Source organism: Novosphingobium sp. BL-S-20, from assembly GCF_055521635.1.
Genome location: NZ_CM145494.1, coordinates 3,160,473 through 3,217,840 on the forward strand (window position 1 = coordinate 3,160,473; position 57,368 = coordinate 3,217,840).

At 62.9% G+C, this 57,368-nt stretch carries 53 protein-coding genes and 3 pseudogenes (2 of these 56 cut by a window edge); 31 read left to right on the forward strand and 25 right to left on the reverse strand.

Features of this window, described 5'->3' with window-relative positions; translation table 11 throughout:
- Window positions 1–1,131 carry the 5' portion of an ArdC family protein gene (locus tag ACZ1II_RS22525; RefSeq protein ID WP_465145774.1) on the reverse strand. The gene continues 99 nt to the left of window position 1, outside the view, so 1,131 of the gene's 1,230 nt are visible here — the first part of the coding sequence; the start codon lies at window positions 1,129–1,131; its stop codon lies off the left edge, out of view.
- Between the two features lie 624 nt (window positions 1,132–1,755).
- The gene (locus tag ACZ1II_RS22530) at window positions 1,756–2,043 is read right to left on the reverse strand and encodes a hypothetical protein (protein WP_334185956.1); all 288 of its coding nucleotides are present in this window, start codon (window positions 2,041–2,043) and stop codon (window positions 1,756–1,758) included.
- A gap of 483 nt (window positions 2,044–2,526) precedes the next feature.
- On the opposite strand from ACZ1II_RS22530, the gene ACZ1II_RS22535 reads away from it, so the two are divergent.
- The 4 genes from ACZ1II_RS22535 (at window position 2,527) to ACZ1II_RS22550 (ending at window position 4,781) form a co-directional block, all read left to right on the forward strand.
- Window positions 2,527–3,018, forward strand: coding sequence for a hypothetical protein (locus ACZ1II_RS22535; protein WP_465145775.1), 492 nt, complete (start codon window positions 2,527–2,529; stop codon window positions 3,016–3,018).
- 544 nt (window positions 3,019–3,562) lie between these two features.
- Window positions 3,563–4,024 carry a Sir2 family NAD-dependent protein deacetylase gene (locus ACZ1II_RS22540; RefSeq protein WP_465145776.1) on the forward strand — a complete coding sequence of 154 codons (462 nt, stop codon included), beginning with the start codon at window positions 3,563–3,565 and terminating at the stop codon, window positions 4,022–4,024.
- The gene (locus ACZ1II_RS22545) at window positions 3,996–4,280 is read left to right on the forward strand and encodes a hypothetical protein (protein WP_465147367.1); all 285 of its coding nucleotides are present in this window, start codon (window positions 3,996–3,998) and stop codon (window positions 4,278–4,280) included. The genes ACZ1II_RS22540 and ACZ1II_RS22545 overlap by 29 nt, the downstream gene beginning before the upstream one ends.
- A 174-nt stretch (window positions 4,281–4,454) precedes the next feature.
- Window positions 4,455–4,781 carry a hypothetical protein gene (locus ACZ1II_RS22550; RefSeq protein ID WP_465145777.1) on the forward strand — a complete coding sequence of 109 codons (327 nt, stop codon included), beginning with the start codon at window positions 4,455–4,457 and terminating at the stop codon, window positions 4,779–4,781.
- Between the two features lie 108 nt (window positions 4,782–4,889).
- On the opposite strand, the gene ACZ1II_RS22555 is transcribed toward ACZ1II_RS22550, so the two are convergent.
- The 6 genes from ACZ1II_RS22555 to ACZ1II_RS22580 form a co-directional block, all read right to left on the reverse strand.
- Window positions 4,890–5,087, reverse strand: a complete 198-nt coding sequence (locus ACZ1II_RS22555; protein ID WP_465145778.1) for a hypothetical protein — start codon at window positions 5,085–5,087, stop codon at window positions 4,890–4,892.
- Complete coding sequence (locus tag ACZ1II_RS22560; protein ID WP_465145779.1) at window positions 5,084–5,272, reverse strand: hypothetical protein; 189 nt, start codon at window positions 5,270–5,272, stop codon at window positions 5,084–5,086. The genes ACZ1II_RS22555 and ACZ1II_RS22560 overlap by 4 nt, the downstream gene beginning before the upstream one ends.
- 12 nt (window positions 5,273–5,284) lie before the next feature.
- A complete protein-coding gene (locus tag ACZ1II_RS22565; protein WP_465145780.1) occupies window positions 5,285–5,794 on the reverse strand; it encodes a hemerythrin domain-containing protein in 510 nt (169 codons plus the stop codon).
- A 724-nt stretch (window positions 5,795–6,518) separates the two neighbouring features.
- A complete protein-coding gene (locus ACZ1II_RS22570; protein ID WP_465145781.1) occupies window positions 6,519–6,725 on the reverse strand; it encodes a hypothetical protein in 207 nt (68 codons plus the stop codon).
- A gap of 774 nt (window positions 6,726–7,499) precedes the next feature.
- Window positions 7,500–7,997 carry a DNA -binding domain-containing protein gene (locus ACZ1II_RS22575; RefSeq protein ID WP_465145782.1) on the reverse strand — a complete coding sequence of 166 codons (498 nt, stop codon included), beginning with the start codon at window positions 7,995–7,997 and terminating at the stop codon, window positions 7,500–7,502.
- A gap of 31 nt (window positions 7,998–8,028) precedes the next feature.
- Complete coding sequence (locus ACZ1II_RS22580) at window positions 8,029–8,313, reverse strand: transcriptional regulator domain-containing protein (RefSeq protein ID WP_465145783.1); 285 nt, start codon at window positions 8,311–8,313, stop codon at window positions 8,029–8,031.
- A 176-nt stretch (window positions 8,314–8,489) separates the two neighbouring features.
- Between ACZ1II_RS22580 and ACZ1II_RS22585 the strand changes: the two genes are divergently transcribed.
- The 8 genes from ACZ1II_RS22585 (at window position 8,490) to ACZ1II_RS22620 (ending at window position 14,086) form a co-directional block, all read left to right on the forward strand.
- A complete protein-coding gene (locus tag ACZ1II_RS22585) occupies window positions 8,490–9,056 on the forward strand; it encodes an autoinducer binding domain-containing protein (protein WP_465145784.1) in 567 nt (188 codons plus the stop codon).
- Window positions 9,013–9,240, forward strand: a complete 228-nt coding sequence (locus tag ACZ1II_RS22590; RefSeq protein ID WP_465147368.1) for a LuxR C-terminal-related transcriptional regulator — start codon at window positions 9,013–9,015, stop codon at window positions 9,238–9,240. The genes ACZ1II_RS22585 and ACZ1II_RS22590 overlap by 44 nt, the downstream gene beginning before the upstream one ends.
- A 69-nt stretch (window positions 9,241–9,309) precedes the next feature.
- Window positions 9,310–9,927, forward strand: coding sequence for an acyl-homoserine-lactone synthase (locus ACZ1II_RS22595; protein WP_465145785.1), 618 nt, complete (start codon window positions 9,310–9,312; stop codon window positions 9,925–9,927).
- Complete coding sequence (locus ACZ1II_RS22600; protein WP_465145786.1) at window positions 9,914–10,786, forward strand: phytanoyl-CoA dioxygenase family protein; 873 nt, start codon at window positions 9,914–9,916, stop codon at window positions 10,784–10,786. Before ACZ1II_RS22595 ends, ACZ1II_RS22600 begins: the two co-directional genes overlap by 14 nt.
- The gene (locus ACZ1II_RS22605; protein WP_465145787.1) at window positions 10,783–11,382 is read left to right on the forward strand and encodes a GntR family transcriptional regulator; all 600 of its coding nucleotides are present in this window, start codon (window positions 10,783–10,785) and stop codon (window positions 11,380–11,382) included. The genes ACZ1II_RS22600 and ACZ1II_RS22605 overlap by 4 nt, the downstream gene beginning before the upstream one ends.
- 113 nt (window positions 11,383–11,495) lie before the next feature.
- Window positions 11,496–11,615 (forward strand): benenodin family lasso peptide, encoded by a 120-nt coding sequence (locus ACZ1II_RS22610; protein WP_465145788.1) that lies wholly within the window; start codon window positions 11,496–11,498, stop codon window positions 11,613–11,615.
- Window positions 11,616–11,681: 66 nt separating this feature from the next.
- Window positions 11,682–12,350 (forward strand): lasso peptide biosynthesis B2 protein, encoded by a 669-nt coding sequence (locus tag ACZ1II_RS22615; protein WP_465145789.1) that lies wholly within the window; start codon window positions 11,682–11,684, stop codon window positions 12,348–12,350.
- Window positions 12,350–14,086: an asparagine synthase-related protein gene (locus ACZ1II_RS22620; protein ID WP_465145790.1), complete on the forward strand. Its 1,737-nt coding sequence runs from the start codon at window positions 12,350–12,352 to the stop codon at window positions 14,084–14,086. The genes ACZ1II_RS22615 and ACZ1II_RS22620 overlap by 1 nt, the downstream gene beginning before the upstream one ends.
- Here the strand turns inward: ACZ1II_RS22620 and ACZ1II_RS22625 are convergent.
- The 7 genes from ACZ1II_RS22625 to ACZ1II_RS22655 form a co-directional block, all read right to left on the reverse strand.
- Window positions 14,076–16,073 carry an Atxe2 family lasso peptide isopeptidase gene (locus tag ACZ1II_RS22625; protein WP_465145791.1) on the reverse strand — a complete coding sequence of 666 codons (1,998 nt, stop codon included), beginning with the start codon at window positions 16,071–16,073 and terminating at the stop codon, window positions 14,076–14,078. The two genes, ACZ1II_RS22620 and ACZ1II_RS22625, sit on opposite strands and share 11 nt — an antisense overlap.
- A 191-nt stretch (window positions 16,074–16,264) precedes the next feature.
- On the reverse strand, window positions 16,265–18,685 hold the full coding sequence (locus tag ACZ1II_RS22630) for a TonB-dependent receptor domain-containing protein (protein ID WP_465145792.1): 2,421 nt from the start codon (window positions 18,683–18,685) through the stop codon (window positions 16,265–16,267).
- A gap of 249 nt (window positions 18,686–18,934) precedes the next feature.
- Complete coding sequence (locus ACZ1II_RS22635; protein ID WP_465145793.1) at window positions 18,935–19,918, reverse strand: FecR family protein; 984 nt, start codon at window positions 19,916–19,918, stop codon at window positions 18,935–18,937.
- Window positions 19,919–19,949: 31 nt separating this feature from the next.
- Window positions 19,950–20,801, reverse strand: coding sequence for an RNA polymerase sigma factor (locus tag ACZ1II_RS22640; protein ID WP_465145794.1), 852 nt, complete (start codon window positions 20,799–20,801; stop codon window positions 19,950–19,952).
- A gap of 672 nt (window positions 20,802–21,473) precedes the next feature.
- Complete coding sequence (locus ACZ1II_RS22645) at window positions 21,474–22,898, reverse strand: PAS domain-containing protein (protein ID WP_465145795.1); 1,425 nt, start codon at window positions 22,896–22,898, stop codon at window positions 21,474–21,476.
- Window positions 22,899–23,837: 939 nt separating this feature from the next.
- The gene (locus ACZ1II_RS22650) at window positions 23,838–24,692 is read right to left on the reverse strand and encodes a transglutaminase family protein (protein ID WP_465147369.1); all 855 of its coding nucleotides are present in this window, start codon (window positions 24,690–24,692) and stop codon (window positions 23,838–23,840) included.
- Between the two features lie 49 nt (window positions 24,693–24,741).
- Window positions 24,742–24,999, reverse strand: coding sequence for a GlsB/YeaQ/YmgE family stress response membrane protein (locus ACZ1II_RS22655; RefSeq protein ID WP_465145796.1), 258 nt, complete (start codon window positions 24,997–24,999; stop codon window positions 24,742–24,744).
- A gap of 319 nt (window positions 25,000–25,318) precedes the next feature.
- On the opposite strand from ACZ1II_RS22655, the gene ACZ1II_RS22660 reads away from it, so the two are divergent.
- The 4 genes from ACZ1II_RS22660 (at window position 25,319) to ACZ1II_RS22675 (ending at window position 28,074) form a co-directional block, all read left to right on the forward strand.
- Complete coding sequence (locus tag ACZ1II_RS22660; protein WP_465145797.1) at window positions 25,319–25,903, forward strand: DUF4142 domain-containing protein; 585 nt, start codon at window positions 25,319–25,321, stop codon at window positions 25,901–25,903.
- Between the two features lie 88 nt (window positions 25,904–25,991).
- Complete coding sequence (locus ACZ1II_RS22665) at window positions 25,992–26,414, forward strand: ferritin-like domain-containing protein (protein ID WP_465145798.1); 423 nt, start codon at window positions 25,992–25,994, stop codon at window positions 26,412–26,414.
- 59 nt (window positions 26,415–26,473) lie between these two features.
- A complete protein-coding gene (locus ACZ1II_RS22670; protein ID WP_465145799.1) occupies window positions 26,474–26,860 on the forward strand; it encodes a PRC-barrel domain-containing protein in 387 nt (128 codons plus the stop codon).
- Between the two features lie 146 nt (window positions 26,861–27,006).
- Complete coding sequence (locus ACZ1II_RS22675) at window positions 27,007–28,074, forward strand: sensor histidine kinase (protein ID WP_465145800.1); 1,068 nt, start codon at window positions 27,007–27,009, stop codon at window positions 28,072–28,074.
- 331 nt (window positions 28,075–28,405) lie between these two features.
- Here the strand turns inward: ACZ1II_RS22675 and ACZ1II_RS22680 are convergent, their stop codons facing one another.
- Both ACZ1II_RS22680 and ACZ1II_RS22685 read right to left on the reverse strand, forming a co-directional pair.
- Window positions 28,406–28,729 (reverse strand): hypothetical protein, encoded by a 324-nt coding sequence (locus ACZ1II_RS22680; protein ID WP_465145801.1) that lies wholly within the window; start codon window positions 28,727–28,729, stop codon window positions 28,406–28,408.
- Window positions 28,730–28,788: 59 nt separating this feature from the next.
- Window positions 28,789–29,337 carry a TetR/AcrR family transcriptional regulator gene (locus tag ACZ1II_RS22685; RefSeq protein WP_465145802.1) on the reverse strand — a complete coding sequence of 183 codons (549 nt, stop codon included), beginning with the start codon at window positions 29,335–29,337 and terminating at the stop codon, window positions 28,789–28,791.
- A 109-nt stretch (window positions 29,338–29,446) separates the two neighbouring features.
- Here ACZ1II_RS22685 and ACZ1II_RS22690 point away from each other — a divergent pair, with 109 nt between their 5' ends.
- From ACZ1II_RS22690 to ACZ1II_RS22710, 5 genes are all read left to right on the forward strand, one after another.
- A complete protein-coding gene (locus tag ACZ1II_RS22690) occupies window positions 29,447–30,235 on the forward strand; it encodes an SDR family NAD(P)-dependent oxidoreductase (RefSeq protein WP_465145803.1) in 789 nt (262 codons plus the stop codon).
- Window positions 30,236–30,290: 55 nt separating this feature from the next.
- Window positions 30,291–31,385 carry an alkene reductase gene (locus ACZ1II_RS22695; RefSeq protein WP_465145804.1) on the forward strand — a complete coding sequence of 365 codons (1,095 nt, stop codon included), beginning with the start codon at window positions 30,291–30,293 and terminating at the stop codon, window positions 31,383–31,385.
- Window positions 31,386–31,494: 109 nt separating this feature from the next.
- Entirely contained in the window at window positions 31,495–32,319 is an 825-nt protein-coding gene (locus tag ACZ1II_RS22700) for an oxidoreductase (protein WP_465145805.1), read from the forward strand.
- 48 nt (window positions 32,320–32,367) lie between these two features.
- Entirely contained in the window at window positions 32,368–33,231 is an 864-nt protein-coding gene (locus ACZ1II_RS22705; protein WP_465145806.1) for an alpha/beta fold hydrolase, read from the forward strand.
- Window positions 33,232–33,261: 30 nt separating this feature from the next.
- Window positions 33,262–34,263, forward strand: coding sequence for an NADP-dependent oxidoreductase (locus ACZ1II_RS22710; protein ID WP_465145807.1), 1,002 nt, complete (start codon window positions 33,262–33,264; stop codon window positions 34,261–34,263).
- A gap of 80 nt (window positions 34,264–34,343) precedes the next feature.
- Here ACZ1II_RS22710 and ACZ1II_RS22715 read toward each other — a convergent pair.
- From ACZ1II_RS22715 to ACZ1II_RS22735, 5 genes and pseudogenes are all read right to left on the reverse strand, one after another.
- A pseudogene (locus ACZ1II_RS22715) lies at window positions 34,344–35,323 on the reverse strand (IS3 family transposase); the annotation flags it as partial.
- Window positions 35,298–35,477 (reverse strand): hypothetical protein, encoded by a 180-nt coding sequence (locus tag ACZ1II_RS22720; RefSeq protein WP_465147376.1) that lies wholly within the window; start codon window positions 35,475–35,477, stop codon window positions 35,298–35,300. The gene ACZ1II_RS22720 and the pseudogene ACZ1II_RS22715, both read right to left, overlap by 26 nt.
- A gap of 64 nt (window positions 35,478–35,541) precedes the next feature.
- On the reverse strand, window positions 35,542–38,679 hold the full coding sequence (locus tag ACZ1II_RS22725; protein WP_465145808.1) for an efflux RND transporter permease subunit: 3,138 nt from the start codon (window positions 38,677–38,679) through the stop codon (window positions 35,542–35,544).
- Window positions 38,676–39,647, reverse strand: coding sequence for an efflux RND transporter periplasmic adaptor subunit (locus ACZ1II_RS22730; protein ID WP_465145809.1), 972 nt, complete (start codon window positions 39,645–39,647; stop codon window positions 38,676–38,678). Before ACZ1II_RS22730 ends, ACZ1II_RS22725 begins: the two co-directional genes overlap by 4 nt.
- A 188-nt stretch (window positions 39,648–39,835) precedes the next feature.
- A complete protein-coding gene (locus ACZ1II_RS22735) occupies window positions 39,836–40,456 on the reverse strand; it encodes a TetR/AcrR family transcriptional regulator (RefSeq protein WP_465145810.1) in 621 nt (206 codons plus the stop codon).
- 90 nt (window positions 40,457–40,546) lie between these two features.
- Between ACZ1II_RS22735 and ACZ1II_RS22740 the strand changes: the two genes are divergently transcribed.
- From ACZ1II_RS22740 to ispH, 3 genes and pseudogenes are all read left to right on the forward strand, one after another.
- Window positions 40,547–41,989 (forward strand): efflux transporter outer membrane subunit, encoded by a 1,443-nt coding sequence (locus tag ACZ1II_RS22740; protein WP_465145811.1) that lies wholly within the window; start codon window positions 40,547–40,549, stop codon window positions 41,987–41,989.
- A 226-nt stretch (window positions 41,990–42,215) separates the two neighbouring features.
- Window positions 42,216–43,403: pseudogene (locus tag ACZ1II_RS22745) on the forward strand (IS256 family transposase).
- Window positions 43,404–43,629: 226 nt separating this feature from the next.
- A complete protein-coding gene (gene ispH / locus ACZ1II_RS22750; RefSeq protein ID WP_465145812.1) occupies window positions 43,630–45,498 on the forward strand; it encodes a 4-hydroxy-3-methylbut-2-enyl diphosphate reductase in 1,869 nt (622 codons plus the stop codon).
- Here ispH and ACZ1II_RS22755 read toward each other — a convergent pair.
- On the reverse strand, window positions 45,495–45,941 hold the full coding sequence (locus ACZ1II_RS22755) for a response regulator transcription factor (protein ID WP_465147370.1): 447 nt from the start codon (window positions 45,939–45,941) through the stop codon (window positions 45,495–45,497). The two genes, ispH and ACZ1II_RS22755, sit on opposite strands and share 4 nt — an antisense overlap.
- A 261-nt stretch (window positions 45,942–46,202) precedes the next feature.
- Between ACZ1II_RS22755 and ACZ1II_RS22760 the strand changes: the two are divergent.
- Together ACZ1II_RS22760 and ACZ1II_RS22765 are read left to right on the forward strand one after the other, a co-directional pair.
- Window positions 46,203–46,418, forward strand: a pseudogene (locus ACZ1II_RS22760) (GTP cyclohydrolase I); the annotation flags it as partial.
- Window positions 46,419–46,652: 234 nt separating this feature from the next.
- A complete protein-coding gene (locus tag ACZ1II_RS22765; RefSeq protein ID WP_465145813.1) occupies window positions 46,653–50,057 on the forward strand; it encodes a DEAD/DEAH box helicase in 3,405 nt (1,134 codons plus the stop codon).
- Window positions 50,058–50,989: 932 nt separating this feature from the next.
- On the opposite strand, the gene ACZ1II_RS22770 is transcribed toward ACZ1II_RS22765, so the two are convergent.
- Window positions 50,990–51,349, reverse strand: coding sequence for a hypothetical protein (locus tag ACZ1II_RS22770; RefSeq protein ID WP_465145814.1), 360 nt, complete (start codon window positions 51,347–51,349; stop codon window positions 50,990–50,992).
- A 47-nt stretch (window positions 51,350–51,396) separates the two neighbouring features.
- Here ACZ1II_RS22770 and ACZ1II_RS22775 point away from each other — a divergent pair, with 47 nt between their 5' ends.
- On the forward strand, window positions 51,397–51,651 hold the full coding sequence (locus ACZ1II_RS22775; protein ID WP_465145815.1) for a hypothetical protein: 255 nt from the start codon (window positions 51,397–51,399) through the stop codon (window positions 51,649–51,651).
- Between the two features lie 19 nt (window positions 51,652–51,670).
- On the opposite strand, the gene ACZ1II_RS22780 is transcribed toward ACZ1II_RS22775, so the two are convergent.
- A complete protein-coding gene (locus ACZ1II_RS22780; RefSeq protein WP_465147371.1) occupies window positions 51,671–52,396 on the reverse strand; it encodes a Crp/Fnr family transcriptional regulator in 726 nt (241 codons plus the stop codon).
- 234 nt (window positions 52,397–52,630) lie between these two features.
- On the opposite strand from ACZ1II_RS22780, the gene katE reads away from it, so the two are divergent.
- The 4 genes from katE to ACZ1II_RS22800 all read left to right on the forward strand — a co-directional run.
- Complete coding sequence (gene katE, locus ACZ1II_RS22785) at window positions 52,631–54,853, forward strand: catalase (protein ID WP_465145816.1); 2,223 nt, start codon at window positions 52,631–52,633, stop codon at window positions 54,851–54,853.
- Window positions 54,854–54,938: 85 nt separating this feature from the next.
- A complete protein-coding gene (locus tag ACZ1II_RS22790; RefSeq protein ID WP_465147372.1) occupies window positions 54,939–56,075 on the forward strand; it encodes a glycosyltransferase family 4 protein in 1,137 nt (378 codons plus the stop codon).
- A complete protein-coding gene (locus ACZ1II_RS22795) occupies window positions 56,068–57,000 on the forward strand; it encodes a glycosyltransferase family 2 protein (RefSeq protein WP_465145817.1) in 933 nt (310 codons plus the stop codon). Before ACZ1II_RS22790 ends, ACZ1II_RS22795 begins: the two co-directional genes overlap by 8 nt.
- Window positions 56,997–57,368 carry the 5' portion of a glycosyltransferase gene (locus ACZ1II_RS22800; protein WP_465145818.1) on the forward strand. It continues 660 nt past the right edge of the window, so only the first 372 of its 1,032 coding nucleotides appear in the window; the start codon lies at window positions 56,997–56,999; the stop codon falls past the right edge of the window. The genes ACZ1II_RS22795 and ACZ1II_RS22800 overlap by 4 nt, the downstream gene beginning before the upstream one ends.

Genomic DNA, 57,368 nt, shown 5'->3' on the forward strand with positions numbered 1-57,368 from the left:
CCAGTCCGCCGCCTTGCTGGCCATCGAGGCGGCACGGAAGATCGCACGGGCATCCTCACGCAGGACTTCCAGCCATGCGCCGATGTAGTCGGCATGGCGCACGGTCGGCACGATGCCGAGCGAGGCACAGAGGAAGGCCGAACCCATTTCCGCCACCAATTCCTCGCGGGCGTAGTCCTTCGACCCGAACCCATTCGCGAGGTCGCGGCCCAGCCGGGACTTGTGGCCGGTTGAATGACAAAGCTCGTGAAAAACCGTTCGAAACCAATTCACCGGCTCATAGAATGCCTGCTGCGGCGGCACCTGCACGAAGTCCGCGCCGGGGGCATAGAAGGCCTTGTCGCCCCCGATCCGGAAATCGACCCCGCTTGCGGCAATGAGCGCCTCGGCCACAGGCACGATCTCGCGCTCGGGCAAGGCGACCGGTTGCGGCAGGATATCGTCGGGCAAGCCCTCGCACTGCGCAACGTTAAAGACCGTGAAGCGCTTCAGGAAGGCAACCGACCGCGCCTCGCCGCCGCTCTCCCGCGCCCGCTGCTTCTCGGTCTCGGGAGTGAAGCGGTCGGCATAGACGACCTGCGTTCCATGCTCGCCCTTGCGCACATTGCCGCCCGCCGCGATGGCTTGGCGAAACGTGAGCCAGCCGGGACGCTCCCAGCCTGCGGCCAGCGCCGAAGCCCAGAGCAGCAGGATATTGATGCCTGAGTAGCTGCGGGAGGTCAGAGCGTTGCGCGGCAGGCAGGGAACCGGCCCGGCTCCCCCCGCCCCTGTTTCCCCCGGCCCGCCGCAAGCCGCGCTGCTCCATGGCTGCACCCACGGGACGCGCCCCGCTTCCAGTTCGGTAATGATCCGGGCGGTGACCTCGTCATAAAGCGAGACCCGCGCCTCCTTCCTGCGGGTGTCCCGCCTGCCCGCCGAAGGACTGCCTCCGGAATTACCCCCAAGGTTACCCTCGGGGTTATGACTGAGGTTATGGTCAGGGTTATCCACATCTTGCGAAAGCCCGCGCTCCCGAACCTTGGTCCGCACCGGATCGGCGTTGCCGTCGTCCCTCTGCCAGCCGGAACCGACAGCACCACGAACCTGATCTTGCGGCCTCGCGCATTGCGGGACCTTGCGATTGCTGCGCATGTCTCACCTCCTGCACTGCCCAAAAAACCCACCATGGGCCTCCCCCGGAAAGGCGGGGGGTGGGCGGCCCGGACGACCGACAGGGCCCGCGCTAGGCGGTGCCTGCACCTGAAAGGCCGGAACGGAAGTGGAGGAGCCGCGACGAAGGCGCGGCTTGCAGGGGACGATGGCGGGCCCAGACGGTTGTCGAGCCCGCACCCCGACTTTCATCGGGAGAGGCTCACAAATGGTGCCGCGCGCGGACGCAGCCTGCGCGCGTCCACATCGAGGCGGGGCATGTCCCGCCGACCCCCACGTCCCCCTTGAGCGCCAGCGATCGCAACCGAAGGCCGAGACCCTTTAAAAGGGGCTCGGTGCCGAAGCGCGGGCATCAGGGGCGGTGAGCCCGCCCGCGCGGCATAGAGCGCGGTCATGCCTTAGGGCAGGAGGCGCCGCTGTTCGCTCTTTCCGGCAACCTCTTCAGTGCGAATCCGCCTTCCCCGCCGTACATTGCCGCCGGACGAAAACGATAAGCCCCCGCACTTATCCACGAGGGAAACCGCCATTCAGCCGATGGGTCCAGGACAGCGCTGCTGCCACTTTGCAATCAAAGGCTTATCCGAAGCGTGACGAGGCAAGCCGAGTTCAGGGCAAGTCGCTCCTGACGACGCGAATGCTGCCGGCATCCGGCGCACCGGACCCGGCAGGATCTCCCGCGGAACCGGCGGCCGACGCTACAAGAGCGTCATGCTCGGCAAAGACCCGCTCGATTTCCGCGCGCTTGTCGAAGATCATCCGCGCCACACCGCTGGTCATGCCCCCTTCATCGCCGACCCGGCCCAGGACCGCAGCCAGGTCTTCCAGCGTCGCCTTCTCGAGGCTGCTGTGAAGTCCGCCCTTGGCATCGCGATAGGCCACACATTCGATCGCCATGATTTTCCCTTCGCATTAGGCTCGCCGCAAACAACCTCTGAAGGGATAGCGACGTTCCGCAAGAATCGCGAGGGCCGCAAGAATCGCGAGGCCGCCGCCGGAAGAGCTCTGCAACAGCGGTACCGGCATCTATCAGGCGCTGCTTCCCGGTAGTCCGGGCTGAGCCGATGTCGGCTAACACGCCCTGCAACCTGACGTTCTTTCCCGTATGACAGGAATGAGGCCGCCGTTCGGAGGAAAGGTAGTCTCGAGATCGGCGTAGCCACGGGGCAGGTCACCCCTCGACGAAGTGTCTCGCTCATGACTAGCCACGGGCAAGCCGAAAACCTGCTGTAACTGGCGGCGCGCTGTGAGGCGGCAGCCCCCTCTGGAGCAGCGCTGCATCATCGGTGATGCCGATTGACGTTTGGCATCGCAGTTGTGGAGGTTGACCGTCTTGCGGTCTAGTGTCAGCCTACTTGCAGTCCGACAGGAGGATTATTCATGCGCGAAAAGAGCATCTTCGCAGCGATCGCAGCACTTGTTGTTTTCTCCGTTCCTGCCGCGGCGCAGTACGATAATAGCGGCTACGGTAACCGCGGCAACGATAACGGTTATGGCCGAGGCGAAGGGTTTTATCGCGAACAGCGCGACCGGACAGTCTATTACCAATATGACCGAAATCGCTACTGCGGCGTGCAGAATGAAGAGCAGATGAAGATGCTGGGCGGCTTCAAGCAGGTGAACGTAGTCAACCGTCTGCGCCTTCAGGGTAGGAACACAGGTGCCTGCCAGTGGCCGAACGGATTCTATCGCCGCGACAATGGCCCAGCAGTCTATATGCTGGAAGGCTACGGTAGCGGTCAGGACGGAGGGCGCATTTGTGCGATCGGCAGTCCGCAACAACTACGACAGCTTGGCGGCAACAAGAACGTGAAAGTGATTCCGGGCAATTCAAATCTTGAAGCAGGAAGAGGCCGGATTCGGCCATGCTAGCGCCTTAAACAGCATTTCTGAGATGTCCGCTCTCCAACTTGGCGGTCCTTCAGATGGCCCATGCGCCTCCCTGCAAGCGACCGCTCGTTGGGTTGTTCACGATCTGTGCGGACGGCCGATATGGATGGGGTGGATCGAGACCCTCTACGGCCAAAACCTCGAAGGGCTTCAGACCTTCCGCTATCGGACGGGGAACTGCTCTACCGGCTACCCCGGTTCCTGGCGAGGAAGCGTGGAGATAATAATCGCAGCAGCGGTGACGCTCTACGCATTTTCAGGCACTCCCGCCAACGCCAGCGACATAGTGGAGCCGGGACGGTTCGGCGGCTATTCGCCGATTATCGGTCTGCTCGATGGTGAGAAGGTCACGACTTTAGAAGGTGGGATACACGGAGACAGCTTCCGCTGGGAAGATGCTTTCCGGTGCGATGGGCGCGGGCACGTTTCGCATCGGCCTATCAGATGCAATCATGAACGCGCATAAAAGTGCCCGTTCTTGCCAAAGCCTCGAGAGGACCCGGCCCGCAGGAACAGGGAAAATCTCTTGACGAACATCGTTATCCTCACCGGCGCGGGCATCTCGGCCGAAAGCGGAATTGCGCCGTTTCGTTCGTCAGCAGCGGCCTGGGACGACGGCCGGATGGAAGAAATCTGCTCCGCCGATGCCTTCGCCGCTGACCGCTACCGGGTTCACGATTTCCACGACGCCCGGCGGGCAGAGCTCGAGCGGGCCGCGCCCAATGCGGCCCACAGGGTACTGGCGCGGCTGGAAGAGCACTGGGCTCGTGAAAGGAGAGGCGAGTTCACTCTGATCACGCAGAACGTGGACAACCTCCACGAGCGGGCGGGAAGCGGCGAAGTCCTGCACATGCACGGCGAACTCAACGCGGCGCGCTGCGAGAACTGCGAACGCCGGTTTCCCCCGGCACCGGGACCTTGCCGTTCGCGAGGACTGTCCGGTCTGCGACGAGCCCGCGCTGCGCCCGGATGTCGTGCTGTTTGGTGAAACGCCCTATCACAGGCGCCGGGCCGAGGAAGTTTGCCCACGCGCCAACATCTTCGCCGCGATCGGCACCTCAGGCCTGGTCCATCCCGCTGCCGGCCTCGTCAGGTACGCCCGCGAGAACCGGGCGATCACGATCGAGGTCAACCTGCAACGTTCGGGCAACCCGGATTTACGGAGATTCTTCGAAGGACCGGCAACGATCGCGGTTCCGGCAATGGTCGATCTGCTCACCAGCCGGATCGAGACCGCCCGCTGAGGACTGTTCCAGGATGCCGGAATTGCGCGCGAAAATCTCGCCCCCGGCCCTTCTCGCTCCGCTCACCGTGTCGCAGCGGCATGGCGGAGACATCGGGGCCTGGCTCACGAGAAGCACTTGACAGTGATTCAACAAATTCTCGAAACTTCCATTAAGCGGAAGGATCTGGAATTTATGTCCAGCCTCTCAGACGCAGTAGCGGCATCCGGCTTTGCAAGCCGGGTCATCCATGACAGCCAGCTTGCCGATCTGTTAGGCGGCAGCGACGCGCGTCGCTACGGTCTCGTCAATCGGGTGCTGGCCGACCGCTCCCTCATCCGTCTGAAGCGGGGCGCCTATGTATTGGCCAAGGCGATGCACAGCGGGAAGCTGCACCCGTTTTCCATCGCACAGAGCCTGGTGCCCGGAAGCTACGTCTCCTTCGAGAGCGCGCTAGCATGGCTGGATCCCCGAGGCCGTCTTCATGACCTCCAGTGTCGTACCGACGCGCAAGACGATTGAAATCCCGACCGGGCACAGCGGCAGCAATCGGCGCCAAGGCGAACACGTTCAACCGGTCCGCAAAGAGAGGCCGGAAGCCCGCGAACATCACGTCTGGGCCCACGTCAGTCACCCAGCGATTTTTGTCGTCCTTGCGGCCCCGTCGTGCTCTTTCACACCGGTCTGTTGTTCCTGCTTGAGTTCCTCAGCATGCCAGACGTTGCGCCCGGCAAAGACGAGCAGGATGACAGCCAGCACTATCACCACGACCATCAATCCTGCCCGTGCAAGGCGGCGCGAGCTCGGCTTTTCGCGATCCAGCCTCAATGCCCGTTGTTCCTGGCGCGCTGGTCTTCCGGATAGTCTTCCGGCTTGACGGTTCCGACCAACGGGCGATCCTCGATGTTTTCCGGCTTCTGCGGCCCTTCCTTCTGGTGATGGGGGTCGAAGGCGTCGGGCCGGGCATCTCCCAAGGCCCCGCGACGTTCACCGTTATCAGTTGTATCCGACATGGCATCTCTCCATCAGGCAGCCAAGAGATTGACCGCCTTGGGCTTTGCCGGCGGCAGTCCGGCGGACTTCGACTGGGCGAGGAGATCTTCCTTCAGCGCGAGCATCTGGTCGCGCATGGCGACAAGATCGACATCGGTCTTTCTGCATTGGGCGAACATGCCTTCCGAGGGCATCTCTTCCTCATGGACGTGATGCTTGATTTCTTCGGAGAGCACTTTGACCTTGGCCGCGAAGAAGTCGTCTTCTGGCGAAGCAGCCTCAATATCGTTGATCAGGACCTTGGCGCCGTCGTGCTCCACATAAGCTTCATCGAGCGTATCGTCTTCGATTTTTCCCCGGAAGCCGGGGTAGAAAATCTCTTCCTCGATGATCGTGTGGATTTTCAGTTCGGTGCAGATCTCGTGGGCAAGAGCCTTCTTCTGCGCGGAAGACTTTGCTTTTTCGAAGTGCGCGAAAAGTCCCTCGACCTTACGATGGTCGGCTTTCAAAAGCGCGATGGCGTCGGTGAATACTTCTGTCATGGAATCCTCCTGCTAGAGGTCGTGACCATTAAGTGCATCTCAGGCCGGCTCGTTCCCGGCTTGCAATCGCCGCGGACATGGTCGCCACGAACCTTTCGGATTTTGCGATAAGGTGAAGACTGAGGCAGGGGACCCCGCCATTTGAAACCCCTTCGCCGACTCGCCTCGATCCCGGCACCCTACCCGCCGGCATCTCCCGGAGGACATCGTCGTTGCCGAGCGGGATGAAGGGACAGACGTAACGAACAGAAAAGAAAAGCATCGTCGATGCTGCCGCCGCTACCCTGATCCCGAGAATTTTCGCACTTGCACAATCCTGTTCGCAGATGCAGTATCGCTTTGCCTTTCAGGCATCCTCTCCCAAACTCAAGGCTGGCTTTGCCGGCCTTTTCTTTGGCCCTATGCCCATAACCAAGCAGGCGAACATGGTTGACGGGTGCCCTTTGGCGAAAGCGCCCCGGAGCGCGTTCCAAAGCTCCGGGGCTCAGTTCGGGTCGCATCGCGCCGAGGCGCACAAGGGTCTCATCAGAAGGGGCGGTATCCATCTCGCGCCGAGTCCGCGCGGGCTAAGGTCTCGTGCTCGCAGGTCTCTCTGACGCGCCGCAACGCCAAGCCGCACTGACGCGCCGTCGCCCTCGATCGAACACGTGGGCCGAACGAGTTCCCCTCGCCGTGTCTGGGAAAGCGATGATGAGCCGGTTGCACGCTCCGGCTCATCATCGACTCACGCTGCTAGCATCAACTGGTCAGGATCGTTGCCATAAAGGTCTCGCATCCAAGAGCAGATCTGCTCGTTCACGATCCTATGCAGCGCCTTCAGCCGCTTCAGTTCGGCGGGACCCGCTCCTTCGGCCTCTGCTTTCGCTATCGCGGCTTCCAAGCGTTCGCGTTCCTGGCGCAGGAGTGTGAATAGCCTTTCCGACATGATCATGCCTCGCGGGCATCGAGACTGCGCATGGCAGACATTATGTCGTCAAGCCGAATCGGATGAGGCGAGCCGGGTGGTCGCCTCAGATCGGGACGATCTTGGACTGCGCGGGCGTCGGACGCCCAGGATGCCAGAATTGCGCGTTTGACTTCCGGTTCGAGCTGAGGATGGCCCATGAACTCGAACGGATGATGAAATTTGGAGAGGGACATTGCGTTGCCTCCTTTCTTCCAACTCTCCTCACATTGGCGGCGATTCCGCCAGCCAGAATATTTGCATTTTCGCTTTCGCGGTCAAGAGACTGCGCACCGTTCGGGCGGAAGCTCAGATGCCATCCGAATTTTTTCTACCTATGTTAATGCAAAGCAGCGACGAAACCGTAATGGGTTGTTTCGAGCAGGAGTGGCATTTGTAAGGTACCGAAATGCAAGGCAACAACCCTGTTTGGCTGATCGTCTTCGTCGCGCTGGGCATGGGTCTGGCAACATCCGGAATTCTCGCGGATAGCTCGCGTAGCCGAAGGCAACGCATGGGCATCGTGGTCCCCGGCTGCAGCTTGATACTGCTTGGCTGCATGCTGCTTTGATCGGCAAAATGCAAAGGGGGCGCTCCCGCCACAGGTGAGCCCCTCGTGACGCGCGACTCGGGCGGTTTGGGGCCGTCGCTCTGCTGGCCGGACTCGCCTCGGCCAGCGGTGCCCTGCCGCTATACTCGTGTTGCTTCTCCATTCTCGAAGATTGCAGGTGGCCAAAGCAGCAAGGGGCATAACAGGCCAGATCAAGCGCGCATCAGCCGGCGATAGCCGCCCGCTGCCATTGCGCGCGCTTCGCGGACAAGGCGTCTCACCCGCGAGCGTAGCGAATCGGAGCAACGCGCGGCCTCGGCATCTCCGGATCCGCTGTCATAGAGCGCCTCGGCGAGATCACCGAGGCTGGCGCCGGCGACGAGCCCGTCGTGAACTCTCAGCATGCCGATGAGGCGAGCCCTTTTCGTATCCTCGGGAAACAGCGAGTTCACAAATCGCCGGTTCTCGCACAGCGCCAGCAGTCGGCGCAGGGGCAGCACACGAGTCCGCAAAGCGCTGATGCCTTCAAACCGGAACCGAAGACATACCGGCCCGCGTCCCAGCGAACCCACCGCGATATCGAGCCTGATGCGGCGGGCCGCATCGCTGATGACGGCATGCTCCCGTCCCTCCTTCACTCGGACGATCGTCAGCCATGCGGCAAATTCGGCCGGATCGATGGCATCGACATCGCCGGTCGCCGCCGGCAAGGCTTCTACCTCGATCGTTCCGGGATCGATATCAGCCGTCCAGATCAGCCTTGCTCTTGTAGCAGAAACCTCGGGGTGCTCGGCGAAAGTGGAGCCCCCAGGCCCGGGCGGCGCCCCCGTCCCATCCCGAACGCGTCGCTTCGCTCGCGCGCGCATACCAGTCGGCATATACCGGGTCGCGCCGCAGCCATTCCCACGCAAGCCCGGCCCTGTCCATCCCGGCAAGCGCCCGGTAGCGCTCGGGATCGCGCCATTCGCCTGGATCGTGGTTCCGGCCGCACAGGGCCGACGAGGCGCGCGCGGCAGAGCTGGTCATGACACTTTCATTACAGAATAAGGCTTGCCCGCGAAGCAGCAAGTTATAGGATAGATGCCATCTGCAATCGCCCGTCGCTTCCGGAATGAAGGCCGGAGCCGAAAGGGCCTGAACGTGCAAGGGACGGTTCGGCGCAGAGAGGCGGCTTGAGACGCCGCGGTGAACCGAGACGAAGCATGGGCTTCATGAAGATATACAGGCGTTTTCGGGCGAGGTTCGAGAACGCGGCAAGCCTCGACGAACTGGCCATGGCCCTCGCGGAGGTCACGAGGTCGATAGGCTGCGACTACTACGCGCTCGGCCATCACATCGACCCGCGCGAAGCCAGGGTGGCGGTGCGATTGTGCAATTATCCACCAAACTGGGTGCAATTCTACGACGAAAACCACCTTAGCGGCCGCGATCCCGTTCACCGGGCGGTGGGGAGGACCCACGAGGCATTCCTGTGGAGCGATGCCGGCCGGTACATCGATCTCAGCCGCACCGACCAGCGCCACATGGAACTTGCGCACCGCCACGGTCTTGGGGAGGGCTTCACGGTGCCCGCGCATGTGCCTGGAGAAATTCAGGCGTCGTGCTCGTTCGCCGCAGTACCGGGCCGCGAGCTCGACGCGGACAGTCTTGTTCTGGCTCGGCTGATCGCGGACGATGCCTTCAAGGCCGCCCGCCGCCTGAACGGCTACAGAATCCATGGAAAAGATGCGCAGCGCCCCGCTTACCGGGCGGCAGCGCGAGTGCCTTGACTGGGTGGCGGCCGGCAAGACCGATTGGGAAATCGGCCAGATCATCGGGATCCGGGAGGGCAGCGTGCGGCGCCATATCAGCGGCGCCTGTGCCCGGCTTGGTGCAGTGAAAAGGCCACAGGCAGTGTTCCTCGCATGTCGCGGCGGAGCGATCAGCTATCACGAGGTCCGCTGCGCCTGGTAGGGACGGAACCGTCCCTACCGCAGGGCGCCGGTGGCAGGCAGGATTGCGATCCCCTTTTGGAGGTTCGCGATGATCCACTTCCTGCCCAATGCCCCCGGCGCCGCCGAATTGAAGATCCTGCGCAGCATGTTCGAGGCGCGCAAACGCGTCTTCATCGACCTGCTGCACTGGGACCTGCCGGTGATCGCCGGCCGTTTCGAGCTCGACGAGTTCGACATGGGACCTGCCATTTATGTCGTGCTGAGCGGCGAGGACGGCGGGCATCGCGCCTCGGCGCGGCTGTTGCCGACCACGGGGCCGCATATCCTCGCGGGCCTGTTTGCCGGGCTGTGCGATGAGGAAATTCCGCGTGGCCCCACAACCCTGGAGATCACCCGCTTCTGCCTGGAGCGTGGGTCATCGGCGGCGCGGCGCCGGCGTGACCGCGACGAACTGATCCACGCGCTCGTGACATTCGCGCTGCGCGCCGGCATCGAGCGTTTCACCGGCGTCGCCGAAGCTGCGTGGATGCGCCAGGTCCTGTCATTCGGCTGGCGGTGCCGCCCGCTCGGGGCGCCGAGAGAGATAGGCGACCGGATGCTATCGGCGGTATCCATCGAGATCGATGAGGACACGCCGGCCCTGCTGGAGCGATGTGGTCTCCTTGCGCCGTCCTCCGGCAGGGAGACGTACGATGTCTTCCGCTGAACAGCGCGCCACCGCGATCGCGGAGGCTCTGCTCGCCAATGGTTTCTGCCTGGTGACCGGCGCGATGCCGCCAAGGGAAATCGAGGCGATTGACCGCGATCTTGCGCCTTCATTCGAGAGCACGCCGTTCTGTGCCGGCCATTTCTATGGCAACCGCACCAGGAGGTTCGGGCGATTGCTGCTGCGTTCGGAGCATGCCGAGGCGTTTGTGCGGCACGAGGCGATCCTGCAAGCGGCGGAGCAGGTCCTTGCTCCCGCCTGCGACACGGTCCAGCTCAACCTGACGCAAGGTGTAGCCATCCACCCTGGCGAACTGGCGCAGATGCCGCACCGCGACCAGGACATGTGGCGGCTTGGCCCAGGCGCCGCCGAATGCCTGGTCAACGTGATTTGGCCGTTCACGCCCTTTACCCGGCAAAACGGCGCAACCCGGATCTGGCCGCGCAGCCACGGCCCGGCCGCACGCGAGGATGCGCCGGACGGTGAAGGGCTGCCAATCGAGATGGAGCCCGGCGATGCGCTGGTGTTCCTCGGCTCGGCGCTCCACGGCGCGGGCGCCAACACCAGCGGCGAGGTCCGGCGGGGAATGATCACGGGGTATTGTCTCGGCTGGCTCAAACCCTACGAGAACCAGTGGCTTGCCTATCCGCCCGCAATCGCCCGCCGCTTTTCGCCCGAGCTCGCGGCACTGGTGGGCTACCGGCAGCACCGGCCGAACCTCGGCAACCACGAGGGGCTTTGTCCATCGGTTCTGCTGGGCAAGGGCCCTCCCCGGAACTGCGGCGCAAGCGATGCGCTGCTGCCTGCACAGGCCGCAGCCGTAGCCGAATATGCCGCCTGTCAAAGGGACGCCGGATGAATGCCGGCCCGCGATCCTCCCAGGCTTACGATGACCTGAAACGCCTGCTGCTGTCGGGTACGATTGCCCCTGGCGAACGGCTGGATCCCGCCAGGCTGGCCGGAGATATCGTCTCAGGGGTGACGCCGCTGCGCGAAGCGCTGCTCAGGCTGGCAGGCGAGCGGCTGGTCGAGATCCGGCCCAATACCGGCTTTCACCTGCCGGTGATGACCGAGACGATCCTCATCGACCTCTACCGCCTGAACTTCGAACTGCTGCGCCTGGGCCATGCCGTTGCGGGAAGCAGGGACGCGGCTCTGCCGGTCCCCTTGCCCGGCGCCTCCTATGCCGACAGCGCCGCCGGTCTGTTTCTCGCTATTGGCGACTCGTCGCAGCGGCCGGAACTTTTCGCCCAGCTCGTCATGATCAATGACCGGCTGGCGAGCGCCCGCGCAGCGGAAAGCCTGCTGTTCGATGATGTCATGCAGGAACTCAAGTCAATTAACGACACGAAACACGAAGGCAAAAACGCATTCACCCGCGCCATCAGAGCCTATCACGGCAAGAGAATAGCGAATGCACGGATGTTAGTTTCGAAAATTTACAATAAAGACTGAATTACACAGAAAATATATTCCCATTATAGGAAGATTATAAATTTTTTATAATCGCCAATTCAAGTCACCTTGTTCCAGCCGCAATATCGCGGCATTTGCAGAAGGAGACTGAAATGGAACGCGAAGACACCGTCATCGACCTGGGCTCCGCCACTGTCGAAACCAGGGGCCCGATCGGCCAGGGCAATGATCTCGTGCTGGCTTTCGAACAGCCGGGTCTCACGGACGACTGACCCAAGAGGATGCGCGGCTGGGGCCGCGCATCCTTCTGCCCAGGACATTGCAAGGGAAAATGCATCATGCCGACATCGCTGCGCGGCGGCCTATCGTTCTGCACCCTTGGTGACCGCATTGTCTTCCTCGACCTGCCCGCCGACCGCTATTTCGGCCTGTCGCACGAAGCGGAGGATATTTTCAGGCGGGCTTTGGCCGGTCATCCGATTTCGCGGACCGAGCGGGACATCCTGGTAAAGGCCCGGATCATCGTCCCGGGCGATGCGCCGCTGAGCCTCGCACCCTGCACCGCAGAAACTCCGCATCACAGCGTTTTCGACCAGACGCCCTGCCCCTTGCGCCGACGTGACGCCGCCGTCCTCGCCTGGCACTTGCTCCGTGCGCATGCGAGCCTGCGCCTGAGGGGCCTACCGGCAACAGCAGCGACTCTCGTGCGGCGCAAGACTGCAGCGACACGGGATGGAGATGCTGGCTCAGAAGCCACACGGCGCGCACTTGCTGCAGTCGCCCGCGCGCAGAAGACCTGCGCCCGCATGTTCGGTTCCCATGAACTTTGCCTGCCTTATGCGATCGCAGCGGCGCACAGTCTCCATGCAGCCGGCATACCCGCCGATGTCGTGATCGCCGTCGGCATGCCGCCGTTCCGGGCCCATGCCTGGGTTCAGTGGCGGGATGTTCTGGTCAACGAGCGACTGGATATCGCCGCCCACTACACGCCGATCGCGGTGCTCTAATGCAGAAGTATCTCATCGCTGTCGGGCTGGCTGAAGGCCGGCAACACCGCCTGCAGGAGCAAGCCCGCCGTGCCGGCCTTGCCATCTTCCTGGATCGCCCCGGACTGCTCGCTGCAGGCAATGCGCTGGCCAAGGCAATCCCGATCGGACAATCGGGCTACATTTTCGGCTCGCTTTTTACGCAGGGTAGCGCGAAGCGGGTGCTGTCCCTGCCCGGATCCGAGGCGAAGCAGATCCTGGGGAGCGGCGGCAGACACCTGATCGGCAAGTACTGGGGCGACTACGTCGCGCTGATACCGCTTGCCGAGGGCACGGCGGTGCTGCGCAGTCCGTTCGGCACGCTGCCCTGTCTCTATCACGCCGCCGACCGGCATGCGCATCTGGCCTCCGATATCGACACGTTGCAGCTTGGTACGAAGCAGTCATGGTCCATCGACTACGATGCCGTTGCGCGGCAACTGGTGTTTGCCGACATGCGGCTGCGGGAAACCTGCCTTGAAGGCGTCTGCGAAGTGCGAGGCGGCGAGCGCATACGTTTCCTCGGCGGCAGGGCCGAGCATCGTATCCTCTGGTCGCCCTGGGACTTCGTGCTTGCGGACAGCGCGCCGCCCCGCGCGGAGGAAGCCGCAGCAAGACTTCGCGAGGAAGCGATCCGCTGCATCCAGGCGAAAACCTATGACGCCGATCGATGCCTGGTCATGCTCTCGGGCGGGCTAGATTCGTCGATTGTCGCTGCTGCGCTGGCCGCGAGGGACCGGGAGGTCGCTTGCCTCAACCTCGTTGCCCCGGCATCGGCCGGTGACGAACGCGTCTATGCCCGGGCCGCCTGCGAGCACCTCGAGCTCCTCCTTGCCGAAAGGAGAATGAATGAAGGCTCACTGCTGCTAGACCTGCCAGCTTCACCAAGTCTGCCGCGTCCGGTGGCCCGCAGCTTCGAACAGATGCTCTACCGGACGGCAGGAGATATCGCAGAGGAGCTCGGTTGCGACACGATCGTCGACGGCGGCGGCGGCGACAATGTGTTCTGCTCGTTGCAATCGGCTTCGCCCGCTGCAGATTGCCTGCTCGATCGCCAGGGTCCACGCGCGTTCTGGCACACTTGCAACGAGATAGCGGCGCTTACCCAGGCATCGGCATGGCGGGTCGCGAGAAAAGCCATCCGGCGCGCCTGGGAACGCTCGCGTCCCTACCGCTGGCCTGCAGCCAGGCAGATGCTTTCCCCTGACGCGGTCGCAGTTGCCCACCGGAAGGATCTACACCCCTGGCTGTCGGCCGGCCATCCGCCGCGACCGGGCCGATCCGCTCAGATCGCACAGCTCATCGGCGCCCAGAGCTTCATGGAAGACGGCCCCCACGGCACAAAATCGAATGTCGTGTCTCCGCTCGTGAGCCAGCCGCTCATCGAACACTGCCTGTCGCTCGCGCCATGGCAATGGATCGAGCGCGGATGCAACCGGGCCATCGCCCGCCGCGCTTTCTCGAACATGCTACCGCCCGAAGTGATCTGGCGGCACAGCAAGGGCATCCCGGACAGCTATATCGTGCAGCTTTACGAGGCCAATCGCGAGATGATCCGCGATCGGTTGCTCGGCGGACTGTTGGCCGCGGCAGGCGTAATCGATATCGCTTCCGTCGAAGCAGCGCTGGACGATCCAACTCCCTTCAGGGGACGGGAATGCAGCCGGATCGTCAGGCTGATGGATGCCGAAATCTGGGCCCGCGCGATCAGGGGCTGATCGGACTGCCTCCCTTCGATGCCTTGCGCGCAAGTTCCTGCCAGCGCGCGTACTGTTCCCGTTTCCCGGGCGCCGGATCCTCATGATCCCGCAACCAGAAGTTGAACCAGTCGATGGCGCGATCGTAGACCGCAAGCCGGTGCGCCGGCTGCCACTTGTTGTGATACTCGTCCGGGAACACATAGACTTCGAGCGGTTTGCCTGCCTCGGTCAGCGCGCCGATGGCCGGTAGTCCAAGCGACGCCTCCCGATCCGCCACCTGCATGAGTATCGGGGTATCGATCTTGCGCGCGTTGACCGAAAGCGAAATCGGCTTCCAGTACTCCCGGTCATTATCGACCGAAGGCGGGACGCCCCGCCGCAGGATTTCCGCGCCCCATGCGAAGCCTCCGAGCACGGTCTGGGTCAGCAGGTCATCGCAGCAGGTACTCATGGCCGCCGCCTTGAACCGGCGGGAATTGATCAGCGCGAACTCGATGGTGGAGGCACCGTCGCTGAGGCCGCTGATGCCGATGCGTCCGGGGTCGATCGTCCCGGTCGCCACGGCGGCATCGATGCCTGCCTCGATCGCAGAAAGCGTGTTCCTGCGATCGGCCCAGCCGTTCCAGTCGGCAGCGCGGCCCTGCTCGAATGTCCTTACGGAAGGGTCCTGGCTACCTATGGACGGCGGGCGATCGAAGCTCAGCACGGCGAGGCCCTTCGCGGCCATGGGATAAATCGGATAGTCATCGCCGATCCCGCCCCGCAGGAAGCCGGTGCTGCGATACTGGACGACGACGAGAGGCAGCTTGCTCTTGCCGTCGTAATCCGGCGGCAGCACGAGGTCGGCCCAGGCGGGATAGCCGCGATCGCTGGTGACCTTGAGGCGCATGACCTTCCCGAGGTTCAGGTTCGCAAACTCGGGGTTCGGGTCGAAAACGAGGCGGCTGCGCCCCGACGCAAGATCGACCCCCATGATGCGTCGGGGCGTGGCGGCGTTCTCGCGGCCGCATAGGAGTTCGTCACCTGCAAAGATGCAGCCGGTCAGGGCATCGTTGGTACGCAGAATGGTGGTGAGGCGATTGCTGGACGGCACCCAGCGGTAGAGGACGAATTCCTCGCTGTTCCATCCTTCGCGGGCGAGGAACACGACGGATTTTCCGTCCTGCTGCCAGAACAGGCGGCCGATCTTGCCGGCGCAGCCCTCGGCCTTGCAGGCGATATCCCTTCCGCCGGGCAGTCGCGCCCAGACCCGGCGCTTCGCATAGGGAAGGTCATTGACCGGCGCTGTCCATGCCGATGCGCCGTTCGGAGCCCGAACGGCAAGCTCGTAAGGGGCTCCCGCTGCCGGCGGCGGATTTATGAACCGCTCCTCCTGCGGCGTCGCCGGGCGAACCTTGGGACCTGCGAGTTCCACCACGAAGGCCGCTCTCGCCAGGTCCTTTGCCCACGGCTGCGGCTCCCAGGATTGCATGGGCAGGATACTCTTGTCGTAAAGCCACCCGGTTCGGGCTTCACGGGCGATCCTCTCTCTTGCGGCGTCCCGGCCCGGTCTGGTGAAGTAGGCAAGCGCCCCGGAATCCGGAAGCCACTTGAAATTCTCGACATTACTGCCTTCATGGGTGAGCACGCGGCTACCGCTCCCGTCGGCCTTCGCGGCGACGAGCTGGACAATGCCGTCCACCTCCTTGCGGTAGGCGATCGCGGTCCCGTCCGGCGACCAGGCGGGAACGATCGTGTCGGGAAAGCCGGTGACGATGTAGAGGTCGCGGAACACGGCCGCGAGGCGCGGGATCGCTCCCCCGCGATCGATGATCTGCGGCGCGCCGCCGCCCCCACGCGGCATGACGACGAGCGCCGAGCAATAGGTATTAGTCGTGGGATCACCCCGGGCGATGACGAAGGCGATACTGCGCCCGTCGGGCGACAAGGCATAGGGGCTCTGCGGATTTGAAATCACCTCGGTGTCGCCGACATCGCGGATCCGGGCGAGATCCATCGTGGTCATGGTCCGGCGCGATGTCCCTGACGACGGCCCTGATGATGGCGCTGTCGCAGCCCCCGCCCCCGCTGACAACTCGGGCGCCAACTCCGGCGACCGCAGGGCCTGAGCCGGAGGAAGTAGGTCGTCGCAGGCGGCGCGCGCCTGGCTCGCACTGCAAAGAGCGCCCGCCAGTGCAAGCAGGCTGGAAAAGAACTTTACCATTTCTTGAACACCGTAAGACTGAGGACGCGGCCGAAGGGCGAGTAGTTGGTGCTGTCGTAGGGCGTGTCGGTATAGGCCCGGACCGCGATGGGGTTGGGCTTGTCGTTGAAGGCGTTCTGGATCGAGGCGATCACCTCGATCCCGGCGAGCAGGGCGCTTCCCCGGTTCGCGTGATCCAGGCGCGCGTCGTTCCGGTCCAGGTGATAACGCAAGGTCAGATCGACCGGCGCCATGGCGCCGATCCGGGGTGCGGAAACCGAGCGGACATCGCGGACCGGCCCGATGTAGTTGACCGCGGCGAGCAGGGAAAACCGCTCGTCGCTCCACCCGACCTCGCCGCGCGCCCGGTAATGCGGCGGGTTGAAGATCGTCCCGGCCATCTGCGTGACCGCCTGCCCCGCCGCGATCTGCTGCCTGCTCTCGATGTAGCTGCCGTTGAAGGCGGCACGCAGCACGCCTCCGCCCAGATCGAACCGATAGCCGGCCAGCACATCGACCCCACGTACCGTCTGGCGCCCGGCATTGATGTTGGAATTGTCGACAATGGCGATCACCGTTGCCGGATCGTAGGCGGCACCGGAATAGTTGGTGAAGGTTGCTCCTCGCGCCAGCGCGTCTGCCTGTTCGTCCGGGTCTGGATCACGCGTGACATAAGGGGCATAGATCGCGTTCGACAGCGACTGCGCGGTATAGGGGATCGGCGCAACGATCCGGTCGCGGTAGCGAATGTCGAAATAGCTGATTTCGAGTTTGAATCCTTCGAGCGCCCTGGGGTGAAGGTCGAGCGTAGCCGACCAGTTGGTCGAGCGTTCTGGCCGCAGGTCCGGATTGCCGCCCGAGACCAGGAGGGCTGTTCCGCCGCTGCTTCCGCCCAGCGCCGGGGCGGCGTAGAGGGAGACTGTCGCGGGCCGGAATTGCTCATAGAGCGTCGGCGTGCGGTACGAACGCCCCCAACTGCCCTTGACCGAAAGATCCCTGGTCGGCGCGTAGATCGCCCCGAACTTCGGAGTGACGACCGAGCCAACGCCTGGGTAACGCTCGTAGCGCGCGGCAAGGCTGACATCGAGCCGCTCGCCGAGCGCGGCAAGCTGACCCTCGCCAAACACGGGAACGGCAAGCTCGCCGAAGGCATAGTAGCTGTCTTGCGAAGCCTCGATCGAGGCGCCGGGCGTCGAGCCCATTCGCCGGAAGTCATTCCGACGATATCCTCCGCCGAGCGCGGCCTTCACGCTGCCACCGGGGAGTTCTACAAGTCTGCCGGTGCCGGAGAGCTCGATATTCCGCGTCGTGTTGCGATAGACTCCGGAGCTGGCTTCGGTCCGAACCCCGCGAATGGTGTTCACACCGGCGAACGCGGAGCGATTCCAGCCGTAGCTGCCGCCCAGCGTCGCCAGCCAGTCGGAGGGCAGCGCAAGGGTCAATGACGGTGCAGCGCCCCAGGCCTCAGACCCACGCGCGAAATCGACGCGGCTGACCGCAAGATCGCCGGACGCATTGAGCGGCAAGGTCTGTTTCCACCAGCGCTTGTTGTAGAGAAGGTCGAGATCGAACGTGAGATTGTCGGCGAGATCCTGCCGCAGCACCAGCGCGGCATTGTGGTGGCGCAGGTAGGGTGCCAGCGTGACGCCCGGTGTTCGCGCCTCGGCATAGGAGCGCCGATCCGCTTCGATCGCGGTGGTCCGCGCGAATTCATAGGAGGCGAGCACGCTTCCCGACTGCCAGGTCCTTCCCGCCGTGGCGCCGTACTGCTGCTGGAAATTTCCGCCGTCTGTCGAACCGGCCAGCCGCGCGCTCGTCTCGAGGCCATCGAAACGCCGGCGCAGGATGATGTTGGCGACCCCTGCCACCGCATCCGAACCGAACAGCGCCGAGGCCCCGTCCGGAACCACATCGATGCGCTCGATCGCACCGAACGGGATGGCGGAGACGTCGACCCCCTGGGTAACGCCGGCGTAGCTCATACGCCGACCGTCGAGCAATGTCAGCGTGGCATCGCTGCCAAGCCCCCTGAGGTTGATCGAGGATCCGCCGTCGAGGTCGACGCCCCGCCCGCCCGGAACGTTGTAGCCCACGCCCGCATTCTGCCCGCCGCCGAAGTTCTGGGGGATGGCGCGCAGGACATCGGCAACGGACGATTGCCCCGCATCGCGCATCGCCTCGCGTTCGTACGTGAGGGTAGTCGAGGCAATGGCCGCGCCGCGAATGCGCGTTCCCGTGACGACGATCCCGTCACCGGCCTGCCCGTCCGCTGCCCGCCGGCCGATCACGAAGCCGGACCCACTTGCCCTCGCCTTCAGTCCGGTCCCGACCAGAAGCACCCGAAGCGCCTCCTCCAGGCTATAATCGCCGTCGAGACTGCGCGCACTGCGACCGGTGACCTCAGCGTCATCGGCGCTGATGTTGGCAGCGAACACCTTCCCGAGCTCGCGAAGCGCGGCAGGCAGCGGCTGCGCCGAAATATGGACCGATTGTCGCTCGGGTGCCCCGGCACTTGCCTGAGCCTCAGCCTGCGCCTGCGCTGTGATCGGGGCACAGCATGCCATTGCGGCTGCAGTCAGGCTGCAGCACGCCAGAAAACGGTAATGCACTTGGTGACCTCCATCCCGAAGAACCGCTGTTCGCTGGATCCTTCATGACGGGAACGGCCCCCTGTCGGATTTACCCTACCGCCTTTTTTGATTTTTTTCCGGGGCCGGGAGAACCAGCGCCAGAGTGCCGTCATCCCGCGCTTGCGCCGCCAGGCCGAACGTCTGCGCGGCCTGCCGGGCAAAGGCGTCCGGATCGGAGCGCCGGAAGGAACCGGTTATCTTCATTCCCGCCGGAACCGCACCGTCGATAACGACAGGGATTGGACTGGTGCGGTTGAAGGCGGCGACGGCATCGAAAAGATCCAGACCATCAAACGCGATCATGTCGCGCGGCCACTGCAGGGCCGCGGGGATGATGGCACGCGGTCTGCCGAGCGTCCCGCCGGCGATAGAGACGCCTTCCCCCGCCTTGAGATCAACACCGTGTCTTCCTGCATGGAGGCTGCGGACCTCGACCGCGCCTTCGAGAAGCGAGACATCGGCGGCGGCGCCCGGCAGGAGCGCGACGTCGAAGAGGGTTCCGTGCGCCACGACGCTGCCTCCGCCCGCCTCGACGAGGAACGGCCGTCTCGTTTCATGGGCAACCGCAAAGCGTGCCCGGCCGGCAAGCAATCGCAGTCTCCGTTCCCCTTCGTCAAACGCCACCTGCAGGCGCGCGCCGCGATCGAGGGTAACATTCGAACCGTCGGGAAGCGTGACGGTTCGCGGGGCCTTATCCATTGCCGCCGACTCGAGCCGAGGAGAACCGGACTGTGCAGCGAACCTGCCTGCGCCCTTGAACGCCAGCATGGCTCCGAGGCCGACCGCAAGGAATGCCGCTGCAGCCCATGTCCAGCCCGGCAGGGTGATTTTCCGGCGCCCCAAGCCTTCGAGACTGCGGCGCTTACCCGTCGCGGTATTGGCCAGGAACATGGTCGTGTCCCAGGCGCGCTGCTTGTCTTCGTAGGCCTGCGCCCGCGCCGGATTGCTACGCCAGGCCTCGAAGGCGGCGCGCGATGCGTCTGCGTCGGGCCCGCGCATGCGCGCGAACCAGTCAGCCGCTTCCTGCTCTATGCTCATCGCGGCACCGGCCCTGCTCCCGCTGCGATCGTCACGGCTTCAGGTGCCGGGACACATGGGCGATCGCCTTGCTCATATGCTTCTCGATCGCCTTCACACTCAGCCCGGTCCTTGCCGCTATCTCGCCATAACTATAGCCGTCGAGCCGGTGCGCGAGAAAGATCTCCCGGGTCCTGGGTTTCAGACGGGCCACGATCGCCTCGAGGCGCACCAGGGTATCCCTTGCCTCCAGGGCCGAAACGGTATCGAAACCCTCGAGTTCATCGACCGCATCATTATGAAATTCGGCGCAGCGCCGGACGGCCTGGCGCGCCTCGTCCCTGATGAGGTTGAGCGCCGCCTGCCGCAAGTACGCAGCCGGGGCGACGACTTCGAGCGGATCATCCCTTCCCCGTCCGGCAAGCCGCATGAAAAGCTGCTGGACGATATCGGCGGCGCGGTCCGCCGAAGTATGACGGACCGCAAAACGCAGGAGCCGGTCGCGGTGCGCATGGTAGAGCCGCTCGAGCCAGTCGGGATCGCGCCGGACAAGCCGGTCCTCCGGAGGCAGGGGCTCGCCCTCGCAAACCACGCGCGATTCCGGGCAATCGTCCGATGCCCTCTTCAGCCGCATGGCGATGCCCTTTCGGCAACGACCGCAGCCGATCCATCCCGCAAGGTGCGGAAGCCCTGGTTGCCCATCTTCATGGGCTTTCTCCATACGGAGTTCGCCCGGCCTGAACCGAACGAAACCAACGTTTCGAAATCGAGTACCGGCGCCTTTAGCCATGACGGCCTGGACATTCGCGCCAGCGGCCCGGATGCTTTCGCGCCGAGCGATTGTTCCAGGAGGGGGTTGGCTCACCTCCACGCCGGCAAGCAGCGCGATCTCCAGCTTACGCACGGATCGCCGCATTGCAAGCTGAGCGAATGCGGGACCCGGACATGAAGGTTCGATGCTTGAGCAAAGGCCGGGATCTTTAGCCGCGAGCGGCTTGGACATGCATCCCGGCATCCCGAAGATTCCAGCAGGCCGCGATAAAAGCAGCTTCATGGAATATTGATCGCCGCGAAGACAAACTATCATTTCAAGCCGGAAGCCCCGGTTAAAAGATTGAAAGCCAGCCCGACGCCGGAACCGTTTTGCCCCAGGCTAGCCTTGCCAGCGTCATTACGGCGCTGCGGACGGCCTGTCCCATTTTGAAGAATCTCGCGGCCGCGCGTGATGGCCGCGCCCAAAGTGGTTGATGCGTCCGCCCCGCCTTGCCGACACCAGGCTGTAAGGGACCGGATTGATCGCCGGGCACAGGTCGGGCGTAAAGATGGAAGGTTGTTATCGGTTGCCGGCCGTGATCGGCATGCCGCCGAGGTCGGCGCGCTTGTGGATGATGGCATGATTATGAGCGGGCTGCCAGAGAGCCGGCCGGTGGCAGCAGCCCACATTGCTGGTGGCCGCCTTCTCCGGCGGCCAGAGCATCGCTCAGCGCATCGCTGCTCGTGTGACCGTCGCCAAGCGATTGATCAGCCAAGAGATGTGAGGGCGCCAACGGTGATGGTAAGGCTACGCTAAAGCGCGTCAGACCAGGGAAAAAACCGCTTTGTAGCGGAAACCATCGGGCCGGAATTCGGTCTGCGCAGATCCGCCTTCTGCTGAAGCGACGCCGCGAAGATAGCGCAGTCCAAACCCGCCACTGTCTGTCTGAGCGGCCGGGATCACATAGCCCTGCTCATTCCAGTCGATCAGGATCCTATCCTCCCCCATTGTCGCATCATGGCCCCAGGTCATGGATATCCGGCCTTGCTGGCTCAATGCTCCATGGGAAAGGGCGTTGGCCACAAGCTCATTGAGCATGAGTGCGAGTGAGCCGGCTTTTGCTGGGGGTGTTGCAATGACTGGTCCCTCCATGGTCAATACCGGGAGCTGGGCGGGTGGAATCGCCTTGCCAATCACCGCCATGACCAGCTTTTCAAACGATACCGGCTGCCACGAATTCGAAGCCAGGATATCGTGAGCCGCCGAGAGCGCACGCAATCGACCTTCGAATGCCCTTCTCGCTTTTTCCGATCCAGGAACCGAACGGAAGGTCTGATTGGCGATACCCTGAATGATGGCAAGGTTGTTTTTGACGCGGTGATCCAGTTCATCAATCAGGGCGGATTGTCTTTCTTGAGCCTTCACCTGCGCGGTCACGTCATGTCCCTGGACGAAAACCCCTGAAACCGTACCTTCCGGCGCGACTATCGGCTGATAGAAAAGGTCAAAGAAGCGGTTCCCCGTATCTGCGGAGGGTTCCGCACCGAACTCCAGCTTGACCCCCGTTCCGATAAACGGCGCGCCGCTCGCCGCAACCGCATCCAACTGCGCTGCAAATCCATTGCTGCTCCATTCCGGCAATGCGTCAGCGAGACGTGCGCCGATGAGGTTATGGACGCCGCGCAACGCGCGGAACGCCCGATTGGCCAATACAAAACGATGCTCGGGTCCTTCGAGGATAGCGGTAAAGCCAGGTGCCTGATCGAAAACATCCCTCAGCCACTCAGCCTCGCGAGCGAGATCGAAATTTTTCGCCTGCACGGCCTTTGCTCGGTCAATCAGTCCAGCCTCGTCGCGAAGCCGGCGTAGCCCACGCAATTCTGTGACATCAACGGTATGTTGAAGGATGTATTTGACCTCGCCGTCCTCGTCGAGTTGGGGCGTATGCGTTGCGCTCCAGAAGCGTTGCTCCATTCCTCCATTCGGCGTTTCGATATCGTATCGGATATGAGCGATCTCGTCGGCTTGCCGGGTCGTCAGGACACGGTCGAAAGATGCCCGCAGCAGCTTATGGCTGTCCGACAAATCGGGGCTTGGAAAGGCCTCGAATATGCCCTTCCCCAGAAGCTCCGAGCGTTCGCGCATCGTGGCCTTCAGATAGGCATCGTTCATCCACGAAATGACCAGATCCCGATCGATCACGATGTAGGGGTTTGGCGAATGGGTGAGCAAGGCTTCGAAGTTCATGGAAGAAAAATGCCGCTTGAGGCCGTAAGGTCCCGGGCAACTGCAGAATTTTGCGCGTGTTTGCAATCCGCATCCCGGTAGCTGCAAATGTCAGAGCTAAATTTCGCGTTCCGACGGAGGTAATTGTCGCAAGATCGGCCCGGAAACTTGCCTCACGCATGCGCCTAGCCTGATTAACTCGGCTACGACCGAGGTGGAGAGGGCCTTGCGTGTTCCCGATTACCAACTTGCTTCGCGCGGCCCCCATGTCGTCAAAAGGGGCGAAACCTTGCCCTTTTCGTATGTCTGCGTGCCGACAGCGCGGTGCGAGGTTTCGCCACCATCACAAGGAGCAGGTCCAATTCGCTCAACGTCTCGGGCATGCGCGGGAGCCAGCCTTCGCCGCGCCAGGCATCGAGGGGCGCTCGACCGATCGATTGGTGGTGGCGCACGTTGGAGGTCGAAATGATGTAGCGCCCGATTGCAGCGTCAAGCGCGGCAAGCGAAAGACGATGAGGTGATGTCGGCCTGCCATTGCGAAGGTTGCCTGGGAGTTCAGTGTTGAACGTCCGAAACAGGCACTCGAACTTTCTGCTACCTTGTGGGCGGGCGATGGCTGAGGAGATCAGCCGTATGCGCAGATCGACGGCCCCTTGCTCCAGATGCGTGCTTGTGAAATCCGAGACATGATCGACAAGAAGAACTTCGGGGAACCCGCGCTCGGGCCAAGCAGGATCTGCCTTTCGCCAGATCCTTCATATCGACAATGATACGCGTTCGTTCACGGCGAGCTTCGCGTTTTTCCGCGGCAAGGGCCACGGCGCCCCATGACTTGGCCGCCTTCTCGGCCACGAGGCATTCGGAAGTGAGATGAACCTCATATGGTGTGTGACAGGCAAATTGCCATGGGCGAAGGTCCATATCGCTAGGCAGCGCTGCGATCCGCGACGTAAGCGCTTGTCAGTGCAGATCTACTTTCACAGTCATGTGGTCCAGCATGTCCGCAGGTCCCCCGTAACTTCCGCTGACCGGCGTCACCTGGAGAATCTCACGCCCAACGGCTACCGGCACAAGGTTGAAGCCACCGACGCTGCGATTGGTAGGATCGAAGGTGATCCAGCCGGCGCCAGGCACAAAGACTTCCGCCCAGGCATGGGTAGATCCACTCGCATGCCGGCCGATGAGGTTTTCCAAACGATTATCGAGGTAACCAGAGACGATCCGTGCGCCAAAACCAAGGCCGCGCGCTGCTTCGACGAACAGCACCGCGAAATCGCGGCATGATCCCCAGCCACGGTTCAGCGTCTCCAGAGGTGATTGCGTGCCTTCGTCGTCGCGAGCCTGATAGGAGATCCAGTTCGGCATCCCGGCGTTCAAATCCTTCAGAAGTGCAAGTGTATCGGTAGGATTTCCACCGACGAACGCTTGCGCCCAATCCCGCAGCCGATGGGCATCGTCAGGATACTGCATGACAGTCAGACTGCCGAGATCCGTCCAGTCGTCGTCGCTGTATCGAAACGGATAGTTGATCGCGGACGTGGCGATGTCGAATATAGGCCAGGCGACAGCGCCTGTCCTGAGCAGTGATCGGCTTTCGATGATCAGACTGTCGGTCATGGCCACAAAAGTTGCGGTCGCGACCATGTTGCCCGCCACATCGCTTGCCCAGGAAATGCCTGCATCGGGCGTGATGTCGAGATCGAAGGACACAAGTCCGATGTCATGCCCTTCGCGCGGACGCAGCATCAGTCGATGTGGCCCAAGCTGCACCTGCTGGCGATAATGGTAGGATGTGCGATGCCGGATGGCCAGCATGGTCAAATGGCTGCCATGACGCCCGCCAGGACGACAAGGGTGAGGGGTGTCAGCGTATCGATCCGCGGCGAATAAGATTGACGATTGTGAGGAGGATAACTGCCCCCGCAAGCGACACCAGGAATGTAAGGAATGTGAGCGGCGCATTGTTGATGTCGCCTTGCGCGAAAGCCAGGCCCCCGATGAAGGAACCGATAATGCCGACCACAATGTTGAGGATGATGCCCTGCTGTCCATCCGTGCGCATGATCACGCTTGCGAGCCAGCCGATGATGCCGCCGACGACGAGCCACATGATGATTCCCAAAATCCTTCTCCCGTGATCCAGAAGACGATTTTGGCCACGTCGGCACATCGCAACCGGAATTGCACGAACCATCCAATCGGCATAATTGTTCCAAAACTTATACGCCTCACACTAAACAATATTATTATTCAAACTTATCAGCATTATAGCCGTAATTTCCAAATAAAGGCGCAATGTTTAAAACTTTATTTGATGTGGATCGTTCTTTCATAGCTCCAAGCGAATGCTTTTCATCCTGGAACATGTGCTTGCAGTCATATAGCAAACGTAGATTTTATTACCGTCGTCAACGGCATTTGCGTTTGCGAGGAACATCAACATGAAGCGTGTAATGATCTCCGTCCTGATCGGAACGGCAATGCTCGGCGCCCCCACGGTCGCCCTCTCCCAATCAACCATACCCGCAACGACAGGTAGATATTCCAGCGGTGATGTGGGCGTCGCGCCAATCCATGGCCTCGATGGCCCGGCCTTCTTGGCTGCAGCATCCGACGCCAACCAGTTTCAGATCGCTGCAAGTCGGCTCAGCCTCACACGCTCGCAGCGCAGCGACGTCAAGGACTATGCCCGGCGAATCATCTCAGAGTCGCAAACCTCCCAGCAGACGCTGCTAGCCTCGCTGAACAACGATCAGCGCAGGATCGCCCGACCGACCACCCGATTGTCGGCCGAACGCGCCTCGATGCTGAAGATGTTACGAAGCACGCCTCGCGGATCGTTCGACAATCTCTATCTCACCCAGTCCGCACAAGTTCAGCAAGGCAATTGGGCTGCCTACAAGGGCTATGCCGAAGATGGCGTTGACCAGTCGCTCAAACAGGTTGCCGGAAACGGCGTGCCGATCATCGAGCAGCAACTCCAGCAGGGCGGTGCGCTGCTGCCATCGGCCCTCTCGGCAAATTGAGCGCCATAATGAGCCGGGCCCATTCCCTCAGGTTCCTGACGCTGCCCAAATCAAGGATACAGACATGAATAACAAGCATGACATTTCGGTGCTCAACGGACTGATCGCCACGACTTTCGATAGCCTGAAAGGCTTCGAGGATGCCGCCGCCGAGGCGAAGAGTACGCGCTTCGTCGACCTGTTTGCAGGTTTCGCGCGCGATCGCAGACAGGTCGTTGCTTCCCTGCAGGCAGAAGTGCGCGGACTGGGGGGTGACCCCGAGGATAACTCCAGTTTCCTGGGCGCGGCTCATCGCATCTTCATGGACCTCAAGCACGCGTTCGCCGGCAAGAGCGACAAGGCAATCATCGACGAAGTCGAGCGCGGCGAGGATCATATCAAGGCAAAGTTCGAAATCGCGTTGAGGGACACCGACCTGCAACCCGCAACACGGGATATCATTCGCGACGCCTTCGCCTTTGTGAAGGCCGGGCACGACCAAACCAGCACTTTGAAGCACAGTCTCGTCTGAGAATGTCCGGTCCGGGGCGGCGCCTGCTGCCCTTGGCTTTCACTGAAAGGAGCCAAGCCATGGACACCAATGCAGAAGCACCAGCCGCGCCCGTCGGCGCGGCTGCCCTGATCTCCGCCGACGACATTCGCGGCAAGGCCGTGCATGGCCGCGACGGTGACAAGCTGGGTACGATCGCCAAACTTGTCCTGGATGAGCGGACCGGGCAGATCGCCTATATTATCCTGTCCACCGGGGGATTTCTCGGATTGGGGCAGAGCTATCACCCCATTCCCTGGTCGGCTTTTCGCTTCGAAGAGACCGAGGGCGGATATGTGGCGAGCATCGACAAACGAATGCTGGAAGGCGCGCCGAGTTTTCGGCCGGATTCAGCACCTGTATTCGATGAAGCCTATGGCCGGCGCGTGACCGACTATTACCGGGCCGCGCCCAGGAGCGCCGACTGATCCGGACGAGCCTTGCCCGGGATAGGGGACATTTGCCCGTCGTCGAATAGATGCCGGGCTTATACGTGATCGGTGCTATGGTGCATCTGCCAGTCCCTGTCCTCCTGGAAGGAGTGCCGGATTCGCAGTTTCCCGGAATAGCTTTCATGATTGCGAGCTTTCCGGTTTCCCCGGAAAGGGGCATCATCATGAACCGACCTATCCATCCCGATGTCGCCCAAGGTCTTGCGCTGGCGATCCTGGCCTCCTCCGCCGCGCCCGCGTTGCTTCTCGACGGGGATTTGACGGTGATCGCCGGCAGCGCATCTTTTTACCGCACTTTTGGCCTTGATCCGCCGAATGTCAGCGGACAGTTGGTGTTCGCACTCGGCGCAGGCGAGTGGGACGTGCCACAACTTCGCTCGTTGCTCGGCGCCACCCTATCGGGCCATGCCATGATCGACGCCTATGAGATGGACCTGAAGGGCATGCCTTCTCCGCGGCGCCTCGTTCTGAGTGCCCAGAAGCTCGAGTATGGCGAACCGGAACAAGTTCGTCTGCTCCTGACTATCTCCGACGTAACGGAGGCACGGCTTAGCGAGAAGCTCAAGGATGACCTGCTCCGCGAGAGGGCTATCCTGCTCCAGGAGCTTCAGCACCGCGTCGCCAACAGTCTCCAGATCATTGCGAGCGTGCTCCTACAGAGCGCGCGGCGGGTGCAGTCGGACGAAGCGCGCGGACATCTCCACGATGCGCACAATAGGGTCATGTCGATCGCCAGCCTCCAACAGCAACTCGCGGCATCGCGGTTGGGCGATGTCGAACTGCGCGGCTATTTTACCCAGCTATGCGAAAGCCTCGGCGCCTCGATGATCCACGATCATGACAAGGTGTCGATCGCGGTGACCGCCGACGGGACCAGCGTGATTGCCGATATCTCGGTCAGCCTCGGACTGATTGTCACCGAACTGGTCATCAATGCACTCAAGCATGCGTTCCCCGGGGGACGCGATGGAAAGATCCTCGTCGATTATCACGTGCAAGATGTCGGCTGGACGTTGTCGGTCAGCGATGACGGCGTTGGCACGCCCGAGATGCTGGTCGATGCAAAACCGGGCCTCGGCAAAAGTATCGTCGACGCTTTGGCCAGTCAGTTGCATGCGACCGTTGAGATCGAAGGCGGATACCCGGGGACGATCGTTTCGATCACGCATACAAAATTTCCATCGTCCTAACGCAGCTCTCGCGGCGCAGGTCGAGATCGCACAGCACGAGATCACCTACAGAAAGCCGGCCTTATTCCATGACATCGTGGCGTCCCTTGGCTGGAGGTCCAGTCGCGCGACGTAAGGGACGACAATCCGTTATGGAGCCTCAGGGATAGCGGCCGTTCTGCTCTTGAGGAAAGCAAATCAGCGATTAAGCGAGCGGGAAGGGTCGACTGCTGTCTCCGCACGACAGCCAGCTATTCCTGCGACCCGGCTCCGATCCGGACATTCGCCTAACGGCCATTTTGAAATTCTGGAGATGCCGAGTCTGCAGGCGAGTCAGTCAGCGAGCTGCGCTTCACGACAAGTTGCGGATCTCAGATAGATGCCGGCGTGGTTGGGCCTTGAAGCGCGTAGCGAGTTCGGGGTCGCCGACGAAGGCATCGAGAAAGCCGTGCCAGGTCTGGGTGGTGCGACGTGCCTCACGAAGCATATCTGACAATTCGTCGACGCCATCGTCGGTGAGCGCCGTAATGGTCTCATCGGGGCCAGTGTAAACGCTGATGATGCTGCCGTATGTCAGATTGTCGCCGCTCCAGATGATGGCTTGCAACAGCTCCACGTCCTCGCCGAGCATTTCGGCAGCATAGGCCAGTGTGTGCACATGAGTGATCGTGGCCATCAGGCCACCTCTGCCAACGATACCAAGGGCACCCATTTCCTCTCCATCGCGACAACAATCTATCTGACGCTGGCGTCAATCCATGCCCGCGTTTGCGCGAGCACCTCGTCCGACAATTGTGGGTCGTCGACCGCTCGCGCCAGGATGACGGCGCCAACCATCGCTGCCCAACTTCCAATCGCAGCGCGGCGCTTGTCGGGTGCGGGCAACCCCGGCAGCGACTGTTCGATGCGCGAGATTTGCGTGCGCAGCCCCTCCGTCATGGCGGCTTTCGCGGCAGGCGTCTGATGGCGAATGGCAGCGGCGAGCCCCGCTGCCGGGCAACCACCGCCCGGATTGTCCCGGTGTCGTGGGGCCAGGTAGGATTGCACGAAGTCGCTGAACGTTCCGTCTTCTAAACTGTCCGCTGCGAGCGCGTGCGCAAGCGCCTGCGCCACCAGATCGTCCTTCGAGCGGAAGTGCCCGTAGAACCCGCCATGGGTAAGGCCTGCCGCTTTCATCACCTCGGCAACGCTGACCGCCTCGAAGCCCTTGTCCTTGAACAAGCCGCTGGCGACCTCGAGAATCCGGGCGCGGTTTTCCGCCATTTTTTCTCGGCTGACCTTCATGTCAAAAATTTCTCCTTCACCGCCGTTGACATTTAAATGATGGTCATCATATTTAACCAATCATGATCATCGTCATGAATATAGGGCCTGAAACAGAAAGAGCAATCCGATGAGCGACATTCCTGCAGTTCTGATCACCGGTGCCTCCCCCGGCATTGGCGGCACTTACGCCGAGCGGTTCGCGCGGCGCGGCCACGCCCTGGTGCTGGTCGCGCGCAACGCGGCGCGGATGGAGGCGCTGGCGACCCGCCTGCGCCAGGAGACTGGCGTCACGATCGACATTCTCCCAGCCGATCTCACCCAGCCAGCGGATCTCACCAAGGTGGAGGCCAGGCTGCGTGAGGATGCAAGCATTGGAATCCTGGTCAACAATGCCGGGACGGCGGTCGGCGGAACCTTTGTCGACCAGAGCGTCGAGGACATGACCAGGCTCGTGTCGCTCAACGCAACCGCGCTACTGCGCCTTTCCAAGGCGATCGCGCCGCGTCTGGCCGAGGCTGGCGAAGGAGCGATCGTCAACATCGGCTCGGTCGTCGGCGCGGCCCCCGAGTTCGGCATGTCGGTCTATGGCGCGACCAAGGCCTTCGTGCTGTTCCTGTCGCAGGGTCTCGCGCAGGAACTCGGGCCGAAAGGTGTTTACGTCCAGGCAGTGCTTCCGGCGACGACGCGCACCGAGATCTGGGATCATGTCGGCGCAGACGTCAATGCCATGAACAACGTCATGGAAGTGGGCGATCTGGTGGATGCGGCCCTGGTCGGCTTCGACCGCCGCGAGCCGGTGACCATCCCGCCGCTGCACGATGTCGGGCAATGGGATGCGTTCGACAACGCGCGCAAAGCGATGGTCGGCAACATCGTCAACGCCCTGCCTGCCGAGCGCTATCGCACGCCCGCCTGAGTACCACGCCATTCCCAAGTCTTTGTTGCAACAGCGACCACATTCCAGGTGCTTCATGACCAGCAATACGCTTTTCGAACCCTACACTCTCGGCGCCATCCCGCTTTCGAACCGGATCGTGATGGCACCACTCACCCGCAACCGCGCCGGTCCCGGCCTGGTGCCCGGTGACCTGGCCGCCAAATATTACGCCCAGCGCGCTTCGACCGGACTGATCATCTCGGAGGCAACACAGGTCTCGCAGCAGGGGCAGGGCTATCAGGACACGCCCGGCATCTATACCCGTGACCAGATCGAAGGCTGGCGCAAAGTGACCGCGGCGGTGCACGAAAAAGGTGGTCGCATCGTCCTCCAGCTCTGGCATGTCGGCCGGATCAGCCATGTTGATCTCCAGCCTGACGGTGGCCAGCCGGTCGCGCCCTCGGCCATCCGCGCCGAGACCAAGACCTTCGTCAACAACGCCTTCGTCGAGGTCTCCGAGCCCCGCGCGCTGGCGATCGAGGAACTGGCCGGCATCGTGGAAGATTTCCGCCAGTCTGCTGCCAACGCGATCGAGGCGGGCTTCGACGGCGTCGAGGTGCACGGTGCCAATGGCTATCTGCTCGAGCAGTTCGCCAAGGACGGGGCCAATGTCCGCACCGACGCCTATGGCGGCTCGGTGGAAAACCGCGCACGGCTGATGCTGGAAGTCACGGCTGCGGTGGCACAGGAAATCGGGGCGGCGCGTACCGGCATCCGGATTTCGCCGGTCTCGCCCGCCAACGGCATTTCCTGCAGCGATCCCCAGGCGCAGTATGACTATATCGTCGACCAGCTTGAAGCGCTCGGCATCGCCTACATTCACGTCGTCGAAGGTGCAACGGGTGGCCCGCGCGACATCGCGCACTTCGATTACGGGTCGCTGCGCCGCCGCTTCTCGAAGACCTACATCGCCAACAACGGTTACGATCTCGGCCTTGCGACCGAGCACGTTGCGGAGGGCAAGGCCGACCTGATCGCCTTCGGACGGCCGTTCATCGCCAATCCGGATCTGGTGGAGCGGCTGCAGAGCGGCGCGCCGCTCGCCGAGATCGACCCGGCTACGCTCTATGGCGGCGGTGCGGCGGGCTACACCGACTATCCCCGCTTCACCGACACTTCGAGCACCTGAGCCTGCGGGGGCCGTGCCGCGGGGCGGCCCCCGGCACACCCGTCGTCCTCATTCCCCGACAACCAACGGCAGCACAGCCTATGCCTTACGCCAGATCGAGAACAAAGCCATGGTGACCTTTGCATCCAACGCATCGAATACAGCATTCGTGACCGGCGCCTCCAGCGGCATCGGCAAAGCGGCCGCACTTGCGCTCATGCGCGCGGGCTACCGGGTGATCGGCACTAGCCGCAAGGCGGCACCCGGCGAGGTTCGCGACGGCATACGCATGATCGCGTGCGACGTCACATCGGACGCCTCGGTCGCTGCCGCAGTGGCATCCGCGCAGACCGAAGTCGGCTCCATCCACCTTCTCGTCAACAATGCCGGATACGCCATCTCCGGCGCTGCGGAGGAGAGCTCGATCGAGCAGGTCCGCTCATTGTTCGACACCAACTATCTGGGCGTTGTCCGGGTCACGAACGCGGTGCTTCCGATCATGCGCCGCCAGGCCGGCGGACGTATCCTAAATATCGGCTCGGTCATGGGACTGATCCCCGGTCCCTTCGGTGCCCATTACACGGCGAGCAAGCACGCGATCGAAGGCTATTCGGAATCGCTCGACCACGAAGTGCGACCGTTCGGCATTCGCGTCGCCGTGATCGAGCCCTGGGCGACGAAGACGTCCATCGAGGACAATTCCCCGCGCGGCGACCGGCCAGTCTCGGCCTATGGACAGACCTTCGCGCGCTACCAGGCCGCATTCGCCGTGGCCATGGCGAATGGCGACACTGCGGAGGCAGTTGCGGAAACCATTGTCGCCGCGGCACAGGCACGCAAGCCGCAGTTGCGCTATCCTTCGGGCAAGGACGCACGACAAACGGCCTTTGCCCGGCGCTTCCTGCCGCGCGCGCTGTTCGATCGCACCCTGCGCAAGCAGTTCAACATCGCCTGAAAGACCCGTTCTTTCCACCGGCCCGCGTGCGGGCACGAGAGGCCCATCATGACGAACGCACCCACCTCAACCGCATCGACAAGCTCCTATCGCGACGCTCCCAAACGCTTCGTGACCGCGGGCAAAGTCCGCTTCGCCTACCGCGAACTCGGCCCACGCGGCGGAACGCCCCTGGTCCTGTTCAACCACTGGGGCGCGGTGCTGGACAATTTCGATCCGCGCATCGTCGACGGACTTGCCGCCGCGCGCCACGTCATCGCGCTCGACTATCGCGGGATCGGTCTCTCCGGCGGGTCGGCTCCGGTGACGGTAGGGGAGATGGCGCGCGACATGCAGGCCGTCATCGGGGCGCTAGGCTTCACCAAGGTCGATCTGCTGGGCTTCTCGCTGGGGGGCTTCGTCGCCCAGGACCTCGCGCTCAGGGCGCCGGGGCTGGTGCGCAAGCTGATCCTCACCGGCACCGGCCCTGCGGGCGGCACCGGCATCGATAGAGTCGGCGCCATCTCCTGGCCGCTGATCCTCAAGGGGATGCTGACGGCGCGCGACCCGAAGACCTATCTCTTCTTCACCGCCACCGCCAATGGCCGCCGCGCGGCCAAGGACTTTCTCGCCCGATTGCAGGAACGCAAGGCAGATCGGGACAAGGGACCGACGCCGCGCGCCTTCCTGCGCCAGCTTGCGGCGATAAAGGCGTGGGGGCGTCAGGCTCCGCAAGATCTCACGCGCATCACTATTCCAGTGCTTGTCGCCAATGGCGACAACGACATCATGGTGCCGACCGTGAACAGCCACGACATGGCCAGGCGCATTCCGAATGCCGAACTGGTGATCTACCCCGATGCCGGCCATGGCGGCATCTTCCAGTACCATGGCGAGTTCGTCTCGAAAGCCCTGACTTTTCTCGCCGATTGACCTGACAGCATCGAACGCTGGAGACCGCACGTGAAAGCCTTTGTCGTCGACAAGTACAAGAAGAAGGGTGCGCTGCGCCTGGGCGACATGCCCGATCCCGAGATCGGTGCCGACGATGTACTCGTTCGCATCCATACCGCCGCGGTCAACCTTCTCGATTCCAAGATCCGCGACGGTGAGTTCAAGCTTTTCCTGCCCTACCGCCCGCCCTTCATCCTGGGGCATGACCTAGCCGGAACGGTGATCCGCACTGGCGCCAAAGTGCGGCAGTTCAAGGCCGGAGACGAGGTCTACGCGCGCCCGCGCGACGGGCGCGTGGGCACCTTTGCGGAAATGATCGCGGTAAACGCCGCGGACCTCGCGCTGAAACCGGCCAGCCTGTCGATGGAAGAGACCGCGTCGATTCCGCTGGTCGGCCTTACCGCCTGGCAGGCCCTGGTCGAGGTGGGCAAGGTGAAGCCCGGCCAGAAGGTGTTCATCCAGGCCGGTTCGGGTGGTGTCGGCACATTTGCCATTCAACTGGCCAAGCATCTCGGCGCGACCGTCGCCACCACCACCAGTGCCGCGAATGCCGAACTTGTCAGAAGCCTCGGCGCGGATGTGGTGATCGATTACAAGACGCAGGATTTCGAACAGCTGCTGTCCGGGTACGACCTCGTGCTCAACAGTCAGGATGCACGGACGCTGGAAAAGTCCTTGAGCGTGCTCAAGCCGGGCGGCAAGCTGATCTCAATCTCGGGCCCGCCAGACACCGCCTTTGCCCAATCGATGGGTATGAACCTGGTCCTGCGCTTCGTGATGCGAGTGCTGAGCCGGGGCATCGTGAGAAAGGCGACGCGCCGGGGCGTCGACTATACCTTCCTGTTCATGCGCGGGGATGGGCGCCAACTGGCCGAGATCGCGAAGCTTATCGATGCCGGAGCGATCCGCCCGGTCCTCGACAAGGTCTTTCCGTTTGCGCAGACGGCGGAAGCCCTCGCTTATGTCGAAACCGGGCGAGCCAAGGGCAAGGTGGTCGTCCAGGGTTTGTGACGAAGCGCGCCGCACGCATTCGAAGCGCCCAGGGCGTCCGGGGCAGCGGCAACCGAAGTCGATCGGCTGACCGAAACTTAGGCGTGCAGGTAGACTTCCTCGTACTTCACCGACCGCCACAGCCGCTCGACGACGACATTGTCGCGCCAAAGGCCGCGGCCGTCCATGCTAATCGCGATACCCTCGCGCCGGAGCACGCCGGTGAAGGCCTGGCTCGTAAATTGGCTCTTCTGATCCGTATTGAAAATCTCCGGCTTGCCATAGCGCGCCAGGGCTTCCTCGATTGCTTCCACGCAGAAATCGGCCTCCAGCGTGATCGAAATCCGGTAGCTGAGGATCTTGCGGCTGAACCTGTCGAAGATGGCCACCAGATAGACGAAGCCTCGGGCCATGGGGATTTAGCTGATGTCTGTCGTCCATACCTGACCCGGCCTCACGATCGGCAGCTTGCGCAGGAGATAGGGGTAGATCTTGTGCCCTGCCGCCGGCTTCGAGGTGCTGGGGCGGCAGTAGACGGTCTCGATCGCCATCTTCTTCATCAGGCTCGCGACATGGCAGCGGCCGATCGCGATGCCCTCCTGGCGCAGGAAATCACGTAGCATTCGGCTTCCCGCGAACGGAAACTCCAGGTGTAACGTGTCGATGCGCCGCGTGATCGCGAGATTCTCCGACGAAACCGGCCGGGGCAGATAATAGACACTGCCCCGGCTGATCCCCAGTTCCTTCGCCAGACGCTTCACCGGTAAGGTGTGCGTTCGGTCGATCATCGCTTTGCGCTCGACAACAGACCTGCCTTGCCGAGCGCGCCTTCCAAAAAATCGTTCGCCAGCGTCAGTTTGCCGATCTTGGCGAGTAGCGCCTTCACGTCGACGGCGGTCTCGTCCGAGGCCTTCTCTGAGCCGAACACGCCGGCCGCCCCTTCGAGCAACTACGTGCGCCAGGTCGTAATCTGGTTGGGATGCAGGTCATAATCCTGTGCAAACCCCGCCAGCGTCTTCTCACCCTCGGTGGATCGTCTGTACTTGCCTTCAGCTTCACGACTTAGGCGCCCTGAAACCAGGCCCCTCTTGTACCGACGACAGCGCCGCCTCCACCTCTGCAATGCGGGCCTCGAGACCGTCGATCCACCGCCGCTGCTCTTCGAGCGGATCATAGGCGGCGGCGTGGTCGAGCGCCTCGAGATAGCGCCACAGGCTGGACCAAGTGCCGCGCAACCTCCCACTTATTGCCATGGAACATCTCCCGATAGTTCGAACCTTACCCTGAAGATGGCGCTGCTCATGCCGAGCGTTCCTGTGGCGCCGGGCCGTGCGCGGTGGCCTGCGCGGCCGACCGATCATCGCCCGATGGCGGCGCGATGCGATACCAGAGTGCGTAGAGCGCGGGCAGGAACAACAGGGTAAGGATGGTTCCGCCCAAGGTGCCGCCAATCAGCGTCACCGCCATGGATCCCCAGAACACCGAACCGATGAGCGGCACGAACGCCAGCACGGCAGCCAGCGCTGTCAGGATGACGGGACGCGAGCGCTGGACCGTCGCCTCGACCACCGCATCAAAAGGAGACAGTCCGGCATGCTCGTTGTCGTGGATCTGGCCCATGAGGATCAGCGTGTTGCGCATCAGGATGCCCGCGAGCGCGATGAGCCCCAGGATTGCGTTGAACCCGAAGGGCTGGCCCGTCAGCAGCAGGATCGGCACCACCCCAACCAGGCCGAGCGGCGCTGTCAGCAGGACGATCCACATTGCCGACAGGCTGCGCACCTGAAGGATGATCACGATCATCATCAGCACGATCATGATAGGGAAGATCGGCGCAAGCGCGGCATTGGCCTTGCCAGCCTCCTCGATCGAGCCCGCCATGTCGATATGATAGCCGACCGGCAGATCGTCGATGATCGGTTGCAGCTTCTTCGCCATCGCCGCCGATACGTCGGGCGGCTGAAGCCCATCGGCGATATCGCCGCGCACCGTGATGGTCGGCACCCTGTCGCGGCGCTGGAGGATCGGGTCCTCCATACGGACTTCCATCCGGCCAATCTGGCTGACCGGGATGCGCTGCCCGTCCGCGCCGGTGAGGGTGTAGTCGCCGATACGCGCCGGATCGAGCCGATCGGGCCCCTCAGAGCGCACTACGACATCGACAGTACGGATGTCTTCACGAGCCTGACTCACGGTGACGCCGGTCAAAAGGAACTGAAGCTGTTGCGCTACGTCGCTGGAGGAGAGGCCAATCGCGCGCAGACGATCCTGGTCGAGCACGAAGTGCAGCGCGGGCGCCCGCTCACTCCAGTCACTGTTGACGGTGCGCATCATGGGATCGGCTTGAAGGACGTTCTGGACCTTGGCCGCGATGGAGCGGACCGTTGCGAGATCGGGTCCGTTGACACGGAAGGCGACAGGGAACGGCGAATAGGGACCAAACACGAGCTGCGTCGCGCGCACGCGTGCAGCAGGCGCGAGCCCATCTGCCGCAGCCCGGCGCAAGCGGACCTTGAGCGCATCACGCGATTCCTCATCCGGCGTGCGCACGATGATCTTGGCGAACGACGGATCGGGCAACTCAGGCGAAAGGGACATGAAGAAGCGCGGAGCGCCTTGTCCGACATAGGTTGTGACGACCTTGGCTTCCGGCTGCTTGCGCAGCCAGGCCTCGACCTCCTGGGCGGATTTCGCCGTCTGGGCGATCGCAGTGCCCTTTGGCATCTGCACCTCGACCAGCACTTCGGGCCGGTCGGAAGCGGGAAAGAACTGCTTCTTCACCAGCGGCATACCCGCGCCGGCAACAAGGAATGCGCCAAGGGTCGCCAGTGCGACGAGCTTCTTACGGCGCACCGCCCAACCTATGACCCGGCGCACCTTCTGGTAGCGCGGCGTCTCATAGATCGCGGAATGCCCGCCTTCGACCGGCTTGATATTGGGCAGCAGCTTCACGCCCATGTAAGGGGTGAAGATCACCGCCACGAACCAGGAGGCGATGAGGGCAAAGCCTACTACCCAGAAGATGTTTCCGGCATATTCGCCGGCCGTGGACTGGGCAAACCCAACCGGCATCAGGCCGATGACCGTCAGTAGCGTGCCCGCCAGCATCGGTGCGGCCGTGTGGCTCCAGGCATAGGCCGAGGCCTTGATGCGGTCGTAACCTTCCTCCATCTTCACGACCATCATCTCGATGGCGATGATGGCGTCATCGACCAGAAGGCCAAGCGCGAGGATGAGCGCGCCCAGCGTGATGCGGTCGAGGACCCGGCCAGTTGCCCACATGATGACCAGCACCACCGCAAGCGTCAGCGGCACGGCGGCCGCGACGACGATGCCTACCCGCCAGCCGAGGCTGACGAGGCTGACGATCATCACGATCGCAAGCGCTTCCAGGAATGTATGCATGAACTGGTCGACGGCTTCGCTGATGTTCACGGCCTGATCGGTCACCGGCGTCAGGCTCATGCCCACCGGCAGCTCGGACGAGATTTTCTCGATCTCGGCCTTGAGCGATTTGCCAAGATCGAGGCCGTTCCAGCCCTCGCGCATGATGACTCCAAGCAGAATGGCGGGTTCGCCCTCGCTGCGAACCAGGAATGTCGCCGGATCCTCATAGCCGCGCGTCACTTTGGCGATATCAGACAGGCGCAGTGTCCGCCCGTTGGTGACAATCGGCACATCACGGATCTTCGTCAGGTCGTCGAAGGCGCCATCCAGGCGCACCAGGGTTTGCTGACCCTTCGTTTCGATCGCACCGGCAGGGGTGATCAGATTCTGGCTCGCAAGCGCCGTGAAGATATCGCGAGGGGATACACCCAGGGTCGCCAAACGCTCTTGGGCGAACTCGACATAGATGCGCTGGGGACGCTCGCCGACGATGTTGATCTTGTTGACGCCGGGAACGTGGAGCAATCGCTGGCGCAGGCTCTCCGCTTCGCGCGCGAGCAGCCGCTGCGGTTCGCCCTTTGCCTTCAACGCGTAAAGAGCGAACGTGACGTCGCCATATTCGTCGTTGATGAAAGGCCCAACCACGCCCTGAGGCAGCTTCGCGGCTTCATCGCCCAGCTTCTTGCGGGCCTGGTAGAATTGCTCCGGCACCTCTTTGGGGGGCGTCTTGTCGATCAGCGTCAGCGTGGTGAAGGCAAGGCCGGGCCGCGTGAAGGTTTCACTGCGGTCGTAATAGCGCAGTTCCTGCAACCGCTTCTCGAGTGGCTCGGCGACTTGGTCCTGCATTTCCTGTGCGGTCGCGCCAGGCCAGGCGGTAACCACGGTCATGACCTTGATGGTGAAGCTGGGGTCTTCCGCCCGGCCAAGGCTGAGGAAGGAGAAGATACCTGCACCGACGATGGTAATCAGGAAGAAGAGAGTGACGGATTTCTCGCGCACGGCGAGCGCGGAGAGGTTGAAACCCCGCTTTTCGGGCGCATGCTCGCTCATTGCGCGGCTCCCGGCACCAGCGCAGTGCGCACGGCCTGGCCCTGGTGCAGCATGTGGGCTCCCATGGCAACGAAGCGTTCACCTGCCTTGAGGCCCGATGCGATCGTCGCAGTCTCCTCACCGACCGCCGCGATCCGCACAGGCCGCCACGCGAGCTTCGCGGGCGAGCCGGAGCGGATCACCCAGACACCGGGACCTTTGCCCTCGTCCCGAATTGCGCCGAGGGGCACCACGGTCGATGACGCATCTCCGGGCTGCGCCAGCGAAACAGTAACCGTCGATCCGAGCGGAGCGTCCGCCGGTGCGCCTTCGAGAACGTAGCGGGCTTCGAAGGTGCGCGTCGCCGGATCGGCAGCATCGGAAAGAAGACGCAGGCGCGCCGGCCCCGTCGCGCCGCCATAAGTGCGGGCACGGGCCGTCGAGCCGGTCGCCGGTCGGATCGTCTCTGGCAATTGCACCAGGGCTTCGCGTGGGCCGGACCGGGCCAGCCGGACAACAATCTGGCCTGCTGCCACCACCTGCCCAGGTTCCGCAAACGTCTCGACGACCGTGCCGTCGGCATCGGCCATGAGGAGGCTGTAATTCGCTTCGTTGCGCGAAACTCGGGCCTGCGCTTCCGCCGCCGCGAGCTGAGCACGGGCCGAATCCGCTGCGGCCTTTGCCTGATCGTAAGTGGAAGCCGAGACCGCTCCCGCGGCAACGAGGTCGCGCAGACGCCTCTCGTCGGCTGCGGTCTGCACCGAGCGTGCACGCACGGCCTGCACCGTTTCTTGCGATGCCCGCGTTGCAAGCGCGAGATCGGTCTTATCGATCCGCATAAGCGGCTGGCCGCGCCGTACGAACTGTCCGGCATTTACGAGGCGTTCGATCACTTTGCCGCCGACCCGGAAACCCAGATCGCTCTGCACACGAGCTGCGACGATACCGGTGAATTCGCGATTGATTCCGCCCTGCGACGCGGACGTCATCACCCTTACCAGGGGCGGCTCCGTACGCGGGTCGCCATCCGCCTTGCTGCATGCTGCGAGGGAAAGCGGGAGAGCAAGGACGCAAAGGCCCGCTCCTAGAAAACGACTCGACAAGGCTGATTCCTCCGAACTTTGGAGGAGCATTGTTTCCTTGTGACGTTTATGTCAATAGGTCACTGGTCATCATATCACGGAGCCAGGCTGCGCAGAATGAGGCTCATCACTTCAGCTGGAGCTTCGGGAAGCAGGTCGAGATTGCGCTCGAGATGAAGCGGATCGACAAAGGGCATCATCGCATAGAAGATTGCCCGGCAAGTCTCGTCGAGCGGCGTCTTGCGCTCGAACTCGCCACTTTCCCTGCCGCTCTTGATAATGTCAGCAAGCATGTCGTTGAGCGTCTGCTTGTACGCCACGGACGAACTCCACTGCTCAGCAGCAGAATGAGCCGTGATGTCATAGATCTTGCGGTCATGGAAAAAGAGGTCGACGCTTCGGGTCGTCAGGCTTTTGAACATTCGACGAAGACGATCTGTCGCGCTGCTGCCTTGATCGATCGCAGCGCGCGCCTCTGTTACGATCTGCCCCAGTCGCGAACCGCAGATTGCCTCTCCGATCGCCTGCTTCGACTCGAAGAAGCGATAGATATAGGCCTTTGAGAATCCGATCTCCTTGGCGAGGTCGGACACGGTAGTCTTGGCATAGCCGTAGCGGGCAAAACATTCGTGCGCCGCCGCGATGATCTGGTCGCGCACGGCATGTTCGGCGGGCCCTCGGACCGGGGCGTCATTGGTGTTGGTGCTGCTGCTCATCGCTCAAGCATAATGACACACGACACAATTGACAACGAGTGACCATTATATATATCGGTCATATCTTGTTATTTGCGTCCTGAGGAAGCGATGCGTCCCCTGAACTCGATCCTTTCCGCCGCAGGCGGCTCCGTCCTTCTTGCCGGCTGCGCAGTTGGGCCACGCTATGTAGCCCCGGTGTCGATACAGCCGGCCGCTTTTATGAGCGGACCAGAGGTCGAGGCGCGATCGTTCGCATCGGAGGCCGCAGACCTGGTTGCATGGTGGCGCGCGTTCAACGATCCGCTGCTTACAAGCCTTGTCGAACGGGGACTGGCGCAGAATCTCGATCTCCAGCAGGCGGCCGCACGCGTCGTCCAGGCGCGCGCGGCGCTTAAGGGTGCGGATGCCGCGCTTATGCCCTCCGGTCAGCTCAGCGGACAGGCCGGTGAGGTCTATCAGTCCCGCGAGACTCCTATCGGACGGATCGGCAGTGCTTTTCCCCAGTTTGAGCGGTCGACCGAGACCTATGAGCTGAACCTCGGTGCCAGCTGGGAAATCGACCTGTTCGGGGGGCGCGACGCTGCTCGCGATGCGGCGCGCGCCGACTGGCAGGCGTCAAAAGCCGGCGCGGTTGCCGCGCGCCTATCCGTCGCGGCGCAAATCGCCGACACCTATGTTGCCATCCGAATGTTGCAGGCGCGGCTCGATGTCGCGCGCTCGCAACTCGAAACCCAGCAGCGACTGGTCGATCTCGTGGCGCTCCAATATCGCAAGGGTGTGGCTGCCGAACTGCAGTTGAGGCAAGCGGAAGGCGCTCTGGCGCAGGTCCGGGCCTCCTTGCCCGCGCTACAAAACGAACTCGACATGGCGATGAACGCGCTCGACGTGTTGATCGGCGTTCAGCCCGGCACGACGCGCCCTGAACTCGCTGCATTGTCGCATGTCCCCGCACCGCCCGCGATTTCCACGGCCGGAGGGCCGGCCGCCTTGCTGCGCCGCCGCCCCGATATCATGGCTGCGGAGCGCGCGCTTGCCGCGTCCAACGAGCGCATTGGTGTGGCGGTTTCGGAATATTATCCGAAATTCTCCCTCAGCGGCCTGTTGGGAACGGCGACCACGGCTGCAGGTGGCCTGTTTTCCGGCAATGCCACGCAGGCCAATGGCGTGTTTGGCCTGCGCTGGCGCTTGTTTGATTTCGGGCGGGTCGACGCCGAGATCAAGGCTGCCAAGGGGCGCAATGTCGAAGCGCTGGCGGCTTACCGCCTGACGGTTCTGCGTGCCTCGCAGGATGTCGAGGACGCATTCTCCACACTGCTGCAACAGGAAGCGCGTGCGACGGCTCTTGCCCAGGGCGAAGGCTCGCTGTCACGGGCGCGAGATTCCTCCATGGCCGCCTACAAGGGCGGGATGGCCAGCCTGATCGAGGTGCTGGACGCCGACCGTCGCCTGCTTGAGACCCGCGATGGCGCAATTCAGGCGCGCGCCGCAGCAACGCGAGGCGCGATTGCATCGTTTCGTGCTCTTGGCGGAGGATGGAGCGCCACGGGTTAATCGCCACCCAAATTCGACTCTTTAGATTGGCAGTCGCAGACTTCCCGGAGAGCCGGTTGGAAAAGAACCCGGATATGTCCCGCGGAGTGGTGTAGGTTCTGAGGGTAGCGAAGCTGACCGGCCGCGCGCTGACCAATAAAGCGCGGCAGCGGACGGTCAGTTTCGCGGGTGGCCATCGGCGATTCGGATAAGCTTGGGTTGCGAAACTCAACTTACGGAGACACCGATGATGGACGTACAGGCCTTGATTGGAAAAACGGCTGATGGCGATTTTCTGCGCGAGATGATCGGCTTTGCAGCGCAGCGGCTGATGGAGATGGAGGTCGGGGAACGCACCGGCGCGGCGTACAGCGAAAAGGATCCGGAACGCGTCGCTCAGCGCAACGGCTAGCGTGAGCGGGACTGGGAGACGCGGGCCGGCACGGTGGAGCTCCGGATTCCAAAGCTGCGCAAAGGCAGCTACTTTCCCGGGTTTCTGGAACCGCGCCGGATGGTGGAGAAGGCACTGACCGCCGTCATCCAAGGGGCTTATATCCAAGGAATTTCGACACGATCAGTCGACGATCTGGTCAAAGCCATGGGCATGAGCGGCATCTCAAAGAGCCAAGTGAACCGGCTGTGTGAAGAAATCGACGTCCGCCTAAAAGCATTCCTCGATCGGCCAATCGAGGGCGACTGGCCTCACGTCTGGCTGGATGCCACCTGCATCAAGGTTCGCCGCGCTGGCCGGATCGTATCGGTTGCCGTGATCATCGCGGTCGGCGTGAACAGCGACGGCCGCCGCGAGGTGCTCGGCATGACAATCGGCCACTCCGAGGCCGAGGTCTTCTGGACCGAGTTCCTGCGCAGTCTGGCCCGGCGAGGCCTGCGCGGCGTGAAGCTGGTAATCTCGGATGCCGATGAGGGCATCAAGGCGTCAGTCGCCAAGGTGTTGAGCGCCACTTGGCAGCGGTGCCGTGTCCACTTCATGCGTAACGCGTTGGCACACGCCGGCAAGAGTGGCCGCCGCGTCGTCTCGGCGTTCATCGCCACAGCCTTTGCCCAGGGCACACCCGAAACGGCGAAAAGCCAGTGGCGCTCGGTCGCAGATCAGCTGCGGTCTCCCGTCCCGAAGCTGTCCGCCCTGATGGATAGCGCCGAGGAGGATGTCTTGGCGTACATGACATTCCCCACCCAGCATCGCACCAAGCTTCATTCCAACAACCCCATCGAGCGCCTCAATGGCGAGATCAAGCGTCGCACAGAGGTGGTCGGGATCTTCCCCAACGAAGAAGCGATAACCCGGCTCATCGGCGCTATCCTGCTGGAACAGAACGATGAATGGGCTGTCCAGCGCTCCCGCTACATGACGCTTGAGAGCGTTGCGGGATTAAGCAATAACAGCGCCATCACGTTGCCCCACATGGCAGCCTGATCACCCCGATTTGGCCGGAGATCGACGTGGCCACGCCCTCGATCCTACACCACGCAATGAGACACGATCATAGCTGAAGATCTGGAAGGCATGAAGGAATCGCCATGATTGCGGGGCCGGAATAATTCTTGGGGTATGAGATCGCCCCGATGTCGCAACCTGTCCAAAGGGGAAGATGGCAATTTCTCGAGAAAGTTGAAAGAATGTCAGTGTGACAGGATGATGCATGACAGGTTCAACGGGCATACACAGGGATCACCGTCACTCGGTTTCGCGCAAGCTCGTGCTGCTGGCCAATCCCCGTGGGTTCTGTGCAGGAGTGCGGCGCGCGATCGAGGCGGTCGAGGACGCACTGGATGCCTATGGCGCTCCGGTCTACGTTCGCAGAGCCATCGTGCACAATCGCAGGGTCGTCCGGCACCTTGAAGAGCGCGGCGCTATCTTCGTGCGGGAAGTGAGCGAAATACCGGAAGGCGCTGTCGCGATACTCTCCGCCCATGGGACTGCGGCTGTCGTGAAGGAGGAAGCTCGGCGCGGCAAGCTGCGGATTATAGATGCGATCTGTCCCCTGGTCGCCAAGGTGCATTCGGAAGTTGTCCAGTGGCACCTGCACGGCCGCCATGTCGTGCTGGTCGGCCACGCCGACCATCCTGAAATTATCGGGACGGTCGGTCAGGTACCCTGCGGAGCGATCTCGGTGGTATCGGATGCAGCCGATGTCAGTGCCTTATCGCTACCCGACGACACACCGGTCGCCTATGCCGTTCAGACCACCTTTTCCGTCGGCGAGGCAGCGACGATGATCAAGGCGATAGAGGCCCGTTTTTCCGATTGCGTGGGCCCGCGCTCGAGCGACATCTGTTATGCCACGACCAATCGCCAGAATGCGGTCGCCCGGATCGCGGCGCAATGTGATCTGATGCTGATCGTCGGTGATCCAATGTCCTCGAACGCACAGCGCCTCGTGGAAACCGCAATTGCAGCCGGCTGCCGGCAGGGAATGCTGGTCGAAGGCGCCGGAGACCTAGCGCAGCGCTTTCCAGCCAGCGCCACGATCGTTGGCCTCAGCGCAGCAGCATCAGCCCCGGACGAGACAATCGTCGAGGTTTGCGCATGGCTGCGCGAGCAAGGCTTCGAGTTCGACGAGATTGCGGGAACGGAAGAAGGTATGCGCTTCCGAGCGGTATCGGTGATGCCGCCGGATCAGGAACCGGCTTCCCCTATGGAATTCCTGGCCGACATTCGCCGGGACGTTGACGACGCCATTACCGAAGCGATCGGCGATTCTCCTGCGCGCAGTCGGCGTCTCGCTGATGCCATGCGCTACGCGGCGACTGCAGGTGGCAAGCGGTTTCGGGCCGCGCTCACCGTTGCAGTCACCCAGATGCTGGGCGGGTGCAGAAGACAGGCGCTGCGCGCTGCCGCCGCCATCGAATGCGTTCATGCCCAGTCCCTTGTTCACGAGGATCTCCCCTGCATGGACGACGACGACCTGCGGCGTGGCCAGCCGACCGTGCATCGCCGTTTCGACGAGGCAACAGCGGTCCTTGCTGGTGATGCACTGCTGGCGCTCGCGTTCGAGATCATCGCAGATCCGCGCACGCACCCGCAAGCGCCTGTACGCGGTGAACTGGTACTGCGCCTTGCGCAGACGGTCGGCCAGGACGGCCTTTCCGGTGGCCAGATGATGGACCTCTACCCGGGTGATGACATTTCCCGGGAGGATCTTATCGCCTGCCTGGTTCGAAAGACTGGAGCACTTGTACGCTATGCGGTCGAAGCCGGCATCCTGCTGGCCGGAACTAACGCTGGTGACCGCGCGGCACTGATAGCTTTCGCGGAAGATCTTGGCCTGCTGTTCCAGTTGCAAGACGACCTCCTGGACGTGGCCGGCGATGAGCGGGCAGTAGGCAAGGCATTGCGAAAGGACGCCGTCAACAACCGAAAAAATGCGGTCATGGTCTTGGGCACGGAACATGCTGTGCTCGAGGCGCAGCGTCTTCTTGCATCCTGCAAGAGGGCTCTGGTGCCGTTTGGCGAGAAAGCCGATTGCCTCCTCGAGCTAGCGCGCTTCGCTGCGCAGCGTACGCTCTAGAAGCCGGCTTCGATCGCGATCCGGATCGCCTCCGACACCGTACGCACTTCCAATGCGCGCAGGACCGCCGCACGGTGCATTTTGACGGTCCGTTCGGTCACGCCGAGCTCGAAGGCAATCTGCTTGTTCAGGCGTCCTTGCGCCAGCGACTGAAGGATCTGGAGCTGCCGCCGGCTCAGTCTCTCTATACGCGTACGTGCCTCCTGATGGCGACTGGCCGGCGTATCGTCTATGGCCATTTGCGAGCCGAGGAAGAACTCGATTTCCCCGTTGCCGTCGAATAGCGGCGCCACCATCACGGCGTTTCGAAAGGCCGTGCCATCCTTTCGATAATTTATGAGCTCGACCATTGCGGGGCGAACTTGCGCAACCGCATCGCGCAGCATCGCGGCTTGTTCGGTTTCGGTTCTGATACCACGCAGGAACCGGCAGTTGCGGCCGATGACCTATTCTCTGCAATAGCCGGTCAGCTCGAGGAAGGCCTCGTTGCAGGCGACGATCGGATTGTCGGTCAAACGTGGGTCGCTGACCACGGCTGCGACCCGGCTATTTGCAATCAACAAGTTCGGATCCATCGCCCTTGGCACTGCGCTTCCCTTCCCGTTAGGCCATATCGCAGAGGCCAGGCGAGAAGCCTAGGACATTCTCGAAGGTCCGCCTGCGCTGGTTCGGCGGCGAACGTGTCGAGATACATCATGAACATCATGTCGGCGGGGTTTGTGCCGGATCATCAGGATGATGATGAAAGCACCGCAGGCCCGGACGCCGTGCCCGAAGGTGTTTGCGATGCGGTACGTACGCTCTTGCGATGGGCGGGCGACGCCCCTGATCGCGAAGGTCTTGTCGATACGCCCGCCCGCGTAGCGCGCGCGTGGAAAGAATATTGCAAGGGATATGGCGAGGACCCGTCAACCCGCCTTCACGGATGCCGAGAATGCGGCATAGGGTGCCGTGCTAAAGATCGTGTCTCACGTGATGGATGTAATGAATCATCGATTTTGACGGAGCCGAGCGTTCCCGGCGCCTTGTTTCGGCACGAAGGGTTCCACTTGCCTGCCTCTCCCGGTATGGGCGCTCCGGCGAGACGAACCACAGCGGTTCATTGCAGAAAACTCGCACTTGCCAACGCGGGCCGCCCCTGAAACAAACCGGCGATGATCCCCACCGTCACCTACGACTTGCTCTATGATGCCGTGCAGACGGACCGCATGGTCGAGGCAGGCCTGCGATACTTCGAGCAGGGCCGCCTGACGAACTTCGAGATCGACGAGCAGCTCGACATGGTCTCCGCGACGGTGCGCGGCAGCGGCAGGAATCATTATTTCACATCGATCGTCTTTGACGAGGACGAAGACTTCGGCGGCCTCCCCGCAAGCGAATGCACCTGCCCGGTCGGAATGGCCTGCAAGCACGTTGCCGCGCTGCTGTTCGCTCTGCGCGCGTCGGGGCATGACGGCTTCCAGGAGCCGGAAAAGCCGCGCCTGCGAATCGAGGCGGAAGCTGAAACGCGGTCGGGTATTGCCGGTGCCCTGGCCGAATGGCTGGACGGTGCCGCCATCGATGGGCTGGCCGCGCGGATCGAGCACGAGGACCTGTGCTTCACGCTCGAACCGGTGCGCCTCTTCAAGCAGGGCAAGCGCCCGTCCAAGGGCATGCCCGCGCCGGTAGCGCCGGAACGCTACGCCTTGCAGGTCCGCGCCTGGCGCCGCTGGAACCACGAAGCGAGTTGGCGGGTCACCCACCCATGGGAGTTCCAGCAGTCTCGCGGCAACCTGATGCCCGATGCCGTACGGCTGCTGTCACGAATGACCCATGCGGCAGGCGGCGATTTCACGGCGAACCGCAGCCCGAACGGTCCTCATGGCTGGAGCTGGCTGTGGGAGGCGGGCGCCGGAGACATGTTGCGATGGAAATCGCCCGACGGCCCGGTGGTGACAGTCAAGCCGCAGCGCTTCACCGGCATTCTGCATTGGGAAACACTGGCCGACGGCCGGCAGATCGTGGGTCTCGACACGGCTGCCGGTGTCCCCGGCAGCTTCATGATCTTTGCCGGTGACCCGCCCCTGCATCTCGATATCGAAAGCAGCGAACTCAAACTCATCGATGCCTCTGCTTCACCTGCCCTCACCGGACGCCTGCTGGCGATGCCTCCCGTTGCTCCCCATGAAATACCGGAGCTTGCGGACCGCTGGCAGCAGATCGCCCAGGGAGCCCTGCCCGCGCCGGAAATCCCCGAATCTGCATCCATCTCGGGGACCGTGCCGCGCCCGGTGCTGCGCTTGCTCGTCGATAAGCTCAAGTCACAAGACTACGATTGGGGCTGGCGGGCGCGTTCGCGCACGGAGCAAATGGAAGTCGCCAGACTGGAATTCGACTACGAGGGGCACCGCGTCGGTGCGCAGGATCGTGCCCGCGAAGTTATTGCCAACGGACCCGAGGGCATTGTCCGCCTCGTGCGCGACATCGCGGCCGAACAATCCGCCGCCGACCGGTTGGCGCGGGGTTCACTCGCCCCGCTCGCCTTGTCGGACCGGTACGAGACAAAACCGCAGCAAGGCTGGGACCATGGGTTTCCCGGCGATGATACCGGGCATACCCTGGGTTTTCCGGAGTTCCTGGCCAACGAAATTCACGCGCTGCGAGCAGAAGGGTGGCTGATCGAATTCGCGCCCAAGTGGCCCTATCAGATGCTGGAACCGGACGAGGCGGCGAACACGGCACCGGGCATCGAGATCACCCAGCAAACCGCTTCGGATACGAAACCCGGGTCGATCGACTGGTTCGACGTGGAACTCGCGGCACGGCTCGAAGACGGGCAGCGGATCGACGTCCTGCCCGCCCTTCGCCGCCTCCTGGCGTCGGGCGGCAGCGAGATTCTCGAACGCGGCGATGACTACCGCATTCCGCTGGCGCTGGGCGGCGGCCGGTTCACTGCCCTGAAGCTGGGTACGCTCCGCCCGCTGATCGAGACCATCCTGCGCATGGCGCTTGCCGATCACGGCGCATCAACGCTCAGGCTCGACCGCCATGACTTCGGCATGGTCCATGAGCTCGCCGGCTCCGGCACGCCATGGGCCACGGGCGACCGGCTTCGCCTCCTGGCGGCCAGACTCAATGCCCCGGAGGAAAGCGACTTCGCTGCGCCTGCCGGCCTGAATGCGCAACTGCGGGCCTATCAGGCGACCGGATGCGGATGGCTCGCTGCACTCCATGAAGCAGGAATGGGCGGAATTCTTGCCGATGACATGGGCCTGGGCAAGACGCTTCAGGCCATTTCGCACATGCTCTCGATCCGCCGCGATTCCTCGAAGGCTTCCGCGCCGATCCTCGTGGTCGCCCCGACCTCGGTCCTGCCGAACTGGCAGGCGGAAATCGAACGCTTTGCCCCTTCCCTGACCTGCCTGCTATGGCACGGCGCCGGGCGGCACGACCTGCACGAGGACGGGTTCTCGCACGCCGACGTGATCCTTACCAGCTATGCCCTGCTCGCCCGGGACAGCGCCTTGATCGGCGTTCAGGACTATGCCCTCGTCGTGCTGGACGAAGCGCATGTCCTCAAGAACCCCAAGACCGCGGGATACCGGGCGGCTGAGACCCTCAAGGCCAACCAGGTGATCGCGCTGACCGGCACCCCGGTCGAGAATAGGCTGACCGACCTCTGGTCCCTTGCCAGCCTGACGAACCCCGGCCTGCTCGGCTCCTACGAGGGTTTCCGCAAGGCCTATCGCACTCCGATCGAGAAACAGGGCGATGCGGCGGCCCGAACCGCCCTGGCCCGGCGACTGCGCCCCTTCATGCTGCGCCGGACCAAGGACGCTGTCGCACGCGACCTGCCCGCAAAGACGATCGTCCCCGAACGGATCGAACTCGCCGCGCAGCAGCTGCGGCTCTACGAAAGCCAGCGCCTGTTGATGCACAAGCGTGTGCGGGAGGAAATCGACCGGGTCGGGCTGATGCGCTCGCAGATCGTCGTGCTCGATGCCATGCTCAAGTTGCGGCAAATCTGCTGCGATCCGGCGCTTCTGCCGGGCGGGCTCGGGGCAGGCACCGCCTCGGCAAAACGCGAGCGCTTGCGGGAAATGGTGCCGGAACTGGTCGAGGAGGGTCGCAGGATCATCCTCTTCAGCCAGTTCACGACGATGCTCGACCTTCTGGCAAGCGATCTCGATCTCCTCGGCCTTTCTTACGAACAGCTCCGCGGCTCTACCCGGGACCGGGCTCGACCGATTCGCCGCTTCCAGGACGGCGAAGTTCCCCTCATCCTCGTCAGCCTCAAGGCGGGCGGTGCTGGCGTCAACCTGACGGCCGCCGACACCGTCATCCTTTTCGACCCCTGGTGGAACCCGGCGGTCGAAGCCCAGGCCATCGACCGCGCGCACCGGATCGGACAGTCCAGGCCGGTATTCGTGTACCGACTGATCGCCACCGGCACGATCGAGGAGAAAATCCTCGCATTGCAGGAACGAAAGCAGGGGCTGGCGGACATGCTCTGGGACGAGAACGCGAAAATGGGCAGGACCGGGCTGACCGATGCGGACATCGATTTCCTGCTCGGCTGACAGCGACCGGCGCGGACCGTCCGGCCGGGCCAGCCGTCAGGGAGCGAGATGCACCAAGACGACCTGCGTCGTGCGGAAAATTCCGCCGTTCATTTCCATGGGTTTTTTCCCACCGGAATTCCGCAGCTCAGCGCCCGACGAGGCCACCATTTGGATAGCGGGTCCCCGAAGCTCCAACAATGGCGGCCTGGACGCCCTGCGGCCCGGATGCTTGCGCGCTGATCGTTTGTTCCAGCACGGGGGGATCCGCCTCTGCACTGGCAGGCAATCCGGCCGTTCCGGTGCGCTAACGTGTTCACATTGAAAACAGCACGCCTGCGAGACCCGAAGGGGAATTTTGGATTGAGCTGCGTGAACATTCAGCGCTTCTATATGGCAATAAAAGGTCCGGCTCCGGCTCCTGTTCGGCTTACTCGGGCTTCCCGTCCCAGTGCTCCCCACGGATCCTCTTAATCGTCTCTGCAACCTGCGGCACTAGAGACAATCGATATGGCTGGATAAGTCAAACCCGAAGGCCTCCGGGAAACCCGGAACGCTCCATGCTGCCCGATTGCGCAACGCCAATCGCGAGGTGGACGGACCCGCAAAAAAAAGCTCCGCAGAGGAGTTTTTCGGCTGCGGAGCCCAAGGTTCAGCATGATGAGTCTGGCCGAAACAGACCGATGGCCTTTTACGGCAATCCATCAGCTGATCGGGTGCGCCTCCTCGGTGGAGACGTGGGTCGCTTAACCCGAGTACTTGCTAAGCGCTTGGCGGCCAGTTCGGTTCCTGTACTCCAAAATAGCCGCATGGAGCATTTACTGATCAGATGGAGTGACTTAGTAAGTATTTTAAGGCAAAAAATCAGAAATATAGAGCAATTTATTCGATTCCAGCAAAAAAGGGTCAGCCCCTCACGTAATGTGCGGTGACCTCAAAACTGACTTATAACATCAATCAGTACTGCCCCGAACCTTTTCCGCCTCACGCTTTAATTCGTCGGCACGCTTCTTTGCTTGCGCCCTTACACGATCGGCCTCCGCGTCGAACTTTTCCGCTGTAACATCGGCTTTCCTCTCCACATTGATCGCTTCGGCTTTCAACGCGGCAGCAGCGGCTTCGGCCGACTTACGAGCCGCATTGGCGGCTTTGTCCCGCACCTCTCCCGCCCGTTCCGCGGGGCCTGACCCAGTATATTCGACACCGGAAGCAGCCGCCGCTGTTTCGTCCTGCTTTTTTCCCGCTTGCTCGTTTGGGCCATCACACGCGGCCAGCGCGAAAACAGAAAGAACGAGAGGAAAAAAGGGTTTCATGGACGTTACTCCTGGCTTTACGGATTCAACGTTACGTCTCGCAATAAGTGCCCGGCTCGAAAGTTCGCACGGCTTTCGGCGAGATCAACGATCACGATGCTCAGGTAAAAATGCGCAACGGGGTTGTGCCAAGCAGCGGGACTTCCGGTCTGGACGAAGTTCTGCGCCCCGGTCACGCCCGAGAAATCGGGTTCGGCTGCGACATGTTGACGCTGGCGACTTCCCAAGATGCGTTCGAAAGCATCAAACCGTTCAAGAGCGACAATCGTGCCGGATCGATTGTCTTGCGGACTGGCTACTGAACATGACCGGGGACCGGCATCATACTGCGGACGCCTGCGTGTCTATATAAAGATAGCTTGGGTCGAATTGCCCTCGCACGACTAATTCCGCCGGGTTGGTGATTTCCACAAGCGATGATCTGAACACGCAAAGCCGCTCCTCTCGCAACTGACGAAGCACGCGGTTCACATGAACATTGGTCAGCCCGCAGATCTCCGACAAGTCGGTCTGCGTCAGCGGGAGCGCAAAGCGCCGACCGTCGCTGAGTCCCGCGGCGACGAGACGCATGTTGGTTTCGCAAAGAAAATGCGCGACCCGGCCGACCGCATCCAGCCGGCCCAGCCGAAACAGCCATGCGCGGTGTATTGCGGCATCGATCAGCGTCGCGAACCACAGCTTTCGGCCCAGAGCCGGACTTTGCGAGATGATCGCATCCAGCTGGCTATGGGGCACGACCGCGACCTTGGCGGACGTCATCGTGGCCACGTCATGGTCCAGAGTCTGCAAGGGATAGGCGTGAAGGTCCACGAAGTCGCCGGGAACATGGATTGCCACCAATTGCCGCAAACCATTGCGATCATCGATGTAGCGCGACATGATGCCTTCGGTCAGCAGCATGCTGTGCCGCAGCGGCGTACCGGCTCTAACGATTACCTGCCTTGCTTCCAATGCGCGCACCTCGACGATCCCCGCTTCCAGCCTTTCGCGTTCGCGGGGGGACAAATTGATGCCCGTTTTCTCCCTGAGAAAGCGGTCGGTAAGCAGACGGGAATTCCTTTCATATCCGGCAAGAGGCAGACCTCACTAGGTGTAAATCCGCAGGCGCACGGACGTTGCAGATCAAGCCTCCGGAAAACGTACTGACGTAAGTTAATTCTGCGCTCCGCCCGGCAACCCGGCGCTCCATCGGCATGTTTAGCGGAGACTGAAACCCAAGGCATGCGACCGTCATTCCGACGTTTTGTCCACCTTGCATTCCATTTACAAAAGGATAGCCAGATGGCCAGGACGCCCGATAAAGCGCCTTCCGTGCAAGCGAATAATGCCACGCCGAGCGACTTCGCTCCGGTCGACGTGAGAGGCGAATCTCCGCAAAAGGCGCCCGCGATACCGGCGGACGCTGACATATCCTTCACTTTTGCCGAAGTGCAGGCGCCCGGCGGCGATACGCACCAGGTTGCCGGGGGGGAGCTCGAAACACTCACCACCCAGCAGGGTATTCCCGTCGCGGACGACCAGAACAGCCTCAAGCAGGGTCCGCGCGGCCCCACGTTGCTGGAGGATTTGCATTTCCGCGAGAAGTTGTTTCACTTCGACCATGAGCGCATTCCCGAGCGCGTGGTCCATGCGCGCGGATACGGAGCGCACGGCTTCTTCGAACTGACCGACAGCCTGGTGGATGTCAGCCGTGCCGACGTCTTCCAGCGCGTGGGAGAGCGCACCCCGGCTTTCGTTCGGTTCTCGACGGTCGCCGGTTCGAAGGGGTCCCCGGACCTGGCCCGCGACGTGCGTGGCTTCGCGGTCAAGCTCTACACCCAGGAGGGTAACTGGGATCTCGTCGGCAACAATATCCCGGTGTTCTTTATCCAAGACGCGATCAAGTTCCCCGATCTGATCCATGCCGCCAAGCCCGAGCCGGACCGCGACTTTCCGCAGGCCCAGACCGCCCATGACAATTTCTGGGACTTCGTCAGCCTGACCCCGGAAAGCTTCCACATGATCATGTGGACAATGTCCGACCGCGCGATCCCGCGTTCGCTGCGCACGATGGAAGGCTTCGGGGTGCATACCTTCCGGCTGGTTGATGCCGAAGGCAAGTCGACGTTCGTGAAGTTCCACTGGAAGCCGAAACAAGGCCTCCAGTCGGTCGTCTGGAATGAGGCGGTCAAGATCAACGGCGCCGACCCCGACTTCCACCGCCGCGACTTGTGGGATGCGATCAATTCCGGCGACTTCCCCGAATGGGAACTCGGGGTCCAGCTGTTCGACGACGCCTTCGCCGACAGCTTCGATTTCGACGTGCTGGATGCGACCAAGTTCATTCCCGAGGAACTCGTGCCGATCCGCATCGTCGGCCGCCTTGTGCTCGACCGCGTGGTCGACAACTTCTTCGCCGAGACGGAGCAGGTTGCCTTCTGCACCCAGAATGTTCCGCCCGGCATCGACTTCTCCAACGATCCGCTGCTTCAGGGCCGCAATTTCTCCTACCTCGATACCCAGCTCAAGCGGCTTGGCGGTCCGAATTTCACGCATATCCCGATCAATGCGCCCAAGTGTCCGATGGCTCACTTCCAGCAGGACGGGCACATGGCCATGCGCAACCCCAAAGGCCGCGTGAACTACGAGCCGAACAGCTGGGGGCCCACGGAAGGCGGTCCGCGCGAAGATCCGGTACGCGGCTTCACCAGCTTTGCGGAAGCGGCTGACGGCCCTAAGCAGCGGGTTCGGTCCGAGAGCTTTGCCGATCACTACAGCCAGGCCCGGCAGTTCTTCGTCAGCCAGACGCCCATCGAACAGAAACACATCGGCGATGCGCTGGTTTTCGAGCTGTCCAAAGTGGAGCGTCCGGACATCCGTTCGCGCACCGTCTCGCACTTGCTGAACATCGATGCCGGACTGGCTGCCACGGTTGCAGACGGGCTTGGCCTGGCGCTTCCCGATGCGGCCATCGCGGCGCGGGAGCCGATCACCGACCTTCCGCCATCTGACAAGCTCAGTATCGCCAAGAACGGCCCCGACAGCTTCAAGGGCCGCAAGCTCGGCATCCTGCTCAGTAACGGGGCAGATGCCGAAATCTTCGCCGCCTTGCTGGAGGCCGTGGAAGCCGAGGGCGCCGTCTACGAAGTGATCGCGCCCAAGATCGCCGGCGTTACCTTGTCGGACGGGACGAGCGTTGCCGCGAAGCACAAGATCGACGGCGGGCCTTCGGTGCTGTTCGACGCGGTTGCTGTGGTGGTATCCAACGAGGGCGCCGAATTGCTGTCGCTCGACGCGGCAGCGAGAGACTTCGTCACCGATGCCTTCGCCCATTGCAAGTTCATCGGACTCACCGACGAGGCTGAGGAAATCTTCGACAGGGCCGGCATTTTCGAGGATCTCGACGAAGCCTGCATTCCGCTGGAAACCGGCGCGGATGCCGAAACCTTCCTGACGGCCTGCCGCGCGCTTCGCCACTGGCCGCGCGAACTGGAGGTCGATCTGGATGCACGGCCCGCAGACTGACCGCGCGATGTCTTCCACCCGCTATCCCGGAGCCGATGCCCCTTCGTCTCCGGGCGACGGGCGGGAACGGCGGCGTGAACGGCGACTGCGGATCGGCATCATTGCCCACCTGCGCCACCCCATTGCAGAGCCTTTCGCCGGTGGGCTTGAGATGCACACGCACCTCCTCGCGCGGGCGCTGCGCGAACGCGGCCATGCCGTAACGGTTTTCGCCTCCTCCCACTCGGAGAGCCGACTGGGCCTGGAAGCGATCTGCACGGAGACTGCGCTGGCCTCCGTCGGCACAACGGAGGCGACCAACGTCGCATTTTTCAGGGAACACCACGCCTATCTCAGCCTGATGAATGGACTGCGGCGGCGCGATTTCGATGTAATCCATAACAATTCGCTCCATTACCTGCCGGTGACGCTGGCGGATTCGCTCCCGATGCCAATGGTGACGACCTTGCACACCCCGCCGTTTTGCTGGCTGGAGAGCGGCGTGCGGCTCTGTTCGGCACGAAACCATGCCTTCGTCGCCGTCTCGCAGTCGGTCGCCGCGCTCTGGAAACATGTCGCGAAGGCGGACGAAGTCATCCTGAACGGCATCGACCTGAACGATTTCGCATTCCGCCGCCAAGCTGACGAGACAGGCTATCTCGTGTGGTACGGGCGGCTCGTGCCGGAAAAGGGCCTGCATTTCGCCATCGCCGCGGCGCGCCGTATCGGCCTGCCGCTGCGCATTGCCGGACCGATCCTCGACCAGGACTACTTCCGCACCCGCATCGCCCCGCAGCTGGGCGCCGATGCTGTCCATGTCGGCCATCTCGCGCATAGCGACCTCGCTCGACTGGTCGGCGGAGCACGGGCATTCCTCTGCACGCCGATGTGGGACGAACCCTACGGCCTGGTGGTAGCCGAAGCGCTGGCCTGCGGTGTCCCGGTGGCCGCCTTCGCGCGCGGCGCCATCCCGGAGATTCTCGATCCCAGCTGCGGCGTGCTGGCGATGCCGGATGATGTCGCCTCGCTCGCCGCCGCCGGACGTACCGCCCTCACCCTCGACCGGCGGGACTGCCGTAAGCGCGCCGAGCACATATGCAATGCCCGGCGGATGGTTGACGATTACGAGGCACTCTATCGGCGCCGGATCGCCATGGGGCGCGCCGATGCCCTGCTGGCGTCACCAGGGCCCCTTGCGGAAGCTGCGGTTGGCGCGCCGCTGGATAACAGCATACATGCGTGAGGACCGCCTCGAGTTGTGCGTCTGCGTCCCGGCCCGCGACGAATCGGACCGGCTGCCGGTACTCATGGACGCCCTGGCGGCGCAGAACTGGAACGCGCCGGTCATCGTCGCGGTCGCCGTCAACAATTCGACCGACGACAGTATCGCCGTGCTGGAACAGGCCCGGCGTCGCCATGCCGGACGGCTGTCGATCCATGCCGAAGAGGCGACTTTCCCCCCGGCCCGTGCCCACGCCGGCTTTGCCCGTCGGATGGCGATGACCATGGGCCTCGCCCTGCTGGCCGAGCCGGAACGCGGCATCCTGGTCAGCACCGACGCGGATACCCGGCCGCCATCCGAATGGCTCGCCAACATTGCCCGCGCCATTGCGCGTGGAGCCGATCTGGTCGGCGGCCGGATCGCAATCGAACCGGCCGAACCTTTGCCGCCGGGCGTGCTGGTCCTGCGCCGGGCCTGGGAGCGATACTGGCAGGCCGTGCGCGCCATCGAGGACGACCTCGACCCGGTGCCGTGGGACCCGGCGCCGCGCCACGGCGATCATACCGGCGCCTCGCTGGCAATCCGGGCGGAGCTCTACATTCGCTGCGGCGGGGTGCTGCCGCTCGCTTCCGGCGAAGACCGCGCGCTGGTGACGGCCGCGCTGGCGAAAGGGGGACGGCTCGCCCATCCCGCCGATGTCTTCACTTTCGTCTCCCCCCGCCGCGAAGGCCGGGCAGAAACCGGCATGGCTCTGGCGATGCAGGATCTGTTCGACCTTGCCGCACGCGGCGAGCCTCCCCGCGCGCCTGCATTTTCGCACTGGCGCGAGCGGGCGTTGTGGCGGCAACGCCTGCGGGCCACTCCGGAAGGCGCGGCCCTGATCGCGCAGACGGAACCGCAATTGCCGCCGATGCCGCATGACATGATCCTGGAGCTCGTTTCGTGACCCTTCGCCCGATCGGCTACTATGTCCATCACCACGGCGCCGGGCACCGCGCCCGCGCCGCCGCCATTGCCGCCGCTTCTGGACGGCCCGTCGTTCTGCTGGGCACGGGCATCGGCGACGCGGGCATCGATCTGCCGGACGACCGCCCGCCTTCTCTTCGCTTCGACGGATTGGACGAGGCGCCCTGCCGCCCCGCCGCGCTCCACTACGCGCCGCTCGACCATGCCGGCATCCGCAGCCGTGTGGCGCGCATCACCGCCTGGATCGCGCAGGAGCGCCCCTCACTGATGGTCGTCGACGTCTCGGCCGAAGTGGCGATGCTGGCGCGGCTCGCCTCGGTCCCGACGATCTGCGTCCGCCTCAATGGC

Coding starts and splice junctions, on each gene's coding strand:
- ACZ1II_RS22605 (WP_465145787.1), top strand. CDS start 10,783: ATGAATGCCGGCCCGCGATCCTCCCAGGCTTACGATGACCTGAAACGC.
- ACZ1II_RS22580 (WP_465145783.1), bottom strand. CDS start 8,313: ATGACCAGCTCTGCCGCGCGCGCCTCGTCGGCCCTGTGCGGCCGGAAC.
- ACZ1II_RS22795 (WP_465145817.1), top strand. CDS start 56,068: ATGCGTGAGGACCGCCTCGAGTTGTGCGTCTGCGTCCCGGCCCGCGAC.
- ACZ1II_RS22570 (WP_465145781.1), bottom strand. CDS start 6,725: ATGATCATGTCGGAAAGGCTATTCACACTCCTGCGCCAGGAACGCGAA.
- ACZ1II_RS22705 (WP_465145806.1), top strand. CDS start 32,368: ATGACGAACGCACCCACCTCAACCGCATCGACAAGCTCCTATCGCGAC.
- ACZ1II_RS22725 (WP_465145808.1), bottom strand. CDS start 38,679: ATGAGCGAGCATGCGCCCGAAAAGCGGGGTTTCAACCTCTCCGCGCTC.
- ACZ1II_RS22735 (WP_465145810.1), bottom strand. CDS start 40,456: ATGAGCAGCAGCACCAACACCAATGACGCCCCGGTCCGAGGGCCCGCC.
- ispH (WP_465145812.1), top strand. CDS start 43,630: ATGACAGGTTCAACGGGCATACACAGGGATCACCGTCACTCGGTTTCG.
- ACZ1II_RS22675 (WP_465145800.1), top strand. CDS start 27,007: ATGATTGCGAGCTTTCCGGTTTCCCCGGAAAGGGGCATCATCATGAAC.
- ACZ1II_RS22530 (WP_334185956.1), bottom strand. CDS start 2,043: ATGGCGATCGAATGTGTGGCCTATCGCGATGCCAAGGGCGGACTTCAC.
- ACZ1II_RS22680 (WP_465145801.1), bottom strand. CDS start 28,729: ATGGCCACGATCACTCATGTGCACACACTGGCCTATGCTGCCGAAATG.
- ACZ1II_RS22590 (WP_465147368.1), top strand. CDS start 9,013: ATGCGCAGCGCCCCGCTTACCGGGCGGCAGCGCGAGTGCCTTGACTGG.
- ACZ1II_RS22685 (WP_465145802.1), bottom strand. CDS start 29,337: ATGAAGGTCAGCCGAGAAAAAATGGCGGAAAACCGCGCCCGGATTCTC.
- ACZ1II_RS22770 (WP_465145814.1), bottom strand. CDS start 51,349: ATGAAACCCTTTTTTCCTCTCGTTCTTTCTGTTTTCGCGCTGGCCGCG.
- ACZ1II_RS22690 (WP_465145803.1), top strand. CDS start 29,447: ATGAGCGACATTCCTGCAGTTCTGATCACCGGTGCCTCCCCCGGCATT.
- ACZ1II_RS22635 (WP_465145793.1), bottom strand. CDS start 19,918: ATGAGCATAGAGCAGGAAGCGGCTGACTGGTTCGCGCGCATGCGCGGG.
- ACZ1II_RS22560 (WP_465145779.1), bottom strand. CDS start 5,272: ATGTCGGATACAACTGATAACGGTGAACGTCGCGGGGCCTTGGGAGAT.
- ACZ1II_RS22670 (WP_465145799.1), top strand. CDS start 26,474: ATGGACACCAATGCAGAAGCACCAGCCGCGCCCGTCGGCGCGGCTGCC.
- ACZ1II_RS22610 (WP_465145788.1), top strand. CDS start 11,496: ATGGAACGCGAAGACACCGTCATCGACCTGGGCTCCGCCACTGTCGAA.
- ACZ1II_RS22740 (WP_465145811.1), top strand. CDS start 40,547: ATGCGTCCCCTGAACTCGATCCTTTCCGCCGCAGGCGGCTCCGTCCTT.
- ACZ1II_RS22695 (WP_465145804.1), top strand. CDS start 30,291: ATGACCAGCAATACGCTTTTCGAACCCTACACTCTCGGCGCCATCCCG.
- ACZ1II_RS22765 (WP_465145813.1), top strand. CDS start 46,653: ATGATCCCCACCGTCACCTACGACTTGCTCTATGATGCCGTGCAGACG.
- ACZ1II_RS22550 (WP_465145777.1), top strand. CDS start 4,455: ATGTCCAGCCTCTCAGACGCAGTAGCGGCATCCGGCTTTGCAAGCCGG.
- ACZ1II_RS22660 (WP_465145797.1), top strand. CDS start 25,319: ATGAAGCGTGTAATGATCTCCGTCCTGATCGGAACGGCAATGCTCGGC.
- ACZ1II_RS22535 (WP_465145775.1), top strand. CDS start 2,527: ATGCGCGAAAAGAGCATCTTCGCAGCGATCGCAGCACTTGTTGTTTTC.
- ACZ1II_RS22565 (WP_465145780.1), bottom strand. CDS start 5,794: ATGACAGAAGTATTCACCGACGCCATCGCGCTTTTGAAAGCCGACCAT.
- ACZ1II_RS22585 (WP_465145784.1), top strand. CDS start 8,490: ATGGGCTTCATGAAGATATACAGGCGTTTTCGGGCGAGGTTCGAGAAC.
- ACZ1II_RS22625 (WP_465145791.1), bottom strand. CDS start 16,073: ATGACCACGATGGATCTCGCCCGGATCCGCGATGTCGGCGACACCGAG.
- ACZ1II_RS22650 (WP_465147369.1), bottom strand. CDS start 24,692: ATGCTGGCCATCCGGCATCGCACATCCTACCATTATCGCCAGCAGGTG.
- ACZ1II_RS22615 (WP_465145789.1), top strand. CDS start 11,682: ATGCCGACATCGCTGCGCGGCGGCCTATCGTTCTGCACCCTTGGTGAC.
- ACZ1II_RS22600 (WP_465145786.1), top strand. CDS start 9,914: ATGTCTTCCGCTGAACAGCGCGCCACCGCGATCGCGGAGGCTCTGCTC.
- ACZ1II_RS22645 (WP_465145795.1), bottom strand. CDS start 22,898: ATGAACTTCGAAGCCTTGCTCACCCATTCGCCAAACCCCTACATCGTG.
- ACZ1II_RS22730 (WP_465145809.1), bottom strand. CDS start 39,647: ATGACGTCCGCGTCGCAGGGCGGAATCAATCGCGAATTCACCGGTATC.
- ACZ1II_RS22595 (WP_465145785.1), top strand. CDS start 9,310: ATGATCCACTTCCTGCCCAATGCCCCCGGCGCCGCCGAATTGAAGATC.
- ACZ1II_RS22700 (WP_465145805.1), top strand. CDS start 31,495: ATGGTGACCTTTGCATCCAACGCATCGAATACAGCATTCGTGACCGGC.
- katE (WP_465145816.1), top strand. CDS start 52,631: ATGGCCAGGACGCCCGATAAAGCGCCTTCCGTGCAAGCGAATAATGCC.
- ACZ1II_RS22620 (WP_465145790.1), top strand. CDS start 12,350: ATGCAGAAGTATCTCATCGCTGTCGGGCTGGCTGAAGGCCGGCAACAC.